We start from the raw sequence: 54,129 nt of genomic DNA, 5'->3' as shown, positions 1-54,129 counted from the left end.
CCGCGAGCTGCTCGATCAGCACAGGATTCCCCAGGTCCACGAGCTCCCCGCCGTGGGCAAGAACCTGCAGGATCACCTCTGCGTCAGCTACTACTACAAGGCCAACATCCGTACCCTGAACGACGACTTCGGTTCGCTGTTCGGCCAGGCCAGGCTGGGCCTTGAATACCTGCTGACCCGCAAGGGCCCGCTGTCGATGAGCGTGAACCAGAGCGGCGGTTTCTTCCGCAGCGACGATGCGCTGGAGCACCCGAACCTGCAGCTGTACTTCAACCCGCTGTCGTACCAGATTCCCAAGAGCAACAAGGCCAGCCTGAAACCCGAGCCGTATTCGGGCTTCCTGCTCTGCTTCAACCCGTGCCGGCCGACCAGCCGCGGCGAAATCCGCATCGCCTCGAAGAACCCGGCCGATGCCGCACTGATCGACCCGAACTACCTGAGCACGCAGAAGGACATCGACGAGGCCATTCAGGGCAGCCACCTGATCCGCAAGATCATGAACGCGCCGGCGCTGAAGAAAATCACCGTCGAGGAAGTACTGCCCGGCCCGGCCACCCAGTCCGACGAGCAGATGCTGCAGTACTTCCGCGAGAACTGCGGCTCGATCTACCACCTGTGTGGCAGCTGCGCCATGGGCAGCGACCCGCAGACCTCGGTGGTGGACAACCGCCTGCGCGTGCATGGCCTCAAGGGGCTGCGCGTGGTCGATGCGTCGATCTTCCCCAACGTCACCTCCGGCAACACCAACGCCGCAGTGATGATGGTGGCGGAGAAGGGCGCCGACCTGATCCTCGAAGATGCCCGTCTGGTTGCCGAGCAACGCTCGAGCGCCAAGCCTGTCCAGCGCATGGCGGTGTAGTAGCGGCGTATTACCCACTGCCTGCGCCACTGACTAAGCTCTCCCGCATGCCCGGCCACCATGGCCGGGCCCTGCCGGGAGGATGCCCCAGATGGCCGCGAAGAAGATCCTGATGCTGGTCGGCGACTACGCCGAAGACTACGAAACCATGGTGCCGTTCCAGGCCCTGCTGATGGTCGGGCACACCGTCCATGCCGTCTGCCCGGACAAGAAGGCCGGCCAGAGCATCCGTACCGCGATCCACGATTTCGAAGGCGACCAGACCTACAGCGAGAAGCCCGGTCACAACTTCGCCCTTAATGCCAACTTCGCCGATGTGCGCGCCGAAGACTACGACGCGCTGCTGATTCCCGGCGGCCGTGCCCCGGAATACCTGCGCCTGAACGCCAGGGTGATCGAGCTGGTGAAAGCCTTCGACGCCGCGAAAAAGCCGATCGCCGCTGTCTGCCACGGTGCCCAGTTGCTGGCCGCTGCCGGCGTACTCAAGGGCCGCGCCTGCAGCGCCTACCCGGCCTGCGGCCCGGAAGTGACGCTGGCTGGCGGCGAGTACGTGGACATCCCGGTGGACGCGGCCCATGTCGACGGCAACCTGGTCACCGCCCCGGCCTGGCCGGCGCACCCTGCCTGGCTGGCGAAGTTCCTCGACGTGCTGGGCACGAAGATCAGCCTGTAAACTGGCCCGTCATCGAAGCTGGAGCAGCCATCCATGTGCGAACTCTACGTAAAGGCCGACCCGATTCTCTACGAGTCGCGTTCGCGCTCGCTGCGCATCCGTGGCGTGGTCACCACGCTGCGCCTGGAGAACCAGTTCTGGGATATCCTGCGCGAGATTGCCGAAGTGGACGGCATGACCACCAACCAGCTGATCACCAAGCTCTACGACGAGGTGATGGACTACCGCGGGGAGGTGGTGAACTTCGCTTCCTTCCTGCGTGTGAGCTGCACGCGCTTCCTCGCCCAGCGCCGCGACAAGGTGACGGAACTGAGCCTGGTAGCGCGCAGCGCGACCTGATTCGGCCTTTGCTCACGGCGTTTGCCGAATAGTCCGATCCCGGAGCCCGGTGCGGTCTTTCTAGACTGCGCCGTTGCCAGATTCCGGGAGTGTCCCATGCCATCCAGTACCCGCTCGCTTTTCCTCTGCGCCTTGCTGGCGGGAGGCATGGTCGGCCTGTCGATCGCCGAGCCCAGCTCCGCGGAACGCAAAGCCATCACGGCCTATCAGCAGAATGCCTTCGTCGAGCAACTGCACGATATCCAGGAGTCCGCCGGCTTTGCCGTGCCCGTCGAAGTGGACTGGGAGAGCATCGCCCTGCCGGGGCAGGCTGCTCACTATGGGGCCGAGGATTATTGGACCAACGTGTACTTCGTGCCGCTGGCCGAGGCGCTGGAGATGCTGACCTCCTACGACCAGGGCAAGCAGGCGGTACAAGGCAAGCTGAAACGTGTCGTGGTGCGCTACGACGCCAGTCGCGCCTCAGCGGACGGCTACCGCGACAAGGTAGCCCTGGACGCGGGAGTGCTCAGCATCAATTTCAAGCCCGCTTCGGCGGCCGAGGAAATCGAGGAGCGTACCGAGGCCATCCAGTCCGCTCTGGAAACCGCCCTCTGACAGAGAACGGCCAGACATGAAAAAGCCCGGCACTTGGCCGGGCTTTTTCATGGAGCGGTCATGCAGTGATTACTGCACTTCCACCGCCAGGCTCTCGGCGATCTTCTTCTGCCAGATGGCCGGGCCGGTGATGTGCACCGACTCGCCATTGGTGTCGACCGCAACGGTCACCGGCATGTCTTTGACTTCGAACTCGTAGATCGCTTCCATGCCCAGTTCGGCGAAGGCGAGGACCTTGGACTTCTTGATCGCCTGGGCGACCAGGTAGGCGGCGCCGCCAACGGCCATCAGGTAGACGGCCTTGTTGTCCTTGATTGCCTCGATGGCGATCGGGCCGCGCTCGGACTTGCCGATCATGCCCAGCAGACCGGTGGTCTCGAGGATCTGGCGGGTGAACTTGTCCATCCGGGTCGCGGTGGTCGGGCCAGCCGGGCCAACCACTTCGTCACCGACCGGATCGACCGGGCCGACGTAGTAGATGAAGCGGCCCTTGAGGTCCACCGGCAGCTCTTCGCCCTTGTTCAGCATGTCGACCATGCGCTTGTGTGCGGCGTCGCGGCCGGTGAGCATCTTGCCGTTGAGCAGGATGGTCTCGCCCGGTTTCCAGCTTTGCACTTCTTCCGGGGTGATGCTGTCGAGGTTGACGCGGCGCGCGGACGGGCCGGCTTCCCAGACGATTTCCGGGTAAGCGTCCAGGGACGGCGCTTCCAGTTCGGCCGGGCCCGAGCCGTCGAGCACGAAGTGTGCGTGACGGGTGGCGGCGCAGTTGGGGATCATGCAGACCGGCAGCGAGGCGGCGTGGGTCGGGTAGTCCATGATCTTCACGTCGAGCACGGTGGTCAGGCCGCCCAGGCCCTGGGCACCGATGCCCAGCTGATTGACCTTCTCGAACAGCTCAAGGCGCATTTCCTCGATCTTGTTCTGCGGACCGCGGGCCTTCAGTTCGTGGATGTCGATCTCGTCCATCAGGACTTCCTTCGCCATCACCGCGGCCTTCTCGGCGGTACCGCCGATGCCGATGCCGAGCATGCCCGGCGGGCACCAGCCGGCGCCCATGGTCGGAACGGTCTTCAGGACCCAGTCGACGATCGAGTCGGACGGGTTGAGCATGGCCATCTTCGACTTGTTCTCGGAGCCGCCGCCCTTGGCTGCAACGTCCACTTCCACGGTGTTGCCGGGGACGATGGAGTAGTGGATCACTGCCGGGGTGTTGTCCTTGGTGTTCTTACGCGCGCCGGCCGGGTCGGCCAGGATAGAGGCGCGCAGGACGTTCTCCGGCAGGTTGTAGGCGCGACGCACGCCTTCGTTGATCATGTCGTCGACGCTCATGGTGGCGCCGGCCCAGCTCACTTCCATGCCGACGCGGACGAACACGGTGACGATACCGGTGTCCTGGCAGATCGGGCGGTGACCAGTGGCGCACATGCGCGAGTTGATCAGGATCTGCGCCATCGAGTCCCGGGCAGCCGGCGACTCTTCGCGCAGGTAGGCCTCATGCATGGCCTGGATGAAGTCAACCGGGTGGTAGTAGGAGATGAACTGCAGGGCATCGGCGACGCTCTGGATCAGGTCGTCTTGCTTGATCACGGCCATGGAGCACGGTCCTCTTCAGGCGGGTAAGACAGGCTTCTAGCCTGTTACATCAGGGTTTCGCCGACACGGCTGCGGCGAAAAAAGGCGCCATAGTATAGCGCTGCGGCCGCTTGCCGCGCACTCGCCAGTGATCCGACCTTGGTCCCAGGTGACCTCTGCTCTTCATGCGGTCCGCCCACATTCCGATCGGCTAGGCACTGGGGCGCTTTGATAGTAGAGTGAAGGCCAGGTGCCATTACGGGACGGAGCCCCATGAGCACGCTGAAACCACCTCTGAAGCAGCACGCCTTACAAAAACTACTCATCAGGCGATTCGGCATGGCCCTCGGGACCTATGCGCTGGCGCTTCTGTTGTTGTGGTTGGCCGTATTCGGCGAGTTCTACCGCGCCCCCGTCAGCTTCGCCCTGACCTGCACGCTACTGGTCGCCGGCAGCCAGCTGGTGTTCGCCTGGCTGTTCTTCAGCGGGCGCAACCAGCGTTTCACCGATCCGAGCATGACCGAGCCGCAGGTGCTGGTGGCGCTGGTCTGGAACACCCTGTTCCTGGCCAACGTCGATACCGCGCGCGGCACGCTGATGGTGCTCTACGTGCTGATCCTGCTGTTCGGCGTGTTCCAGTTGCAGCCAAGGGTATTCGCCCGCTGCGCCGCGCTGGCCTTCATTGCCTTTGCTGGCCTGAACCTCCACGAAGCCTTCCAGCAGCGCCTGCAACTGCCGGCCCAGGCGGTCCTGCAACTGCTGGTGCTGTTCATCGTGCTTACCTGGCTGAGCCTGTTCGCCGGTTACGTGCAGTCGTTGCGCCAGCGCATGCGCCAGCGCCGCTATGCACTGCAGGCGCACCAGGACACCCTGCGCGGCATGATGCGCCAGCTCGAAGACCTGGTTGCCACCGACGAGCTCACCGGGCTGTTCAACCGCCGGCACTTCATCCGCCTGGCCGGTCGTGCGCTGGAAGAAATGCACCCCGGCCAGCGCCACGGCCTGGCGCTGATCGACCTGGACCACTTCAAGCGCATCAACGATGTCCACGGCCATGCCGCCGGTGACCGCGTGCTGCAGACCTTCGCCGCCGTGGCGCGGGCCTGCCTGCGCGAAGGCGACGTGCTGGCGCGCTACGGCGGCGAAGAGTTCGTCCTGCTGCTGCCCAACGCCGACGCCGATCGCCTGACCACCTGCTGCGAACGCCTGCGGATGGCCTATTCGGCGGCGGAACCGGTGGGTGTGAATATCGAAACCCTGAGCCTGTCGGCGGGGATGACCCTGCTCGACGCCAACGACGATCTCGACGAGGCCTTGCAACGGGCCGACCAGGCGCTCTACCGTGCGAAACGCAGCGGACGCAACCGCTGCGATGCCGCATGGGAGTGGACGCGTGCCTGAGATACAGGCCGGATCGCAACGCTTTTCGGTCAGCCCCGGAGTCAACCTGCTCGATGCCCTGCGCGGCGTCGGCATCGCGGTGCCTTACAGCTGCCGGGCCGGCAGTTGCCACGCCTGCCTGGTGCGCTGCACCCGTGGCGAGGTGCTGGATGCCTTGCCCGAGGCGCTGGATTCCGTGCGCCGCGCGGAGGGCTGGCGACTGTCCTGCCAGTGCCGGGTGATCGAGGACCTCTCGGTGGAAACCTTCGACCCGCAGCGCGATGGCCTGCCCGCCACGGTGACTGAACTCGACTGGCCGGCGCCGGACGTGCTGCGCCTGCGCCTCACCCCGCAACGCCCGCTGCGCTACAGCGCCGGTCAGCACCTGATACTCTGGAGCGCCGAAGGCGTCGCGCGGCCCTACTCCCTGGCCAGCGTGCCGGGCCTGGACCCCTGGCTCGAATTCCACATCGACTGCCGCGAATGCGGCGCCTTCGCCGATTTCGCCCGAGGCCTGAAGGTCGGTGACAGCCTGCGCCTGGGCGAGCTGCGCGGCGGCGCACTGCACTACGACCCGGAATGGCATGAGCGACCGCTGCTGCTGATGGCTTCCGGCACCGGCCTGGCGCCGCTCTGGGGCGTCCTGCGCGAAGCGCTGCGGCAGCATCACAGTGGGCCGGTCCGCGTCATTCACCAGGCCCATGACCACGCCGGCCATTATCTGGCGGAGCCCCTGCAATCCCTGGCCGCCAGCCATCCTGAGCTGCAAGTGACGCTGATGACCACGGCCGAGTCGGCCGAGGTTTTGGCGCAACTCCGGCTTGTTTCGCGGCGAACCCTCGCCTTACTCTGCGGCCATCCTGCCAGCGTCGATGCCTTCGCTCGCCGCCTCTACCTCTGCGGCGTGCCCCGTGGCCAGACGCTGGCCGACCTGTACCTGCCCCACGCCTGAGAGCCAGTTCAACACCTGCTGCGCGCCGGCATGACTGCGTTGGAACCAGGCTGAAAAATGCTCATTTACGCGATGTAAACTCCGCTTTTTCAGCCTGACTCCGCCTTGTTCTGCTCTAGCTCGCGAGGTGTTGAAAAGGCTCTGAGGCGGTCCCACCCTTCAATAAGAACAAGGAATTGCCATGAGCGAACAGATTCTCGTCGAGCGCGAAGAGGGCCTGCTGACCCTGCGCCTGAACCGTCCGGACAAGATGAACGCGCTGACCCGCAGCATGTATGCCGGTCTCGCCGATGCGCTGGAAGCGGCGCAGGAGGATCGTTCGGTGCGCGTGGTGCTGATCACCGGCAACGCCGAGTGCTTCACCAGCGGCAACGACATCGTCGACTTCCTCCAGGAGCCGCCGAGCGGTCCGGACAGCGCGGTGTTCCGCTTCATGCGCGCGCTGATGGAATTCACCAAACCGGTGGTCGCCGCCGTCGCCGGCCCGGCCGTGGGCATCGGCACCACGCTGCTGCTGCACTGCGACCAGGTGTTTATCGCCAGGAGCGCCAAGCTGAAGATGCCCTTCGTCAACCTGGGCCTGTGCCCGGAGTTCGGTTCCAGCTTCCTGGTGCCGCGTCTGGTCGGCCCGGTGAAGGCTTCCAGCCTGCTGCTGCGCGGCGAAGGTTTCACCGGCGAGCAGGCCGTGGCCTACGGCATCGCCAACGAGGCGCTGGCAGACGGCGCGGCCGCGCTGGAGCGTGCCCGCGAGGTTTGCCAGGCCTTCCAGCAACTGCCGCCGGCCGCGGTGGCGCTGAGCAAGCGCCTGCTGAAAGCGCCCTTCATCGAGGAACTGCGCCGGGTGGTGGCGGAGGAAGGCCAGCACTTCGTGCAGCGTCTGCATTCGCCGGAAGCCCACGAAGCGCTGAGTGCCTTCACCCAGCGCCGCCAGCCGGATTTCTCCAAGTTCCTCTGAGCGGCTCGCTCACGGCGTACAACCGCGAGCGGTTGTACGCCCCGTTTATGTAGGATGGGTATCGCTGCGCTCCACGCCATCCTGCGTCGTGCACTCGGTCACTCTGGTAGGGCGAATAACGCGCCAGCGTTATCCGCCGTGGGATGGCCGGGTTGCCCACACAATCTGTGGAGCGCGCTGTGGATAAGCTCTGGGGCAACCCAGCGAAGCCACGCCAGCCGTGATCTGCAGGAGATTGAGCGGTATTTGAGCGATACCCGGCAGGTTGCCCACATAAGGTGTGGAAGGTGCTGTGGATAAGCTTGGGGCCAAGGTGCCGAAGCCGCATGGCGCCGGGCTTTCAGCCGATTGGTTGCCCTTTGAGCAACCGCAAAAGGAAAAGGCCGCCCGAGGGCGGCCTTTCTCGCTCAATTAAGAGCCTTTACAGCAGGATCAGACCAGCAGGTCGCCCACGTGCAGCACCTTCATGGTGTTGGTGCCGCCCTGGGCGGTGTAGCTGTCGCCCTTGGTCAGGATCACCCAGTCCCCCTTGGTCACCACGCCACGCTGCAGCAGCGCGTCGACGGCTTCCTGGCTGACACGCTCCGGCGGCAGGGCGGCCGGGTCGAACGGGATGGTCTCCACGCCACGGAACAGCGCCACGCGGGCCTGGGTTTCGCGGTGCGGGGAGTAGGCGAAGATCGGTACCGAGGAGCGGATGCGCGACATGATCAGCGGGGTGTAACCGCTTTCGGTCAGGCAGATGATCGCCTTGATGCCCGGGAAGTGGTTGGCGGTGTACATGGCCGCCAGGGCGATGCTCTCGTCGCAGCGCTCGAAGGTCTGGCCCAGGCGGTGGCTGGACTTCTTGGTGGTCGGGTGCTTCTCGGCGCCGGCGCAGATGCGCGCCATGGCCTTGACCGCTTCCACCGGGTATTCGCCAGCGGCAGATTCGGCCGAGAGCATCACGGCGTCGGTGTAGTCGAGCACGGCGTTGGCCACGTCGGAGACTTCCGCGCGGGTCGGCATCGGGTTCTGGATCATCGACTCCATCATCTGGGTCGCGGTGATCACTGCCTTGTTGTAGCGGCGCGCGTGCAGAATGATCTTCTTCTGGATGCCCACCAGCTCGGCGTCGCCGATTTCCACGCCGAGGTCACCACGGGCAACCATCACGGCGTCGCTGGCGCGGATCAGGCCGTCCAGGGCTTCGTCGTCGGCCACGGCTTCGGCGCGTTCGATCTTGGCCACCAGCCAGGCGGTGCCGCCGGCTTCGGTGAGCAGGCGGCGGGCGTATTCCATGTCCTTGGCGTCACGCGGGAAGGACACGGCGACGTAGTCCAGGTCCATGCTCGCGGCCAGCTTGATATCGGCCTTGTCCTTCTCGGTCAGAGCCGGCGCGGTGAGGCCGCCGCCACGGCGGTTGATGCCCTTGTGGTCGGACAGCGGGCCGCCGATCAGTACTTCGCAGACCAGTTCGTCGGCCTTCACTTCCTTGACCACCATGACCACGCGGCCGTCGTCCAGCAGCAGCTCGTCACCGATGCCGCAGTCCTTGACCAGGTCCGGGTAGTCGATGCCCACGACCTGCTGGTTGCCTTCGGTGCGCGGGTGGCTGGTGGAGAAGCGGAAGGTGTCGCCGACGGCCAGTTCGATGCGCTTGTTGGCGAACTTGGCGATACGGATCTTGGGACCCTGCAGGTCGCCCAGCAGCGCCACGAAGCGACCGTGCTTGGCGGCAATGTCGCGCACCAGTTGGGCGCGCGCGCGATGTTCGTCGGGAGTGCCGTGGGAGAAGTTCAGACGGGCGACGTCGATCCCGGCGAGGATCAGCTGTTCCAGGACTTCGGGGGAATTGCTGGCTGGGCCGAGGGTGGCGACGATCTTGGTGCGGCGAAGGGACATGCGGGACTCCTAGGGGAAAGCAGCGGTCAGGCCGCCGCCGGAGCAGGTCCGGAGCGGCCAGGGCGCCATCTTACTCTCTTCAGGTGACTCTTTCAGGTAGCTCTCTCAGGTGCGGGGCCGGATCACCAGCAGATCGCATTCGACTTCCTCGAAGACCCGCTCGGCGGTCTGGCCGATCAGCGCGTTGTCGAGCTGCCCGCGGGCGACGGCGCCCATCAGCAGCAGGTCGATGGCGTGGTCCTTCACGTAGGCCGGGATCACTTCCTCGGCGAAGCCCTGGCCCAGCAACGCGCGCTGGCGATCGATCTGCGGGTAGTGCGCGAGCAGGGCGTCGAAGGCTGCGCGGTGGTGGGCTTCGGTGCGCAGCACGTAGTTATCGTAGTCGGCCAGCAGCTCGGCGTTGAACGCCAGGGTGCGCGGTACGGCCATGTAAGCGTGCAGGTAGTGGGCGTCGAGCTGCAGGCGCTGCTCCAGTTCGCGGGCTACCGTGATCAGCCGATGATCCAGCGTGGCCGGGGTATCGCCGGCGTGCAGCGGGTCGACGGCGGCGCACAGGTTCTTCCCCGACCATTCGCCGTGCTGCACTAGCCACAGCGGCTGCGGGCAATGACGGATCAACTGCCAGTCGTTGTTGGTGAGGAACAGGCGCTTGAGCAGGTTGTGGTGATGCGCGGACTTGAGTACCAGATCGGGCGTGGTCTGCTCGCAGCGGAGAACCACCTGGTGGTGCAGGGACTTGCCCCAGCGCACCTGGCAGTGCACGTCGAGGCCGGTTTCGCGCAGCGGTTCGGCAAGCTGTTGCAGCCAGCCCAGACGCTCGTCCAGCAAGTTGCGCTGGGCGGCGTCGAGGTCGCCACGTTCCAGCAGCAGGGCGTTGTCCAGCGCCGCGTTGTACACGCAGGCCAGCAGCTCTAGGCGCGCGCCGCAGCGCTGGGCGATCCAGCGGGCACGGGTGAGGGCGGGCTGGTCTGCGCGGGTCGGGTCGATGATGACGAGCAGGTGCTGCAGCTTCATGGCGGAGTCCTCGCGCGCTCTGCGTTCATTGCAGAGCACAAGCGTAGACACTGCCGCCCGCCGCGCGTCTTGACGTGGCTCAGCGGTGCGCAGGCTTTGCTGTCAGCTGCGGGGCGAGGTCTGGTTCAGCGCGCGGTCAAGGTGCCGGGCGCCCTTGTCGGCCAGTTCGCCGCTGGGGAATTCGGCGAGCTGGCGGCGCAGGTAGGCGATGGCCTTTTCGCGGTCCGGGTGCGGGTTGTCCGGCGCCATGTACATCAGTCCCAACTGGTACAGCGCCTTCTCGCGGATGTCCGCCGGGATGGCGGGGTCGTTGGCTCCCAGCAGGTAGAGTTGTGCGGCTTCGTCGACACGTCCCTTGAGCACGGCACGGCGCGACAGCAGGGTCATGTCCGGGTCGAGGGTCGGCTTGTTCAGGTCGAGGTTGTACTGCGGCTGCCAGTCGGCCAGCAATTGCCTGGCGGTCTTCTGCACCGGGTCCTTGGCACGCTGGCGGATGATCAGCTCGCGGGCATCGGCGTGTTCGGCGGCCTTGGTGCCGGGGAATTCACGGTCGATGCGCTGGAAGTAATCCATGGCTTTCTGATCGTCGCGCTGGTCGTTGTAGCGGCTCATGTAGATCAGGCCGATCTGGTACAGCGCGATGGCGCGCACCTCGGGGCCGTAGCGGGTGTTGTCGTAGCCGGTGAGGTAGAGCTGCTCGGCTTCGCTGCTCTTGCCGTCGCGGATGGCCTGGGCGCTGTAGGTGAGGAGGTCGCCTTCCTCTTCCACGGCAGCGGTCATGCGCTTGTTCTTGAGCTGCTTGTATTCGGCCACTTCGCCGGTGGTGATCTGGGCAACGAACAACGGCGTGGTCGGGGCGCAGGCGGTGAGCCAGGGCAGCAGCACGGCGAACGGGAGGGCAATAGAAATCGGGTGTGCGAAACGCATGGCAGATCCTTTGCGCTGAGGCGAAGTCCACGTGAGTCTAGTGGCGGGCTACAGTACGGCCAAGACGGGCCGATACACTTCCCAACGGAGGATATGCCCATGCGAACCCTTTTCCTCGCGCTGCTGGCGCTGAGTGTTACCGGCTGCACCAGCTGGTCGATGAATTATCACCTGAACAATGCCTACCGCGCGTACAAGAGCGGTGACTGCCAGCGCGTGCAGCTGGAGCTCTCGGAGACCGAGCGCAAGGCGCGCGCGCGGCCGTGGATCCAGCCGGAAATCTCCATGCTGCGCGGCCAGTGCCTGGAGCGTGAGAAGTTCTACGTCGATGCGGCGCAGACCTACCAGTTCATCGTCGCCCGTTACCCCACCAGTGAGTATGCTTACCGGGCCAAGGCACGGCTGGAAACGCTGCGCTTGAATGGCCGTCTGCCCAACGATCTGCGCCTCGACACGCCCACGCCCTGACCGGCGGTCGCGGGCCGACTTGAGCGCCGCTCATAGCTGGCTAATCTCTTGAGTGCATCATGCATGGAGGTACGAATGCGTGCCCTGTGGCTCTGCGCCTTGTGTTTCCCCCTGCTGGCATCGGCGGATATCTACCGCTGGACCGACGCTCAGGGAAAGGTGCATTTCAGCGAAACCCCACCGCCGGGGGCGCAACGCGTCGAGGTCAAGCCGCAGGTCATCGAACGGGATGCGGCGACACGCGAGCGGGAGGAACGCACCCGCCGCTTCTACGACGCGCGTCGAGATGAAAGCGCCGCTGCCCAGAACCAGGCGGCGGAGCAGCAAGCCAAGCTGGACCAGCAGTGCGCGAATTGGCGCCGTGATCTGGAGTCGCTCAGTCATGGCGGGCGGTACTTCACGCAGACCAGCAGTGGTGAAAGGACTTACTACAGCGATGCACAGCTCGACGCCGCTCGTCAGGCGCTTAGCGCACGGCTGGCGGAAGGTTGTCGTTAGGACTGGCCCTGCCTGGGCGGCATCGTCATACTGGACGATATTTCATAGCGAAACGCCATTATGCGTCATCAACGACATATCGAGCGCCATCAGCTGCCCTACTACCTGAAGGTGTTCAACAGCATCACCGACAAACCGATGGGTTACCTGGGCAACGTGTCGCTGGATGGGCTGCTCCTGATCAGCCAGCTGCCGATGCTGGTGGGTGGACGCTTCGAGATGCGCCTGAAGATTCCCGGACATGACGGCAAGCTGCAGCTGATTGAATTCGCCGCCACCTGCCAGTGGTGCCGCGAGGACGTCAATCCGGGCAACTACGATTCGGGCTTCAGCCTGACGGCGCCGCCGATGGAGTACGTCGAGCTGGTCGACGCGCTGCGCCGTTATTTCAGTTTTCGCCGGCAGGTGGAGTCGGTCTGAAGCGCAGGACGCGCTGACCGATCTGCACGGTGTGGGACGCCACGGAGTCGGCGTCCGGTTGTGGCCCACGGATAGAACCTGTTCAGAATCTCGCCGAGCGCAGCCCGGGTTAGGCGGGATCAGGTAAAAAAGCGCAGTTTACGCCTGCTAAATGAGCATTTTCCCCTGATTCCAACGCCACTTGGGCCAGCGCAGGCAGATTATGGACAGGTTCTACAGCGCGCCAGCCTTCTTCCAGCCTAGATAACGGCTGATCAGTTCCGGCCCCAGCTGGCTCGGCCGCGTGTCGAGTACCGGCACGCCATGGGCCGCCAGTTTCTCGTGCAGCCCCGCGCGGGCGTTCAGGTAATCCACCGCGCCGCAGTAGCCCAGGGCTTGCTCGAAACTTTCCACCGGCGCCTGGCGCAGGCGGTCCAGTACTTCCTCGCGCAGGCTCGCGACCAGCACGCGGTGCTGGCGCCCGAGGCGTTTCACCGCGGCCACCAGTTCCTCGTCATCCTCGTCGCGCAGGTTGGTCACTATCACTACCAGCGCGCGGCGGCGTTGGCGCGTGAGCACCGCCTGCACGGCGGCGGGGAAGTCTGCCGGGCGCTGGCTGCTGCGCAGGTCGTAGACGCTGTTGAGCAGGGCGGTGAGCTGGGCGCTGCCCTTGGCCGGTGGCAGATGGCGCGGCTGGTCGCCGGCAAAGGTCATCAGGCCCACCGCGTCGCCCTGGCGTAGCGCGACGTAGGCCAGCAGCAGGCTGGCGTTGAGCGAATGGTCGAAGTGCGAAAGGTCGCCGTCGTGGCTGCGCATGCGCCGGCCACAGTCGAGTAGGAAGAGAATCTGCTGGTCGCGTTCGTCCTGGTACTCGCGGGCGATGGGCGTGCGTTTGCGCGCGGTGGCCTTCCAGTCGATCTGCCGCAGGGTGTCGCCGTCGCGAAATTCACGCAGCTGGTGGAAATCCAGGCCCAGCCCGCGGCGCTGCCCGGCGCGCACGCCGATGCGGTTGAGCCAGTGGTCCACGGCCATCAGCTCGGCGCCGTAGAGGCGGGCGAAGTCCGGGTAGACGCGGGTTTCGTCGCGCTGTTCCAGGTAGCGCCGGCCCTTCCAGAGGCGCAGCGGGCTGGACAGTTCGATCTCGCAGCGCTGGAAGACGAAATGCCCACGGGACAGCGGGCGCACGCGGTAACCCAGCTCGGTCTGCTCGCCGGGGTGCAACTCCACGGTCTGCGGCAGGTATTCGAAGTCCATGCCGGCGGGCAGGTGGTCGAACACCGTGATGCGTTGTGGCTGTGCGTAGCGATGATGGAATTGCAGGCGCACCTCGCTCCAGCGGCCCAGCGGCAGGTTGCCGTTCAGCTGGCGGCGCAGCTCGGGCGATGGCGTGCGGCGTAGCCAGAGGGCATCGGCCAGCGCCAGCAGGGCCAGCGCGCAGAGCGCACCCCACCAGAGACGACCGAGCAGCGCCGAGCCTGAGTCCAGAGCGTCGGCGGCGCCCAGGGCGATCGCGATCGCCAGCAGGACGCCGAGCAGCGCGAGGAGCGCGCGCGATGGCTTCATACGCGCGGCGCCGGTACCTGGTCGAGCAGCTGTTGCAGCACCTGGTCGACCGACAGGCCTTCGATCTCCAGTTCCGGCGACAGTCGCACGCGATGGCGCAGCACGGCCAGGGCGCTGCCCTTGACGTCGTCCGGAATCACGAAATCGCCGCTGCGCAGCAGCGCGCGGGCGCGGGCGCAACGCACCAGGGCGATGGATGCGCGCGGCCCGGCGCCCAGCGCCAGGCCCGGCCAGTTACGGGTGGTACGGGCGATGCGCACGGCGTAGTCGAGCACCTGGTCGTCGATGGGCAGGTCGGCGGCGATCTTCTGCAGGGCCAGCACGTCCTTGTCCTTGAGCAGGGCGCGCATCGGCGCCACGTCGAGCATGTCGCTGCGCGCGGAACGGGTGACCTGGCGCACCAGGGTCTGCTCCTCGGCTTCCAGCGGATAGTCGATGCGCAGCTTGAGCATGAAGCGGTCGAGCTCGGCTTCGGGCAGCGGGTAGGTGCCTTCCTGCTCGATGGGGTTCTGCGTCGCCAGCACCATGAACGGCTGCGGCACGGCCAAGGCGCGGCCCTCGAGGGTGACCTGGCGCTCCTGCATCACTTCCAGCAGCGCGGCCTGGGTCTTGGCCGGGGCGCGGTTGATCTCGTCCGCCAGCAGCAGGTGGGTGAACACCGGGCCCTTGCGCAGCTTGAACTGCTCGGTGGCCAGGTCGTACACGGCGTGGCCGGTGACGTCGCTGGGCATCAGGTCGGGAGTGAACTGGATGCGCGCGAAGCCGCCGTCGAAGCAGCGGGCGAGGGCGCGCACCAGCAGGGTCTTGCCCAGGCCGGGGACGCCTTCGATAAGCACGTGGCCACCGGCGAGCAGGGCGGTGAGTACATCGTCGATCACCTCCTGCTGGCCGATCAGGGCCTTCTGCAGTTCGTGGCGCAGCGCCTGGGCCAGCTGGCTGGCGCGCTGGCGCTGGGCGCCCGGGTTGGGGGCGGTGCCGGCGGTGGTGCCGGGCTGTTCGGGCGTCTGTTCGCTCATAGGGCATTCCTGAGGCTTTGCAGGTGCGCGACCTGGCGGGTGAATTCGGCGACGGCCATGCGCTTTGGCGGATAGGGGCGCATGGCCTGGCTGATGGCGCTGACCGACATGCGCGTCATGCGGCCCAGAGCTTGCCATTGTTCGGCGACCGGCAGGCGGTCGAAGCCGGGCTGGCGCTGCCGCGCCCGGCGCATCACGTCACGTTGCAGGCCCTGCAGCAGGGCGAGCTGGCCACGCTGGCGGAGAATGAAATCAGCGCCGGCGCGCAGGTGTTCTTCCAGTTGCCGGCGGCTGCGATCCGGGTTGGGCTGCAGCGGGCCCTGGCGCAGGCCGTTGCGCCAGAGCACCAGGACCAGCAGCAGGACGGCGGCCAGCAGTGCCTGGGGGAAGTAGCGCATCAGCAGGGTCATCAGGCTGGTGCCGTCGGCGCGGTAGACCAGCGTGACGGCGCTGTCCTGGGTCAGGTACCAGAGCAGCCAGGCGTTGTCGTAGGCGTCGAGTTCGCCGTTCTGCCAGATCCAGTTGTCGGTGAGTACGGTGATCAGCCCCTGGCCCTGCTGCAGTTGCAGCAGGTGGGTGGAGTCGGCGCTGTTGGCCCAGGCGTAGGCGAGGTTCTTCGAGTCGAACAGGTGGTAGTCGGTGTCGAAGTCGAAGTAGGCCGGGGCCTTCTCGTTCTCCAGGTAGAGCTTGGTCAGGTTCGGGTAAGGGTCTGTTTCCGTCGCCTCGTTGTCGTGGGCGCTGGAGGTCTGGTCCGGATGTTCTTCTTCCACTTCCGGCTTGGTGGCTTCGTCCTGCTTCTGGTCTTCGGACGCCTCTGCGGACTTCTCGTCGGTCGGAGTGGATTTCTCCTCCTCCTTGTCCTTCAGGTCGGAGGTGAGGAATTGCTGCACGCCCAGCTGATCCAGCAGCGCGTCGCCGCTCTTGCCTTCGTCTTCATCCCACAGGCTCTCGGCGGTGACGATGAGGTGGCCGCCGCGATTGGCCCAGTCGAGTAGCCGCGCGTTCTGTGCTGGCGTGACGTTCTCGCGGGTGCCCAGCAGGATCAAGGTCTGGCCCTTGCTCGGCAACTGGTCCAGCACTTCCATGCCGCGCGCGGTGGTGACGTGGATGCCGCGACCGCGCAAGTACATTTCGGCGGCGAGATAGGGGTTGGCGCGGGCCTCCGGAGAGGCGCCGTGCTCGATGGTCTCGGTGTAGGGCTCGAGGTTGCGGTACAGGTAGTAGCCGATGCCGCCGAGCACGAGCAGGACGAGCAGCACCAGCAGGACGAGGTTGCCGCGCTTCATGCCCGCACCTCGCTGCCGAACAGGTGGCGCCATTCGCCGCACAGTTGCTGCTTGAGTTCAGCCTGTGGTGCGCGGTGGCCGTAGGCGAGCGCCTGCCACTGCTGGGTCAGGCTGCGGGCAAAGTTGTCCAGCGGCGGATCATTGAGGTCAGCCACGCGGACCAGGACTTCGCCTTCGGTGGTCGACTCGCGTAGCGGCACGCGGAAGTCGTGCAGCAGGCGGCTGAGCAGGGCGCGGTAGAGCAAGCCGAGCGCGGCGCGGGGCTGTTCGTCCCACAGGCGTTCGGCTTCGCTGGCGACGTCGCTGGGCAGGGTTTCCGGCGCCAGGTCCAGCCCGAACAGCACACTGGGCGCTTCGCGGCGCGGCTTCTGCGGCAGGCCGATGCGCCCGACGAACAGCCGCAGCCATTCGCGGTAGCGCCAGATGACCAGGGCGACGACGGTGAACAGAATGCCCCAGAGCAGCACTTCGATGCCTTGCGCGGCGAACTTGAAGGCCTTCCAGTTTCCCAGCGCCTCGAAGAAGCTCTTCAGCCGCTTGGCCTCGTCCGGGTCGGCCGGCTTCGGGTCTTTCTTGTCTTCGTGCAGCCGCCAGCTGGTGACCTTCTCGCTGTTCTTGAAGGGCGGCGCGGTGAGGATCTTTCCCGCGGCGCCGCGGGAGTCCTCGCTGTTGAGTTTCTGCTGGGTCAGGCGCGCGCCCTGCGGGCCGTCGGGATTCTGGTCAGGCAGCGGGCAACTCTGGCTGGCCTTGCTGCCGGTTTCCGAACCGGCAGCCAGCGCGTCGTTGGCCGGCAGCAGGGCGAAGATGCCGGCCACGACCAGCAGCAGGGCGTAGGCGCTGCCGATCAGGCGCTGGCGCAGGCGGCGGAACACCAGTTCGATGTCCCAGGCTTCCAGCTCGGTGCGGCGATTGAGGTAGAGGGTAAAGCCGCAGGCGACGTACACCGGTTCCCAGACGATCAGCAGCAACGCGTAGATCAGGTTGCTGACATGTTCCAGCCACGCCCAGTCGCCTTGCGCCACGCTGATCAGCGACTGCCATTTCCAGTCGTCCACCCACTGCTGCGGCAGCATCAGGTACATCAGTGCGGAAAGGCCCAGCCACAGTGCCAGTTCGAAATGCATGCCGACGATGGTCAGCCAGGTGGCGCCGCCGGCATTGCGCTGGCCGAGCACGACCAGACGCTGGCTGCGCGCCTGGCCCTTGAGGCCTTCGAGTTGCAGCACCGGCAGGTCGAAGCTGCGCGTCGGGCTCAGCCGGCGCCAGAGCAGGCTGGGCAGCAGTTGCGACTTGAGCAGGCCGGGGAAGGCCCGCAGCGCTTCCTTGAGCGTCGGCGTATCGCCGAACAGCGAGCGCGACAGGATGTACAGCGGCAGGCGCTCGAAGGCGGGCTTGAGCCACCAGAAGATCAGCACCGCCCAGCTGGAGTAGTTCCACAGCAGCACGGAGAGCAGCACGAACACCGGCAGGGTGACGATCGCCCAGCTGGCCATCAGCAGGCCGGCGTGACGGCGCGCCAGCAGGATGCCGAGGTCCAGCGCCTCCCAGGCACTGCGCGGGCGGATGGCGACGCTGGCGTCAGTCAGGCGCATGGCGACCCCGTCCGGCCAGGAGGAAATAGCTGCCCACCAGCAGCCACAGGCAGGCGCCGACGATGTACTTCACGGTCGCCGAGAAGTGCGTGACGGAGGACCAGTAGCCCTCGACGAACGCGGCGATCAGCAACATCAGGATCACTCCGCCGATCAGTTGCACGGCGCGGGCGGCGGCCTGGCGCAAGGCTTCAAGGCGGCTCAGGCGGCCGGGGGAGAGCAGCGCCCAGCCGAGCTTGAGGCCGGCGGCACCGGCGAAGGTGATCGCAGTCAGTTCGAAGGCTCCGTGGCCGATGACGAAGGACCAGAAGGTCTCGATGTAGCCGATCTGGGTCAGGTGGCCGGCTACCGTGCCGATCACCACGCCGTTGAACAGCAGGAAGAACAGGGTGCCGACGCAGAAGAGCAGGCCACTGGCGAAGGTCTGAAAGGCGATGCCGATGTTGTTCATGATGTAGTGGCCGAACATCTTCCAGTCATCGCCGGCGTCGCGCGTGCTCATCGGCCCCAGGCGCGCGGTGTCCGGCGAGTACATCGACTCCATCTCGGACACCCGCTCCGGTGCCATGACGCTGTAGACCAGGTCGGGGAAGTGATAGACCAGCACACCCATCAGCAACAGGCTGCCGTAGAACAGCAGGCTGGCGATGGCGATGCTGCGCCATTCTTCACGCACCAGACGAGGGAAGCCGGCGACCAGGAAGCCGAGGATGCGTGCGCCCAGGTGGCTGCGGTGGCGGTAGAACTGCTGGTGCCCGCGCATGGCGAGCTGCTGCAACTGGTCGATCAAGTGGCTGCTGTAGCCGCGCTCCTGGGCGAGAGCGAGCTGCTGGCAGATGCGTCGGTAGTCGGCGGCGAATTCCTCGGGCTTCTCGCTCGATTCCTGGCGCTTGCCGGTCTCCAGTTGCTCAAGGCGCTTGGCGAAACGCTTCCAGCTGCCCTGGTGACGCTGTTCGAAGAAGGCCTGCTTCATGGGTGGCCCGTCCCGTTGCCCAGCAGGCCGCTGGCGATGCGGTTCAGGCGTGCTTCGGCCTGCTCGGGCGCAATGCCCAGCGGTTGCGCGAGGATGGCAGCCAGCTCTTCACGGCGCGCGGCCGAAAGCTGTGTGCCGCGCTCGGCGAAGCTCATCAGGGCGCGCTGCTCTTCCAGGTTCAGGGGCCAGGGTGCGAGTTCGGGCGTGGTCTGCGGCACCTGCGGGCGGCTCGGCGGCGGATCACGGTAGATCACCAGGGTGCCGGCGGCGAGGTCGCCCAGGCGCTTGAATGCGGAGTTGGACAGGCAACTGAGCAGCCCGAGCGTGTAGGCGAACGGCAGGATGTCGGCGAAGCGCAGCAGATTGCGCAACAGTGAGGCGGACCAGCCGATTGGTGTGCCGTCGTCATGCACCACGCGCAGGCCCATCATCTGCTTGCCGGGCGAGCGGCCCTGGTTGAGCACTTCGAAGAGCACCATGTACCACCAGGTCATGATGAAGGTGAGGATCAGCCCGAGCCCGGTGCCCAGCTCGCCGAGGAAGGCCAGCAGCATGAACAGCGCGACCATCAGCAGGACGCGGATGCCCAGGTCGATCAGGTAGGCGAGGGCGCGGGGGACGACACCGGCGGGACGCAGCAGCAGGTCGATGCCTTCCGGGGTCTCCACGTGGTAGCGGGTATCCAGGACGGGCGCGTGGGGCGACGCGTTGGAGGAAGGGGCTGCTGGGCTCAAGGGAAACCGCTGTCGATGACGTAGGTGCCAGATGCTAGCCAGCGCGGTGCGGCGAGGCAACCGCGCTGGCAGGCTCAGGCCGATTTGATCACTTGGCCGGCGGCAGCACGCCGAAGATGGTGCGGTAGAGCACGCCGATGGCGACGATCAGCCACGGCAACACCCAGATCAGCGCAATGCCCAGGGTCAGAGTGCTGAGCATGAACAGCAGACCGAACACCAGCAGCAGGCCGAAGACCTTGAACCAGTGCTGGGTAATGGCCTTGCGCGAGACTTCCATCGCCGCCCAGGGCGACAGGCCGCGCTCGACCACCAGCGGGATGGCGAGCATGTAGGCGATGCTCAGGTAGATACCCGGCAGCACGAAGAGGAAGTAGCCGATGAAGATCATGATGGTGCTCAGCAGCACGCAGACCACCACCTGGAAGGTGCGGCCGAAGTGGCTGAAGACTTCGTTGAAGCGCAGCGGCTGATCGGCCGCGCGACGGATGCCGAGCATGTTCACGCCGGCCAGCAGCGGGTAGCAGACGGCGGTGGCGACGAAGCTCAGGACGATGGAGCCGATGAAGAACGCGACCAGGGCGCCGACCGCCATGCCGCCGGCGGCTTCGCTGTCGCCGAGCAGGCCCATGCCGGCGATCCCGGCGACGCCGACCACGGTGAGGAACAGGCTGAGCACGTTGACCAGGGCGAAGATCGCCGCATAGAAGACCACGAAGCCGCCGATGATCAGGCCCTTGGCGCCTTTGGTGCGGCGCCAGGATTCGCCCAGCAGGTCGCCAATGCCGAAGTTGTAGCCGCGGGTCAGGGCCTCGACGATAGAGGGCACTGCGCCCTGGGCGGCGCCCGGTTCGAGGTTGCTCAGCGGAGCGCTGTAGGGATTTTGTGCAGCGATGTCTTGCATGAGGAAAGTCCTTTCCAGTGGGTGTCCTTGCGACGCCCATCATAAAGGCGGGGGCTGGCGAGGTGCCAGCGAGGCGTTTTGGAAGTGTGGTCGGCCGCACTGTTAGACTGCGACGCACTCGCTTGCAGGCAAGGAAAAACGATGAACGCCAGCATCTTCTGGTACGACTACGAAACCACCGGTATCGACCCGCGCCGCGACCGCCCGCTGCAGGTGGCCGGCATCCGCACGGACGAGGACCTCAACGAGATCGGCGAATCGCTGAACCTCTATTGCCGGCCCAGCGACGATATCCTTCCGCACCCGGCCGCCTGCCTGGTCACCGGCATCACCCCGGATCGCCTGGAGGAACGCGGTCTGGGCGAAGCCGAATTCATGACCCGCCTGCACGCCGAACTGGCGCAGCCGGGTACCTGCGTGGCGGGCTACAACAGCCTGCGCTTCGACGATGAGGTGACGCGCTACAGCCTGTACCGCAACTTCTTCGATCCCTACGCCCGTGAGTGGCAGGGCGGCAACAGCCGCTGGGACCTGATCGACATGGTGCGTACCGCCTACGCTCTGCGCCCCGAAGGCATCGTATGGCCCGAGCAGGACGGCGTCGTCAGCCTCAAGCTGGAACGCCTCACCGCGGCCAACGGCATCGAGCACGGGCAGGCGCACGACGCGCTGTCCGACGTGCGCGCCACCATCGCCCTGGCGCGGCTGGTGCGTGACCGCCAGCCCAAGCTCTACGACTACCTCTATCGCCTGCGCGGCAAGCAGGGCGTGCTGGACCAGGTGCGCATACTGCAGCCGATGGTGCATATCTCCGGCATGTTCTCCGGGGCGCGGCATTACCTGTCCGTGGTGCTGCCGCTGGGCTGGCATCCGCGCAACCGCAATGCATTGATCGTCTGCGACCTGGCTGCCGATGTTTCGCCCTTGCTGGAGCTGGATGCGGAAACCCTGCGCAAGCGCCTCTACACGCGTCGTGACGAGCTGGCCGAGGGCGAACTGCCGGTGCCGCTGAAGCTTCTGCACATCAACAAATGTCCGGTGGTGGCGCCGCTGTCCGTACTGCGCCCGCAGGATCGTGAGCGCATCGGCCTGGACCTCGAGGCTTGTCTGGCGGCGGGGCGGACACTGGCCGATGCGAAGGCAATCTGGCAGGACAAACTCGCGCCCTTGTATGCCGAGGAAAGTTTCGCCGGCAGTGAAGATCCCGAGCAGCAGTTGTATGACGGATTTATCGGCGACCGTGATCGCCGATTGTGCGAGCAGGTGCGCCAGGCCGACCCTGCGCGGTTGGCGAAAGAACAATGGCCGTTCGATGATGCGCGACTTCCCGAACTGCTCTTCCGTTATCGCGCGCGCAATTTCCCGGAAACTTTGAGTGCCACGGAACAGCAACAATGGCAGGACTTTTGCCGTGCACGCCTGAGTCAGGCCGAGTGGGGCGCGCCGAATACTCTGGATAACTTTGCCGCGGCAATGAGCGAACAACTGGTCAATGCCACGCCGGCCGGCCGTCTGGTGCTGCAAGAGTGGGACAAGTATGCGCAGGTGCTGCGCGCGCGCTATAGCCTGTAGCGCCGCGCACTTTTCTACGGGCAATAAAAAACGCCAGCGCAAGGCTGGCGTTTTTCATGGCGGAAAGGCTCAGCCCAGCAGTGTGGCCCAGCCTTCTACGGCCTCGGCGCCCCACTTGGCTTTCCATTCCTTGAGGGTCTTGTGATTGCCGCCCTTGGTTTCGATCACTTCACCGTTGTGCGGGTTCTTGTACTGCTTGACCTTGCGAGCACGCTTGCTCACGTTGGCTTTTGCGGCACGCGGCGATTTGCTCAGCTTCGCGTCCGGATCGAGCAGGGCAATGACATCACGCAGGGACTTGCCGTAGCTGGCCATGAGTGCGCGAAGTTTCTCTTCGAACTCAAGCTCTTTCTTCAGCTTGTCGTCCTGCTCCAGGGATTTCAGGCGCTCCTGAAGTTCCTTGATGGCTTCTTCGGTAGCGCGGTACTCGTTGATCAGCGACATGTTGGGTACCTTGTTCTGGGTCCAGCGGTGGCGGAAAGTTTGTAGCAGACATAATAGTCAGCGAAGTTGTTCAAGTAAATGCTTGGGAAAAGTTTTGTCGGTAATTGTCGACTTGTTTAACTAGTTCATTCGTCGGTAATTAATCGCAGCACTCGCAATGCATCGAACTGGCTCTCGTCGGCGCACCGCGGCAATGGCTGATCTTTTCCCCTCGAGCCGCTAGAATGGCGGCCTTCGCGATGTATCTGGAGTACACCCATGCGCACTTTCCGACTGGTGATCGCCTGCCCCGACGGGGTCGGCATCGTCGCCAAGGTGAGTAATTTCCTGGCCACTTACAACGGCTGGATCACCGAGGCCAGTCACCATTCCGACAACGACAACGGCTGGTTCTTCATGCGGCATGAGATTCGTGCCGACTCCCTGCCGTTCGATATCGACGGTTTCCGCCAGGCCTTCGCACCGATTGCCCGCGAGTTCTCCATGGAGTGGCGTATCACCGACTCCTCGGTGAAGAAGCGCGTCGTGCTGATGGCCAGCCGCGAATCGCACTGCCTGGCGGACCTGCTGCACCGCTGGCACAGCGGCGAGCTGGACTGCGAGATTCCCTGCGTGATCGCCAACCACGATGACCTGCGCAGCATGGTGGAGTGGCACGGCATTCCGTACTTCCACGTCCCGGTGGACCCGAAGAACAAACAGCCGGCCTTCGAGCAGGTGTCGCGCCTGATCGACGAGCACCAGGCCGACAACGTGGTGCTGGCGCGCTACATGCAGATCCTGCCGCCGGACCTGTGCCAGAAGTACCGCCACCAGGTGATCAACATCCACCACAGCTTCCTACCGTCCTTCGTTGGTGCCAAGCCGTACCACCAGGCGTCGCTGCGTGGCGTGAAGCTGATCGGTGCGACCTGCCACTACGTGACCGAGGAGCTGGACGCCGGCCCGATCATCGAGCAGGACGTAGTGCGCATCAGCCACCGCGACAACATCGAAGACCTGGTACGCCTGGGCAAGGACGTGGAGAAACTGGTGCTGGCCCGCGGCCTGCGCTACCACCTGGAAGACCGCGTGCTGGTGCACGACAACAAGACCGTGGTATTCGACTGATCCACCCGGTTTCGTTCTAGACTGGGTACTCCGCATGCTCCCGCCGTCGCCTGACGGCAGGCGCTGCGCTCAACGGAGATGGTCAGCATGAGTGACCCGAAGAGCCCCGGCACCGCCACCCCGCCGCCCACCCTGGGCGAAGGCTGTACCAGCCGCTACGATCCCGAAGCCCTGAGCGACGAGGACGGCACCGAGTTTCCCGGCGCCGCTGAACTCTGGGATTCACTCAGACCAAAGGCGCCGTCCGAAGACGACAAGCCTTCCGGCGACTGATCCTCAGGCGCTTTCCCGCAGCCCCATCAGCTTGCGCAACAACGGCCGGCCCGCCATCAGGGCAAACACTGGCGCGCCCATCACCAGGTAGAAGTAGTAGGTCACCACGCGCCAGATCAGGATCGCTGCGGCTGCCGTGGACTTGCCCACCAGCGGGGCGAGCAGCGCGGCGCTGGTCAGCTCCGTGCCGCCGGCGCCTCCCGGCAGTAGCGTGGCGAGACCCGCGGCCAGCGACAGCAACTGGATCAGGAAGGCCCAGGCCCAGTGCAGGTCCACGCCCAGCGCCTTGAGGGTGATGTAGAGCACCGAGAAGCGCAGCACCCAGTGGCAGCAGGTGAAGAAGAAGATCAGCAGCAGCCGGCGCTTGGGCTGGCGCAGGCAGCTCACCAGGGTGTCGCGGAAGTGCAGGCATTTGCGCGCCCAGTGCAGGCGTGTGCGCGGTTTCATCCCCAGGCGCTCGAACAGCCGGCCGTTGGCCTTGATCACCCGGCGCTGGAAGCGCGCGAGCAGTACCACGCCGAAGAAGATCCCACCCAGCAGCACGCCGCTGGTGATCAGCGACGTCTCCAGGTTCGGACTGACGCTGTGTGACAGCGCCCACACCAGCACCGCCGCGAGTGCGCAGAGGAAGAACAGCAGGTCGCTCAACTGGTCCACGGCGAAGATCGCGCTGCTGTGCGCCGGGCGCATGCCGTGGCGGGCGAGCAGGGCCATCAGGGTGAGCGGGCCGCCGGTGCCGCCGGGGGTGGCGTAGAAGGCGAACTCCGAGGCCATGATGATGCCCACCGAGCGCACCTTGCCGATCTCGCCGGCGCGGCCGTTGAGCAGCACCCGCAGCTTCTGCGCGTTGATCAGCCAGCACAGGCAGATCATGCCGAACATGATCAGCAACTGGTCGAGGGGGAAGGCGAGGACATGCTCGAGCATCTCCCGGCCGCCGATGGCGAGGGGGATCAGCGAAGCGCCGATCAGGCCGAGCAACAGCCATGCGGCACGGCTCACGGGCGCACCTGCGACGGGGAAAACGGGACGAGCGAGGCGAAGCGGATAGGGAGTGCCTCCTGTCGGGATCGAACTGTCATGCTGAGTGGACCGTGATCGGCATGCTGCGTTCGCCTGACTTTGTGTGGGCAGGGCGCCGCCGCGAGGCGGCGCCCGGGGCTCACTCGGCGGGTTTGTCGGCCGCGGAGTCGTCGGCGCCCTGTTCCAGCGCCTTGTTTTCCCAGCCTTCTTCGCCGGGCAGGATCAGGTTCAGCAGGATGGCGACGATGGCGCACAGGGCGATGCCCTTCAGGCCGAAGTCGTCCGGGCCGGTGCCGGTGCCGATCAGCACGCCGCCGATGCCGAACACCAGGGTGACCGAGACGATGCACAGGTTGCGCGCCTGGGACAGGTCCACCTTGTGGCGGATCAGGGTGTTCATGCCCACCGAGGCGATGGTGCCGAACAGCAGGCAGAGGATGCCGCCCATCACCGGTACCGGGATGCTTTGCAGGATGGCGCCGAACTTGCCGACGAAGGCCAGGCTGATGGCGAACACCGCCGCCCAGGTCATGATCTTCGGGTTGTAGTTCTTGGTCAGCATCACCGCGCCGGTGACTTCGGCATAGGTGGTGTTCGGCGGGCCGCCGAACAGGCCGGCAGCGGAGGTGGCAATGCCGTCGCCCAGCAGCGTGCGGTGCAGGCCCGGGGTCTTCAGGTAGTTCTTGCCGGTCACGCCGCCCACGGCGATAACGCCGCCGATGTGCTCGATGGCCGGGGCCAGCGCCACCGGAACGATGAACAGGATGGCCTGCCAGTTGAATTCCGGGGCGGTGAACTTCGGCAGCTCCAGCCAGGGCGCAGCGACGATCTTCGCCACGTCGACCACGCCGAAGGCGAAGGAAAGGCCGTAGCCCACCAGCACGCCAGCGATGATCGGCACCAGGCGCAGCATGCCCTTGCCGAACACGGCGACGATCAGGGTGGTCAGCAGCGCCGGCATGGAGATGAACATGGCGGTCTTGTAGGGGATCAGCTCGGTGCCGTCTCCGGCCTTGCCCATCGCCATGTTGGCGGCGATGGGAGCCATGGCCAGGCCGATGGAGATGATCACCGGGCCGATGACCACCGGCGGCAGCAGGCGGTCGATGAAGCCAGTGCCCTTGACCTTCACCGCCAGGCCCAGGAAGGTGTAGACGAAGCCCGCCGCCACCACGCCGCCCATGGTCGCCGCCAGGCCGAACTGGCCCTTGGCGAGGATGATCGGGGTGATGAAGGCAAAGCTCGAGGCCAGGAACACCGGCACCTGGCGGCCGGTGACAATCTGGAACATCAGGGTGCCGAAGCCGGCAGTGAACAGCGCGACGTTCGGGTCCAGGCCGGTGATCAGCGGCATCAGCACCAGCGCGCCGAAGGCCACGAAGAGCATCTGTGCGCCAGAGATGATCTGGCGCCACAGCGGTTCGTTGAATTCATCGGCCATCTATCAGGTTTCCTTCTGCTTGGTGCCGAAGATCTTGTCACCGGCATCGCCCAGGCCCGGCATGATGTAGCCATTCTCGTTCAGGCACTGGTCGATGGAAGCGGTCAGGATGAGCACGTCCGGATGCGCATCGTTGACTGCCTTGATCCCTTCGGGAGCGGCCACCAGCACCATGGCGCGGATGTCCTTGCTGCCGGCTTTCTTGAGCAGGTCGATGGTGGCGACCATGGAGCCGCCGGTTGCCAGCATCGGGTCGATGATCAGCGAGCGGCGCTCGGCGATGTCCGGCGCGAGCTTTTCCAGGTAGGTGTGCGCTTCGAGGGTTTCCTCGTTGCGCGCCACGCCCACGGCGCTGACCTTGGCTCCCGGAATCAGGCTGAGCACGCCGTCGAGCATGCCGATGCCGGCGCGCAGGATCGGCACCACGGTGATCTTCTTGCCGGCGATCTTCTCGACCTGTACCGGGCCGGCCCAGCCTTCGATCTCGTAGTTTTCCAGGGGCAGATCCTTGGTCGCCTCGTAGGTCAGCAGGGCGCCCACTTCCTGGGCCAGCTCGCGGAAATTCTTGGTACTGATATCGTGACGGCGCATCAGTCCGATCTTGTGGCGGATCAGGGGATGGCGGATCTCGAGGACGGGCATGGATGGGTTCTCCGGACGGGCTGGCAAAAAAATTGCGGTAGCGTAATGCATCCTAGCTACCTTGGGCCACGATTGTCGGCGACATTCGTCCGCTGACCCTTGCTCCGTGGCACGCCGATAGGTACCTTTGCGCACTTTTTCACGGGAGAACCCCCATGTCCGTCGATCTCGCGCACATCCGCCAAGTCATGGCCGAAGCCGACTGCCTGTACACCAACGCCGAGGTAGAGGCCGCCATCGCCCGTGTGGCCGAGGCCATCAACGGCTCGCTGGCCGACACCAACCCGGTGGTGTTCTGCGTGATGAACGGTGGCCTGATCTTCTCCGGCAAGCTGCTTCCGCTGCTGAATTTCCCGCTGGAAGCCTCCTACCTGCATGCGACCCGTTACCGCAACGAGACCACCGGCGGCGAGCTGTTCTGGAAGGCCAAGCCGGAAATCTCCTTCATCGACCGCGAAGTGCTGATCATCGACGACATCCTCGACGAAGGGCACACCCTCTCGGCGATCATGGACTTCTGCAAGCATGCCGGCGCCAAGCGTGTGCACACCGCCGTGCTGATCGACAAGGACCACGACCGCAAGGCCCGTCCGGACCTGAAGGCCGACTACGTGGGCCTGTCCTGCATCGACCGCTACATCTTCGGCTACGGCATGGACTACAAGGGTTACTGGCGTAACGCCGCCGGTATCTTCGCCGTAAAAGGTCTCTGACGATGGGCGGGCCGCGTTTTCTCGACAGTGCGCTGTTCGACGAGGTCGCGGCCCGTGCTGCCGCCAGCCCCCGGCGCCGGCAGAACCACAACTTCCATGAGCAGACCGAGCCCTGCCATCGCCTGCTCAATGCGCTGCAACCCGACAGCTACATCCCGCCGCATTGCCACCGTCACCCGGACAAGGCCGAAAGCCTGCTGGTCGTGAAAGGCGCGCTGGGCCTGCTGATCTTTTCCGATAACGGCGAGTTGCTGACTACCCGCGTGCTGCGTGCCGGTGGCGACTGCGTCGGTGCGGACCTGCCGCCGGGTACCTTCCACGCCATCGTGGCGCTGGAGCCGGACAGCATCATGTTCGAAGCCAAGGCCGGCCCCTTCGTGCCGCTGAGCGAGGACGAGCGCGGGCAATGGGCGCCGCGCGAGGGTGAGACGGGCGCCGCCGAGTACCTGGACTGGATGCGTTCGCAGTTCCCAGCCTGATTCGAGAGGACGCCCGACGGGCGCGATTCGCGGGCATGGCCCGCACCTACACATCGAGTTATATCGATGCATGCATGGGCTGACTCGCATTTTTGCCGATGCATGCCCCGCCTATCCTGCGACCCTCACCAGACAACCGTCCGAGGTTCGCATGTCCCGTCTCCTTTATATCGATGGCCAATGGCAGCCCGCCGACAGCGGTGCCGTCCTGCGCCCGATCGCTCCCGCTACCCGTGAAGCGCTGCCGGAAGTCGCCTGCGCCGGTGTGTCCGACGTGGAGCGCGCCGTCGCTGCCGCCAAGCGCGCCTTCACTGACTGGAAGCTGACCAGCGCCGCCCAGCGCGCGGGCTACCTGCGCGCCTTCGCCGAACAGCTCGAAGCCCGCAGCGAAGCGCTGATCGCCCTGCAGATGCAGGCCAGCGGCAAGCCGCGCCTGGAAGCGGAAATCGATATCGGCGATGCCATTGCCACCTTCGCCTACTACGCCGAACTGGCCGACCAACTGGACGCCCGGCAGAACGCCGAGGTGGCCCTGCCGGACGCCGGCTACCGTTCGCAGACCCGCTTCGAGCCGATTGGCGTGGTCGGCCTGATCGTGCCCTGGAACTTCCCATTGGTGACCAGCGCCTGGAAAGTCGCGCCGGCCCTGGCGGCGGGCTGTACCGTGGTGCTCAAACCCTCGGAGATCACTCCGCTGATCGAACTGGTGCTGGGCGAGATCGCCGACGCCATCGGCCTGCCCGCCGGCGTGCTGAACCTGGTGCCGGGCCTGGCCGATGCCGGCGCAGCGCTGTGCAGCCATCCGGGCATCGCCAAGCTGTCCTTCACCGGCAGCAACGTCGTCGGCCGCAAGGTCATGGAAGCTGCTGCCGCGCGCACCCTGCCGGTGGGCCTGGAACTGGGCGGCAAGTCGCCGATCCTGGTGTTCGAGGACTGCGACCTGGACGAGGCCGTGCAGTGGATCATCGCCGGCGTCTACTGGAACGCCGGGCAGATGTGCTCCGCCACCTCGCGCCTGCTGGTGCAGGAATCCATCGCCGAGCCGCTGCTGGCGAAGCTGAAGGTCGCGGTGGAAGGCCTGCGCGTCGGTGACTCGCTGCTCGGCGAGACCGACATGGGCCCGATGACCAGCCAAGCGCAGTACCGCAAGGTGCTCGACTACTTCGCGGTGGCTCGCGACGAAGGCCTGGCCTGCCTGACCGGCGGCGAAGCAGCCGAGGGCTGGTTCATCCAGCCGACCGTGTACACCGACGTACCGGCTGACAGCCGCCTGTGGCGTGAGGAAATCTTCGGCCCGGTGCTGTGCGTGCGCACCTTCAGTGATGAAGCGGATGCACTGCGTCAGGCCAACGACAGCGATTTCGCCCTGGCCGCCACCGTGTGCAGCGCCGATCTCGAGCGCGCCCAGCGTGTCGCCGAGTGCCTGGAGGCTGGCAACGTCTGGCTGAACTCGCCGCAAGTGGTATTCCCGCAGACCTCCTGGGGCGGCGGCAAGCGCAGTGGCATCGGCCGCGAGCTGGGGCCGTGGGGCCTGTCGGCGTTCTTCGACATCAAGCACATCACCGCGCCGCGCTGACCGGCGCCACCCCGTGCTCCAGGCGCAGGTCCTCGACCAGCGCCTGGAGCGCTTCGTTGTGCCCCGGCTCGTCGCGCACCACCAGGCTGTGGGTGATGCCGTAACCGAGGCTGTCCGGCAGCAGCGCGCGCATCTCACCCTGTTCCACCCAGCGTTCGGCGTAGTGCGTGGGCAGGTAGCCCAGATGAGTGCCGCCGCGCACGGCGTGGAGCACCGCCTCCATGTGCTGGGCGAAGGCCGTGCTGCGTTGCGGGTCGGCGGGCAACTGTACGTCGGCCACCGCATAGCCGTGCTGGATCCAGTCGCAGCTTTCCAGCTCTGCGGCGTCTTTCACTGACCGGTCGAACAACGGATGCTCGCGCCCGCAGAACACCGCCACCCGCTCGTGGTACAGCGGCTCATAGCGCAGGTTCGGCAGGCGCCGGCTGAAGCAGGCGATGGCCAGGTGAAGGCGGCCGCTGAGCACCAGACGCTCCAGCTCGCTGGATGATTCGATGAGGAAGTGCAGGCGCACGTCCTGGTCGCGGTGGTTGAAGCGCGCCAGGGTCTGGTGGATGCGGGCGTCGGGAAGGGTGGCAATGTTGTCGGCCAGCCCCAGGTGCAGCTCACCGACCAGGCGCCCGGCGAGGGACTGCACCTGATCGCGGAAGTCGCCCAGCGCGGCGAACAGGCTCTGCGCATAGTCCAGTACCCGCTCGCCTTTCTCGGTCAGGCGGAAGCCGCTCTTGCCGCGTTCGCACAGGCGATAGCCCAGGCGCGTCTCCAGGCTGGCGATGTGCGTGCTGATGGTCGACTGGCCCATGCCCAGTTCGCCCTGCGCGGCGGAGAACCCGCCGCAGCGCACCACGCAGGCGAAGATGCGCAGCAGGCGCAGGTCGAGGTCGGAGACGTTGTGCAGCATGGCGGGTTTCGATTCGTGAAGGACGATGTGTCGAGGGTGTTGCTTCGAAGGCTATCAATGTATCGCTGCGCTTGCCACGTGTGCCTGTCGTGCCGCTTGGGGCGCATGCTAGAGTGCCTGGCCCTGTCCCGCGGAGGTGATGATGTCCATTCGCATGCCGGGCGCCGCGTTGGCGCTGCTGTTCTGCCTTCCTCTTGGCTTTGCCCCCTGCGTTTCTGGAGAGGCCGTTGCCGCGCCGATGCACAGCCAGTTCCTGCCGCCGGACGACGCCGGTCTGCGCCAGGGCGAGCCGGAGCAGCAGCAACTGCTGCAGGTCACTGAATACAGCGTGGTGCTGGGCAACCAGCGGCAGTCCAACCAGCAGCCGATCCCGATCACCACGCCGTCGCTGCTGCGCCTGAAGGGCAAGCCGCTGAACAAGGGAGCGCAGATCAGCCAGGTCGTCATCAGCTTCGACGCCGAGGGCAAGAGCCTGAAGAAGCCGGCCTACGACGAGAAGACCCGCGTGCTCAGCCTGTATTACCCGCAGGCGGCTTATCCACAGTTGCTCGACCTGGTGCGCAACGGCACCGTCTACGTGCAGTTCCTCACCTACGGCAACGGCCATATCTGGGCCGACCTGCATACCGGCGCGGTGCGTGCGCGTTGAGCCGCGCACGGCGCAGGGTTAAACTGCCCGACCCGTGGTGCCCGGCCTGAGCCGTTGCCGGCCGCGATCCCCGAGACAGCCGTAGAGAGAAGCGAGCGATGCGTAAAGACAAGAAGCAGGTGATTGGCGAAGAGATCAACGACGACGCCATCAAGCTGTTCCTCGACGTGGAACCGGCCGATGACACCCCGGCGTCCCTGCACAAGCTGGTCAAGGCCTACCGCGGCCTGCGCATCGACGACTTCGAGCGCTTCGTCGGCTTCTTCGTCGAAGCCGGTTACGACCTGTCCGCCAAGGATGCCCAGGGCCAGGACTTCATCGCCCTGATCCAGGACCAGCGCCAGGCCGAGCCTTACATCGAGGTGATCAAGGCCGCTCGCGGCTGATCGCTGCGAACCGCTGAAAAGCCCGCCTTGTGCGGGCTTTTTTGTTCGCGAGTTCAGCAGGGAAACTCGAAGTAGGATGGCGTGGAGCGCAGCGATACCCATCACTTCCGAGCTGCGGACCGCATGGGTATCGCTGCGCTCCACCCATCCTACGAACAGACTCGCCGGACACCTCCGCGAATCCCCGCCTAGACTTTCCCTCAGAACGATAACGACAAGGCGAGGACGAAGCCGTGCAAGTACAGCCCTATCTGTTTTTCCATGGTCGCGCCGAAGAGGCCATTGCCTTCTACCAACACGCAGTGGGTGCTCAGCTGGGGGCGCTGATGCGCTACGAGGAGGCACCCGGCCCCTCGCCGGTGCCCGATGGCTGGCTGGACAAGGTGATGCACGCCAGCCTGCAGATCGGCGAGACGGAAGTCTTCCTGTCCGATGGCCGCGGCGAGCACAACGCCGCTTTCAATGGTTTCTCCCTGCACCTGACGCTGCGCAGCGTGGTGGCGGCGGAGCAGGCATTTGCCGCCCTGGCGGAGGAGGGGCGGGTGGAGATGCCGTTGGAGAAGACCTTCTGGGCGCAGCGCTTCGGCATGCTTACCGACCGTTTCGGCGTCGGCTGGATGGTCAGCTGCCATTGACCGCTTCCGAACACAGAAACGAAAAAGCCCGCCGGACGGCGGGCTTTTTCATGGGTGCAGCACTCAGGACGCGGCGACGATCTGCAGACGGTCGGCGGTCATCTGGTTGACTTCGCGGTACACCGCGGCGTCGGTTTCCAGCTGCTTTTCGCGGGCCGGGAAGATCTCCTTGAGCTTCGCGGTCCACTCGGCCGACTTGTAGCGCTCGGGGAAGCAGCGCTCCAGCAGACCCAGCATGATCGACACGGTGACCGATGCACCCGGCGAGGCACCGAGAAGGGCGGCGATGCTGCCGTCCTGGGCCGCCACCAGTTCGGTACCGAATTGCAGGATGCCGCCTTTCTTCGGGTCCTTCTTGATGATCTGCACGCGCTGGCCAGCGGTTTCGAGGCGCCAGTCGGCCGGGTTCAGTTCCGGGTAGAACTTGCGCAGGGCTTCGATGCGCTGGTCCATGGACTGCATGACTTCCTTCACCAGGTAGCGGGTGAGGTCCATGTTGTCGCGGGCCACGGCGAGCATCGGCAGCAGGTTGCTGGTGCGCACCGAGAGCGGCAGGTCGAGGAACGAACCGTGGCGCAGGAACTTGGTGGAGAAGCCGGCGTACGGGCCGAACAGCAGGGAGGTCTTGCCCTCGACCACGCGGGTGTCCAGGTGCGGTACGGACATCGGCGGGGCGCCCACTTCGGCCTGGCTGTAGACCTTGGCCTGGTGGTGCTTGACCACTTCCGGGTTGTCGCAACGCAGCCACTGGCCGCTCACCGGGAAGCCGCCGAAGCCTTTGCTTTCCGGGATGCCGGACATCTGCAGCAGCGGCAGCGCGCCGCCGCCAGCGCCGAGGAAGACGAACTTCGCCTTGACCTTGCGGGCATCGCCGGTCTGGGTGTTCTTGATGTCCACCAGCCAGCCGTCGCCGGAGCGCTCGAGACCCACGACCTTCTGGAAGTAGCGGACTTCGCTGCCTTCGCGGCTGGAGAGGTAGCTCAGCAGTTGGTTGGTCAGGGCGCCGAAGTTGACGTCGGTACCGCTTTCTACGCGGGTCATCGCGACCTGCTCGTCGGCCGGACGGCCGGGAATGGTCAGCGGGGCCCAGTCGGCGATCTTCGCGCGGTCCTCGGTGTATTCCATCGAGGAGAAGGCATGGTGCTGGGCGAGCATCTCATGGCGCTTCTTCAGGAACGGAATGTCCTTGCCACGCACGAAGCTCATGTGCGGAACGGGATTGATGAAGTTGCGCGGTGCGCCGAAGGCGTCCTTCCCGGTCAGGTAGGCCCAGAACTGCTTGGACACCTCGAACTGGGCGTTGATGTTCACCGCCTTCTTGATGTCGATCGAGCCGTCAGCCGCCTGCGGGGTGTAGTTCAGCTCGCAGAGGCCGGCGTGACCGGTACCGGCGTTGTTCCACGGGTTGGAACTCTCGATGGCTCCGGATTCCTGAAGTTCGACGATCTCGAGCTTGACGCCGGGATCGACTTCCTTGAGCAGGACAGCCAGGGTTGCGCTCATGATGCCGGCGCCGACCAGCAGCACGTCCATCGATTCGATTTCGTTCTGCGCCATTAACGCGTCTCCAAAACTATCAGCAGCCAGTTGTGACTAGGGCCTTGCGCTCGTTGCGCGAAAGCCGCATGTCCGAATTCTTCTCAGGTCGCAAAGGACCTTTCGCGGAATGTCTCGGGCCGGGATCGGAGGAGGGGAAGTGCGCACCTTCTCGGCAGTCCTCGGCGGACGAATTCATCCGCAAGTGCATCCAAAAGTGGCGCTTATGCGCGGCTTCCGGTGCCGAAAAAGCGATTCAGTGCTGCGGGGTCAGACGTCAATGGTGCTACCAACGCAAAACTCTTCATTGCTCGCCACACTCTCGTGAAGTAGTGAAAAACCTTCGATCACGCTCTTTTGGAGGCGTGAAGCTCAAAGGGGATCGTCGTCGCGGGCCGGTCCGGTCTCCGTGCGGAGGGGGCGGCTGCATCCATGCCAAGTTCTGCGCAACGAACGTACAAAGCGCGACGGCCAGTGACCGAGGCGAGTGGCGACTCTCTTTGAGGGGTGGCAGAGGCGAGACACGGTGTGTCGGCATCGTGCGGGGCCCGACCAGGAGGCGTCCTTATAATCGGGGGGCGATTATAACGGCGAAACACAAAAAAAAGCTCTGCACCTTAGACTTTTTTCCTAGTGTCTACCCCTTGATTGACCATTTGTGCCCCTCCCGGTGCGTCTTGCCTGCAGGTGGGTCAAGGCGGCCTATCGACGCGCGGCGAGGGAACCCTGAGAACGGGTTCCGCGTCCAATGGCCAAGCGCTATCTGACCGCGCTGCCCGCCGGTATACTGCCGGCCATCGCTTACCCCATGGAGAGATGAGCATGCTGCCTCGCCTGTTGCTCGGCTTTATCGCTGCCGCCAGCCTGACCTTGACCGGCTGCGCCCTCAGCCCGCAACAACTCAACCCGACGCCCGAGTTCAAGGGCCCGGTCGCCGCCGTTGGCCAGGGCCAGCCGGTGGTGGTGAAAGTCGTCGACGGTCGCCCGAGCACCGCGCTGGGTACCCGTGGTGGCCTGTACTCGGAAACCAGCCAGCTGACCGTGCGCAGCGAAGACGTAATCCCCAAGCTGCAGCTGCAGGCTGAAACCGCCGTGCGCCTGCTGGGTTTCACCCCGTCGGCCAACGCCTACAACGCGCCACAACTGACCCTGACCCTGGCCGAGCTGAAGTACCAGTCGCCCAAGGAGGGCATGTACGTCACCGAGGCCGACATCGGCGCCACTTTCCGCGCCGATGTGCAGAGCGGCACCCGTCGCTACAGCGGCCGCTACGGCGCCTCGACCAACCAGCGTTTCGGCATGGCGCCCAACCAGGCGACCAACACCAAGCTGGTGAGCGACGTGCTCAGCGACGCGCTGACCCGCGTGTTCAAGGACCCGACCATCGGCCAGACACTGAACCAGCGCTGATCGATCGGACATGAAAAAGCCCGCCGAATGGCGGGCTTTTTCATGGACGCTGGTCGGCGGCGATCAGGCGGCCTGGCGGTACGGGTCGACCTCGAACGAGCGCATGCGCTCGTCGGTTTCCGGCAGGTCCAGGTGCTCGTGGCCGCAGGCCTGGGTGTAGACCAGCCAGTGGTCGTCCTGGACGTTGAACGAGAGTTCGACGACCACGGCTTCGATTTCCTCGAGGTGTTCGATCAGGTAGGCGTTTTCGTGGGGGACGATGTCGAGCATGGCGAATCTCCTTGGCGAAAGACCGGGTTTGCAGAATTCGTTGAAGCCAGCAACGTGCCAGAACGCGGGAGAGGTCTTAGACCCTTTCTCGATAACTCTTACGCTCGTCGTAAATAAGCGTTGCGTGCTGGCTGCGATGGCGGCCCAGCGGATAAAATGCGCGTCGATTGTTTCTCATCCATGACGGGCCAAGCCCGTTCGTCCAGACTGACCCCGCTTTGCTTCGAAGTCGTTGGCGTGCAGTTCTGAAGCGGAGGTTGTGATGTCGCTGCAGGCGCTCTGGAGTCTTTTCCAGGCCCATCCCGGTCGTATCGTGAATGACCTGGCCCTGTTCTTCGCCCTGGCCGGAGGCTGGCTGTTGCTGGCGACCCGCCGCCGCGAGCGCCTCGCCCTGGCGCGCCTGGCCGCCGAGAGCGAAATCGCGCCGGTGCCGCTGGACAGCGTCGAGCCCACCGCGCGGATGAACCGCTTCTTCTACCGTTTCGGTTTCGCCTGCATGGCCCTGGCCGTGACGGTGAGCTGGTACAGCACCCGGCTCTGAGTCATCAGGGAATTGAAAAAGGCGCCCGAGGGCGCCTTTTTTCATGCCTGCTGCTTGAGCCGGTACTGGTTCAGCACCGGGTTGGCGTACTGCAGGATCAGGTGGCCGCGCTGCTCCGCGGGGCATTCGCCCAGGCGGCGCTCCCATTCGGTGCGCGCACGCTGCAGTTCCTCGGCCTTGAACAGGGTCTCGGCGCGCGGCACGTTCAGCGCGGCGTCGCGCAGATCGGAGGCCTCGTAGGCGAGGTAGTGCACCGGGAACAACCGGTAGTTGCCGAGAATCTGCCGGTCCAGCTCGGCGGCGAGCTGCTTGGCGTCGGCGAAGTCGCCGGTGATCTCCTCGCCGAAGTTGATGTGCACCCGGCCCTTGTAGCCGGTGATGCCCTGCACGATGCTGCGGTCGTCCTCGCCCGGCGCCTTCGTGTACTCGCCGGTGGTCGCGCGGGTGAACAGCTCGCGGGCCTTGGCGGCATCGCAGGGGTCGTATTCGTAGCTGATGGACACCGGGATCAGGTGCAGCTGGCGAACGACCTCGGCAAACGGCTCGTCCTTGCGGCTCATGTGGAACATCTTGAGGATCGCCGAATCGGTGCGGTCGTCACCGTCCTTGGCGCGGCCCTCGGCCTGGGCGATCCAGATCGACTGGCCGTCCTGGCAGATCGAGTGATTGATGTAGGCCGAGAGGTTCTGGTACGCCGCCAGTTTCTCGCGCCGACCGCTGATCGAGCGGTGCACGATGAAGCTCTTGTTCAGGCGCATCAGGTCGCTGACGAAGGACTTCTGCAGCAGGTTGTCGCCGATGGCGATGCGCGGCGTCGGCAGCTTGGCGTGGTAGATCGCGTAGTTGCAGAAGGCCGGGTCGACCACGATATCGCGGTGGTTGGCGATGAACAGGTAAGCACGGCCGGATTGCAGGCGCTCGACGCCGGAATAGGTGACGCCGTCGGTGGCGTGCTCGATGGTCCGGTCGACGTAGGGCTCGACTTTGTGCTGCAGCTCGCTGACGCTACGGATGCCAGTGACTTCGCGGGCCAGCCGATGGGCTATAAGAGGTCTGAGCAGCCATCCGAACGGACCGGACAGACGCGGGAAACGGTAACGCGCCAGCGCGCCGAGGAAGGCGTCATCGCTCAGCAGGCGCTGCAGGACAGCCGGGACTTCGGCGTCGTTGTACGGTCGGATGGCTTCGAACTCGCCCATCATGCTCTCTATGAATTCTCGGGGTATCACGGGACAGGCCGCGAAATAGACGGCCCGGATGGGTATGCCGCCGACTCACCGGCCAGGCGGGCACCCAAAAAGACCGCGCGATTATAAACGGAAGTCACGGGGGAACCAGCGATGCTCGAAAGTCAGGCCTATTCCTGTCCCTATTGCGGCGAGCCGGCCGAGGCTGTGCTTGATCTCTCCGGGGGCGACCAGAGCTACTATGAAGATTGCCCGGTGTGTTGCCGGCCGATCCTGTTCCAGCTCCACACCGACGGCGTGGACTGGACCCTGGAAGTCCAGCGCGAGGACGATTGATGCAGCGAATCTACGAACCCGCCGACCTGATCGAAGCCGAGCTGCTGGGTGGCATGCTGGCCAACGAGGGCATTTCGTCGCACCTTGGCGGGCGCCATCTGGTCGGCGGCATCGGCGAGCTGCCGGGCCTTGGCCTGCTGCACCTGTGGGTGGAGGACGACGTGGCCGAGCAGGCGCGCGAACTGATCGCCGCGTACAATGCCGCGCAACCCTTGCCGGGCTGCGCCGACGATCACGAGGGCGGTCCCGGCGTCCTGCTTTGCTGACCTTCTCCCCCGACGAGTCCCAATGACCAGCCGCTACGCCCTGTTCCGCTGGAACCGCGAGCTTGCCGAGAATGCCGGCTTCCCTGCCGACCTGCAGCCGCAGTGGAACGTCGCGCCCGGCGCCCGCGTGCTCATGCTGCGCGAGGAGAACGGCGCGCGCCATGCCGACCTCGCGCGCTGGGGCCTTACGCCGGCCTGGCTGAAGGACCTGTCGCGAACCCCCGCCCATGCCCGTGCGGAAACCATCGTTGAACAGCCGATGTTCCGCGATGCCTTCGCCCAGCGCCGCTGCCTGCTGCCGGCCAATGGCTTCTATGAGTGGCTCGGCGTGCGCAAGCGGCCGCACTGGGTTTCCGGAGGTGGGTTGATCTGTTTTGCGGGGGTGTGGGAGGCGTATCCGGTGGAAGGCCACACCTATTACAGCGTGGCGATGCTCACCCAGGCGGCGGGCGATATGCGCCGGCCGCTGATTCTCGATGTGCAGGAGCAGGCGCAATGGCTGTCGAACGCGACGCCCGCCGCGCGCTTGCTGGAACTGCTGCAGTTGCCCCAGGCGCGGCTGCGCGTGCAGGCGCTGGCGAACTTCATCAATGACCCGACCTGCAATGGGCCGGAGTGCCTGACGCCGGCCTGAGAACTCCGGGGCAGTAAGATGGTGGGAGCGCAGCGATACCCATCGCCCCCTGCACCGGCAGCATGGGTATCGCCTAGGCTCCACCCATCCTACCAATGCGTGCGCTGTCGACGGCAGCGCACGCCCTGCAGCCTGTCTTACACCTTGAACTGATTCACCAGCCGGCGCTGCTGCTCCGCCAGCTTGGTCAGCTCGGCGCTGGCCTGGGAGGCCTCGTCGGCGCCGCCGGCCACCTGGTTGGCGACCATGCCGATGTTGCTGACGTTGCGGTTGATGTCCTCGGCCACCGCGCTCTGCTCCTCGGCGGCGCTGGCGATCTGGGTGTTCATGTCGTTGATCACCGACACCGCCTGGGTGATCGACTCCAATGCCTGGGCCGCCTCTCCGGCGTGGCGCACGCTGTCCTCGGTCTTGTCCTGGCTCTGCTGCATCACGTGCACCACTTCGCGGGTGCCGTTCTGCAGCTGCTGGATCATCGACTGGATTTCCTCGGTGGCCTGCTGGGTCTTCTGCGCCAGGTTGCGCACCTCGTCGGCGACCACCGCGAAGCCGCGGCCCTGTTCACCGGCGCGGGCAGCCTCGATGGCGGCGTTGAGCGCCAGCAGGTTGGTCTGCTCGGCGATACCGCGGATGGCCACCAGGATCGCGTTGATGTTCTCACTGTCGCGGGCCAGCGACTGCACCACGCCCACGGCGCGGCCGATCTCGCTGGCCAGCGCCTGGATCGCCGTGGAGCTGCTCTCGACGATGCGCTTGCCGTGGTGCGCGGCCTGGTCGGCATGGTTGGCCGCTTCGGCCGCATGGGTGGCGTTGCGCGCCACGTCCTGGGCGGTGGCGGTCATTTCGTGGACGGCGGTGGCCACCAGCTCGATCTCCGCCAACTGCTTCTGCACGCCCTGGTTGGTGCGGATGGCGATGTCAGCGGTGTGCTCGGAGGAATCGCTGACGTGCTGCACCGAGGTCACCACCTGGCCGATCATGCCCTGCAGCTTGCCCAGGAAGGTGTTGAAGCCCTTGGCGATGGAGCCCAGTTCGTCGGCGCGGTCGCTGCTCAGGCGGCGGGTCAGGTCGCCTTCACCCTGGGCGATGTCGTCGAGCATGCCGACCAGCTGGCGCAGCGGGCGGGCGATGCCATGGCCGACCAGCCAGATCACGGCCAGGCCGATGGCGGCGATCAGCAGGCCGACCAGGGTCATGCCCAGAGTGTCGCTGTCGCGCTGGGATTTCAGGTCGCTCTGCAGCTGGTTCAGGTCACCCAGCACAGCTTCCTGCGGCAGTTGCAGCATCAGGGTCCAGCGCGCACCGGAGTCGGCGATGGTGAAGGGCAGGAACAGCTCGATGTGGCCGTGTTCCTTGTCCACCGAGGTCAGCGGCTGGTCGAGGGTGAGCTTGGCCAGGTTGGCCACTTCGCTCGCGTCCAGCACGCTGCTGGCGGGTTCGCCGAGCTTGGCCGGGTCCTTGGTGTAGGCGACCAGGCGGCCGTTGGTGGAGATCAGCGCCATCTCGCCGGCGCCGTCGTAGAGCTGGCTGTCGGCAGCCTTGAGCAGGTCCTGGATGAAGTCCAGCGACAAGTCCACGCCGACGGTGCCCTTGAACTGGCCCTTGACCATGATCGGCGCGTTGAACGAGGACATCAGCACCATCCTGCCGGCCATCTCGTAGGGCGCCGGGTCGATGATGCAGGGCTGGTGCTTCTCTTTCGGGCACAGGTAGTACTCGCCTTCGCGCACACCGGTAGGCTGCATTTTCTGGCTTTCCAGGGTGTCGCCCATGGCTTCCACGGTCAGGCCGCCGTCCTTGCGGTACCACCAGGGCATGAAGCGGCCGCTGACGTCGTAGCCGGGCAGGCCGGAGTACTGGCTGTCGTTGCCGGCGAAGGCGTTGGGTTCCCAGCCGGCGAAGGCGTCGAGCAGCTTGGGGTTCTGCGCCACGGTCTGGCGCAGCAGGTTGGACATGCCGGCGCGGCCTATGCCCAGCAGCGGCTGGCCATTGCTGTCTGTCTCGTCGAGCAGGGCGTTGGTGTTGGCGAGGTCGCGGGCGACGGTGAGCGGGTATTCCAGTTCGCGCTGGATCTGTGCGACCTGGCCGCGCGCGATCGCTACCAGGCGATCGTTGATCACCTGCTCGAGCAGCGCCTGGGTGCGCTCCTGCACCAGCGCCTGGGTCCGCGAGCCGGCGAACAACGCGTAAAGCACCAGCGCCGCGACCACTGCCAGAACGCTGGCACCTGCCAACGCCACCACGGAAAACTGGATCGACTTGAATTTCATACGGGTACCCGGAATGCGCCAGAGGTCTGCGTGTCTATCTGTATCGGCAGGTCCGGGGATTTTCCTTAGGCGGCCGTTGTAATGGGTTGTAACGCGGCTGTTCGCCGCCTGTCGCAGGATTGTCGGCGCTGACCGGGAGGTCTAGCATGTGATGTCAAAATGAAATTATCTGGCCGTGGCGAGCGCCTCGACATCCTGGTTTTCAGGGTGAAATCAGACGCTGGCCGCGGCTAGCTCGCGGGTGTGGATCGCAGGTGCGATGCCATGCCCCGCGTACGCCACGACAGTCGCCCCAAGGCACCTTCAGATGCATCGGTGCGGTTTCCTAAGTCACTGCTGCGCCGGCTGTTTCCTGCCAGTTGCCGGGCATCGGGGGTGGGCCTACCATGCGCGCTGTCCGTGGGAGATTGCATTGTTTCGGGAGAGCAACATGCCCAGAGTTTTTCGTGTCGCAGGCCTGGCCGCAGCCCTGCTGCTCACCGCTTGCCAGCAGGTGAACACCACCAGCGGCGGCGTCGTCGGCGTCGATCGCAAGCAGAACATGTTCAGCATGCTGTCCAGCGCCCAGGTCGACCAGATGTATGCGCAGTCCTACCAGCAGACCCTCGGTGAGGCCTCCAAGGCCGGCAAGCTGGATGCCAGCAGCAATGACGCCAAGCGCGTGAAGGCCATCGCCGCGCGGTTGATCCCGCAGACCGGCGCCTTCCGTTCCGACGCGCCGTCCTGGCAATGGGAAGTCAACGTGATCAAGAGCGACGAGCTCAATGCCAACTGCGGTCCGGGCGGCAAGATCATCGTCTACACCGGGCTGATTGATCAGCTCAAACTCAGCGACGACGAACTGGCCGCGGTGATGGGCCACGAGATCGCCCACGCCCTGCGTGAGCACGGCCGTGAGGCCATGTCCCGCGCCTACGCGGAGCAGATGGGGTTGGGTATCGGCGGCGCGCTGCTGGGGCTGGGGCAGAGCAGCGTGGACATGGCCCACCAGGTGGTCGAATACAGCCTGACGTTGCCCAATAGCCGGCAGAATGAGAACGAAGCTGACCTGATCGGCCTGGAATTGGCGGCGCGAGCCGGTTATAACCCCAACGCCGCGATGACCCTGTGGCAGAAGATGGGGCAGGCATCGAACGGTGAAGCTCCGCCGGAAATTCTCAGCACGCACCCGGCGGACAGTACGCGGATGGCCAACCTGCAGGCCGCCATCCCGAAGGTCATGCCGCTCTACGAGCAGGCCAAGACCCGCTGAACAGTGTTTTTGCAGCAGGGGTTCGTGATTCTCTCGAACGGCCAGGAGCGGCGTAAGGTTGCGCCGCTTTATCCAGTGAACAGGGAGCACCCGTGAAAATCGCTGTACTCGGAGCCACCGGGCTCCTGGGCCACCACGCCGCTCGCGCGATCAAGGCGGCCGGCCACCAGCTGGTGCTGATCCACCGACCCTCGTCGCAGATCCAGCGCCTGGCCTACCTCGAGCCTGAGTGCCGGGTAGCCGAACTCTTCGATCACCAGGGGATGGCTCGTGCGCTCAGCGGGCTGGACGCCGTGATCTTCAGCGCCGGTTACTACCCGGTGCGCCCGCGTCGCTGGCAGGAGGAAGTGGCCAGCGCACTGGACCTGACCAATCATTTCTACGCCGCCTGCCTGCAGGCGAAAGTACCGCGCATCCTCTACGTCGGTTCGGCCTTCGCCATGCCTTCGCACCCTCAGGGGCTGCCGGGCCATGAGGGGCTGTTCTACGAAGGCCTGCCCACCGGCAAGAGCGCCTACGTGATGTGCAAGTGGGCGCTGGACGAACAGGCCCGCGAACAGGCCCGTGGCGGCCTGCCGGTGGTGATCGGGATTCCCGGCATGGTGCTGGGCGAGCTGGACATCGGCCCGACCACCGGGCGCCTGATCACCGCCATCGGCCGCGACGAGATGCTGCACTACGTGCCGGGCCGGCGGAACGTCATCGATGCCTCCGAAGCCGGGCGCGGCCTGCTCACGGCGCTCGAGCGAGGCCGGGTGGGCGAGCGTTACCTGCTCACCGGGCACAACATCGAGATGGGCGAGCTGACCAGCACCATCGCCAAGCTGCTGGGCAAGCCGGCGCCGACCCCGATGCCGCTGCACCGCGCCCGCGCGCTGGCGACACTGGGTCGCTGGCGCTACCGCCTGACTGGCAGGATGCCGCTGCTGGACGACACCGCCATCGAGGTGATGGCCGGCGGGCAGTTCCTCGACGGCCGCAAAGCCCGCGAGGAGCTGGGTTTCGAGTCCCATGTGCCGCTGGAGGATACGCTGGAGCGGGCCATTTCCTGGTTCCACGCCAACGATTACCTCTGAGGTCCTTTAGGAGCGAGCAAGCTCGCTCCTACGAAAATCCCCTGCAGGTCGTGGACATGGGTGACAAGCGGACAGAAAAAAGCCTGGCGAATGCCGGGCTTTTTCATTGTCAGGGCAGCGCCTTCTCGGCGAACGGCCGGTTGGGCAGGCCCATCTGCGCGCGGAAGCTTTCCATGTCGAACAGCGTGCACAGCTCCTGCACCTGGTTCTGGCTGTTGAAGGTCCAGAAGCCCATGGCCGAGATGCTGACGATGCGGTCGCTGGCCGGGTAGCCCAGCACCGGGCGGGCGATGCTGCCCATCAGGGTGCTCCAGGTGAAGACCTTGTTGCCCTCGCGGATGCATTCCTCCACGGCCACTTCCAGGTCCTCCATGCCACTGCGGATCTCCTCCACTAGCGCCCGGTAGCCTGCGTTGTCCAGCGGCTGGGCGGTGAAGGCGCTCTTGTAGATGAAGTCCGGGCTGTGCAGCTGCTCGACCAGCGCCAGGTGTCCCTTGTTCCAGGCGAGGTCGATGTGGTGGCGGGCGACTTTCTTCAGGTCTTTTTCCGGCATGGCGACATCCTTTGTCGTGGGAGGCTTCAGGCGCCACTGTGTATCGCGGGCGATACACAGGCATTGGCCGGCGCGCCAGCCTCCCGACGAAAAGCTGCCGGTCAGAACACCCCGGAGAGCTTCAGCGCGTGGTACACGGCAGCCAGGCCGAGGATGGCGAAGGCGGCGGCGGCCAGGCGGCGGATCAGGTTCAGCGGCAGGCGCTCGGCGGCGAAGTTGCCCGCCAGGACCACCGGCACGTTGGCGATCAGCATGCCCAGCGTGGTGCCGATGACCACCAGCCAGAAGTGCGGGTACTGCGCGGCCAGCATCACGGTGGCGACCTGGGTCTTGTCGCCCATCTCGGCGAGGAAGAAGGCGATCAGGGTGGTGAGGAACGGGCCGAATTTCTTCAGCGAGCCTTCTTCGTCGTCATCCAGCTTGTCGGGAATCAGGGTCCAGCCAGCGACCGCCAGGAAGCACACGGCCAGCACCCAGCTCAGCGTGCTTTCCGAGAAGAACGAGGCGACCCAGCTACCGACGGCACCGGCGGCGAAGTGGTTGGCCAGGGTGGCGGCGATGATCCCGGCGATGATCGGCCAGGGCTTGCGGAAGCGCGCGGCGAGGACGAGCGCGAGCAATTGCGTCTTGTCGCCGATTTCCGCGAGGGCAACGATCAGGGTGGGGACGAAGAGGGATTCCATCAGACTTCCTAAGGGGGCGGGTCGACTAATCACCATGACACGCGCCACCTGCCCGCCCCGGGTCAGGTTGCTCGTATCATAGGTCTTGTCAAACCCCGGCCTGAACGCTGCAGGCCTGGATCGTACGCGCCATGGTCTGTGGACCAAGTGTGTTGACGCGTACCGGGCGAGCAGGGCGCTCGCGGGAGACTACTCCCCTAGGACGGGGCGCATTCTGCCCAAGTCCTGGGACTTGGGCAAGCCTGCGCGTCGGATCAGTCGCGGGTGGGGCGGATGTCCATGTCTTCGTAGCGGATGAAGCGGGTGCCGTTCTTGAAGCGGTAGCCCAGCCAGATCGCCAGGAACAGCGGGATGGTGATGTAGGTGGCGACCAGGCCGGCCCAGTCGACGTGCTCGCCGACGAAGGCCTGGTAGTTCTGCCCCAGGGTGATGATCAGGCACAGGGTGAAGGCGAACAGCGGGCCGAGGGGGAACCACTTGGCGCGGTAGGGCAGGTCGTTGAGGTTGCCGCCTTGCAGGATGAAGCCCTTGCGGAAGCGGTAGTGCGACACGGCGATGCCCAGCCAGACGATGAAGCCGCACATGCCCGAGGCGTTGAGCAGCCAGGTGTAGACGGTCTTGTCGCCGATGAAGCTGGTGAGGAAGCACAGCGCGCCGATCAGCGTGGTGGCGTAGAGCGCATAGCGCGGCACGCCGCTCTCCGACACCTGGGTGAACAGGCGCGGCGCCTTGCCCTGGGTGGCCATGGTGTAAAGCATCCGGGTCGAGGCGTACATGCCCGAGTTGCCTGCCGAGAGGATCGCCGAGAGGATCACCGCGTTCATCACGCCTGCCGCGGCGGCGAGGCCCGCGCGTTCGAACAGCAGGGTGAAGGGCGAGGTGCTGATGTCGCTGCTGTCGGTCTTGAGCAGGTTCGGATCGGTGTAGGGGATCAGCATGCCGATGACGAAGATCGACAGGATGTAGAACATCAGGATTCGCCAGAATACCTGGCGGATGGCGATGGGAATGGACTTCTGCGGGTTCTCCGACTCGCCCGCGGCGACGCCGATCAGCTCGGTGCCCTGGAAGGAGAAGCCGGCGATCATCGCCACCCCGATCATCGCCTGCAGGCCGCCGACGAAGGGCGCATCGCCGGTGGTGAAGTTGCTGAAGCCGGGGCTGTCGATGCCATGCATGATGCCGATGATGCTGGCCAGGCCGATGCCGATGAAGATCACCACGGCCACCACCTTGATCAGCGCGAACCAGAATTCGCTCTCGCCGAAGCCCTTCACCGAGAAGAAGTTGAGCATGAACATGATGGCCAGGAAGCCGGCGCTCCAGTACATGCCTGAGACTTCCGGGAACCAGAACTTCATCACCAGCTGCGCCGCCACCAGCTCGGCGGCGATGGTCACCGCCCAGTTGTACCAGTAGTTCCAGCCCATGGCGAAACCGAAGCCATCGTCGATGAAACGACTGCCATAAGTGCAGAACGAGCCGGAATCAGGAATGTACGCCGCCAGCTCGCCGAGGCTGGTCATGAGGAAGAACACCATCAGGCCGATCAGCGCATAGGCCAGCAGCGCACCGCCAGGGCCGGCGGTGGCGATGGTGCTGCCGGAGGCGACGAACAGGCCGGTGCCGATGGAGCCGCCGATGGCGATCATGTTCAGGTGACGCGGCTTGAGGGAGCGCTTCAGATGGTGCGGCTTCTCCTTCGGCCCCATGGCGAAAGTCAGTTCGACGTCATCTCTAATTCTTCGGTTCACGGGTGTCCTCGATAGTTCAGGGCGAGCGGCGATGCGCCGATCCAGCGGGCTCGGTGGAGTGTAGTGCGAGCCTTGGATCAGCGCCGGGCGCTGTAGATACGGAAGCCGTCGGCCTCGGCCAGGATGCGGCAGGGGCCCAGGTGCTGTTCGATCAGCGGCGGGTATTTCAGGAAGCTGTTGGCCACCAGGCGCAGCTCGCCGCCCGACGCCAGGTGGTGTGCCGACTGGCGCAGCAGGTGTTCGGTGGCGGCGTAGCTGGTGTGCACGCCCTGGTGGAAGGGTGGGTTGCTGACGATGGCAGCGAGGCCTTCCGGCGCGGCGTCGATGCCGTCGCCGGCGATCACTTCACCCTCCAGGTCATTGGCGGCCAGCGTCAGGCGGCTGCTCTCGACGGCGAAGGCGTCGACGTCCAGCAGGGTCAGGCGGCTCTGCGGATAACGTCGCTTGAGCGTGGCGCCGAGCACCCCGGCGCCGCAGCCGAAGTCCAGCACATGGCCGGCTGGCAGCTTGTCCAGGTGTTCCAGCAGCAGCGCGCTGCCACGGTCCAGGCGACCATGGCTGAACACGCCGGGCAGGGTGATGACTTGCAGCGGGCCATCGGCCAGCGGCAGTTCGTAGCGTTGCGCGAGGGCATGCAGGTCCGGCGCGGTCGGCGCGCCGTCGATGTGCGTGTGCCACAGCTGGCAGTGGCGGGCGCTGTCCAGCTTGCTGGCGCGGCCGAACTCACCGAGCTGCTTGCTGGCGCGTTCGACGCCGGCGCGTTTCTCGCCGACCAGGTACAGCTCGCCGTCCGGCACGGAGCTGGCCAGCGCGGCGAGCAGGTAGTCGGTCAGTTCGCGGGACTTGGGCAGGAACAGCACGGCGGCAGCGAACTGGCCCGTCGGCGGCGTGGCGCTGAAGTGGCAGCGACCGGCGTAGCGGCTTTCCAACTGCCGGGCAACGCCTGCATGCCAGCTCCAGCCCTGGGCCTGCGGGAGGTCGCCGAGCAGGGCGTCGGCGGGCAGGCCGGCGAGCAGGACGCGGCCCTGGAAGCGCTCGATCTGGCGCAGCAGCACTTCACTGGTAGGGGCGTTGGACATGCGGCCTCCTGGCGAAAAAGGGCGCGAGTTTAGCAGGGCTGCCGCGGCCGAGCCTAGGCGAGCCGTACCTCGGCGTTCTTCCAGAAGTCGTCGCCGCGCAGTTCCAGCGCTCCGGCCGCGACTTGTTCGCGCAGGCGCCAGGCGGCCAGCAGATCGCTGACGAACAGACCGTCGACGTAGGCCATGGTCGGGCCGATGAGCGACTGCACCGGGCGCCAGGATTCGCTGGCGCTGTCCAGCAGGATGCGGTCGATGTGGGCGTAGCCGGTGCCGCTCAGCTGGCCATCCAGCCACAGGCGCAGCTCGGCGTTTTCCGCCAGGGCGCCCTGCCAGTCCGCCGCCAGGCCTTGGCGCTCGGCGGCATCCAGTTCGTGGCTGGCGGCCAGGGCGTTGGCCAGTTCGACGGGTTTCAGCATGGCAATGGCGTGACGGTTCTCGCTGCGGCACTGGCCGCTGCCGGCACCGACACTGCGCAGGATGATGTTCGCCGGCAGCAAAGCGCAGACGCGGCGCAGCAGCAGTTGCTCGCTGGCGCTGTCGCCGTGCCAGAGGGTGACGGAGGCGACGTCCGGGCTGTGCAGCCAGTTCACCTCGGTGGCCATCTCGATGGCGATTTCCCGCTCGCGCAGGACTTCGCCCCCCAACGCATGCCAGAACGCAGCGCGCTGCTGGCAGGGCGGGTTATCCACATCACTCAGTGGGCCGACCGCCAGGTCGTCCGGCATCACGCGGATTTTCTTTTCGGTCAGCACACCTGCTTCGACGGCCCGATGCAGGGCTTCGGCGGCGCCGTCGCCGCAGACCAGATGCAAGCTCATGGCGCCACCACCCGGCGCGGCTCGCCGGCGAAGAAGCCGGCGGCGTTCTCGCTCAACTGGCCGACGATGCGCTGCCGGGCCTCGCGGCTGCCCCAGGCGCTGTGCGGAGTGAGGATGAAGCGCGGGATGTCGCCGGCCAGCAGCGGGTTGCCGTCCCGCGGTGGCTCGACGCTGAGCACGTCGAAGGCCGCGCCGCCGAGATGGCCGCGACGCAGGGTATCGGCCAGCGCCTGCTCATCGACCAGCCCGCCGCGGGCGGTGTTGATCAGGTAGGCGCCGGGCTTCATCAGGTCCAGCTCGCGCTGGCCGATCAGGTTGCGCGTGGCATCGGTCAGCGGGCAGTGCAGCGTGAGGGCGTCGACCTGCGGCAGCAGTTCGTCCAGCGCCAGGCGATCAGCGCGCGCCGGGCGGCCGGGCAGGGCGCCGAGCAGTACGCGCATGCCGAAGGCCTCGGCCAGCTTCGCCACCGCGCCGCCCAGCTCGCCATGGCCGAGCAGGCCGAGGGTCTTGCCTTCCAGTTCGACGATGGGGAAGTCCAGCAGGCAGAACTGCGGGGCCTTCTGCCAGCGGCCCTCGCGGATCGCCGCCTGATAGTCCGGCAGGCGCGTAGCCAGGGAGAGCAGCAGCATCAGGGTGTGCTGCGCCACCGACGGGGTGCCGTAGCCCTGGCAGTTGCTCACGGTCACACCATGCTGGCGCGCGGCTTCGAGGTCGACGTTGTTGGTGCCGGTGGCGGCCACCAGGATCAGCTTGAGGTCCGGGCATTGTTCGAAAACATCGGCGCCGATACGCACCTTATTGCTGATCGCTACCTGCGCGCCCTGCAGTCGCTCGGCCACCTGCTGCGTGTCGCTGCGCCCGTGCAGGACCAGTTCGCCGAACGGCGCGCGCAGCGGCGTGAGGTCGAGATCACCGAGGTCGAGGGAGGCATGGTCGAGGAAGACGGCGCGAGCAGGATTCATGAGCGATGACACCTTGATCGGAAGGGCGGGATGAAGGGGATTCTCGGCAGAACCGCCGCCGTGGACAACCCGGTCTGCCCGCGGACGTGGACGGAGGGTACTGCGTACTGATGGTAGATGTTTGAGTGAAAAGTCTGACAGACGTTTCGGTTTTCCCTCATCCGCCGTCTCGTGCTCGCTTCTTAGAGTGATCCCATCGAAATCCCGAGGTGACTGGCGATGATGGGTTGGCTGCTCTCCGGCCTCACGGCCATTCGTGCGCTCGGCGTGCGTGTCGGACTGCGCAGTGGCGCGACGACTGGGTATCCCCGCTCCCGGCGGAGAAAGTCGCCCCGCGCCGCCGGCCCCGAACCCTTGCTGTGCTTCGGTGCGCTGCTGTCACACTGCGATGTGAGCGCGGGCGTGGTACAGGCCGAAGATCGGGTCGAGTTGTGGGGCATCACCGATGCGGCAACGGCGCGCCGGTCACTGCAGGAGCTGATGCTCGAAGCCCAGAGTCAGACGCTGGACGAGGAGTTTCGCCGGCTGCAGCGCAACGAACCTTGCGTCTTCGAGGGGGAGCAGCGGCTGCGCTTCAAGCAGGCGAAGCGAGCCTGGAGCAAGGCGGGCCTGACGTTGCCTGTGGATATCTCCATGGCCGCCCACGATCTCGAAAGCCTCGCCTGGCTGGCGCGGCAATGCCATGCCTGTGGCTATCTCGGCGAGTCGGAAACCTGGCTGTGCCTGGCCTGGGTGGCCGAGAGCGCCATCCGCCACTTTTCCGACTGGCAGGCGTATGCCGCGTCGTTCGTGCTGGGGCGGGCGATCCTGTTGCGCGACGGGACGTCCGGCTCGATGGCGATCAGGGCGTTCAAGGAACTGATCGGCGGCCGCGCCGATAACGGCTCGTTGGCCGGCCTGTGGCGAGCCCATCCGCTGGCAGGCATCCGCGTGAGCGAGGTGGTGTTGCAGGAAGAGCACGTCCATGAGCCGGCGGCGCATCCACCCCGCAGTGCCCTGCTCGCGTTGGGTTGTGTGATTGCCCACAGCGCGGGCGTGCGCGCCGACGATCTGGCAATTGCCCCGCAGGAGAAGGAGTTTCACCGGCTCTGGCTGGCCGAACATTGGCGGGCTGCCGATGCCGGGCAGGTGCGTGCGCGGCTGGACTGGTTGCTGGGCAGCGGCAGTCGCGAAAAGCTCGATCCGCTGCTGGACTGGGTGGCCGATGCTCCGGTGTCCGTCGGTGGAACGCCGATGGCGCGTTTTGCGCAGGCGCGTCGAGCGCTGCTGAAGGAAGGTCACGATCCGGCAATGGTCGATGAGTGCCGCACCGTGCTGGCCTACGACCTGGAGCGCGCTGCCTTCGGCGCGCGTCTGGCCTTCAGCGTCGGTCTGCTCGATGAGGAAAGCCTGTGGAATGCCCTGCGCCACATGGCCCGGCAGGCGCGAGGAGCATTCGATTGCTGGGAGCAGTACCTGATCTCGCTGATGCTCGGTCACGCCCTGGCCAATCAGGACTGGCAGGCGGGCAAGCGGTTGCTGCACAGCGGCATGGCGTTGCTCGACGGCATCACTCCGTTTGCCCAGTACCCTTCGCCGTGGCAGGTCTGCCCGCTGGAAATGCTGCCTGTGCTGCACCGAGTGGCGCCTGTCGCTTGTCGGGGGCCCGGCGCTTCGTATAGAACCTAGGGTTTTCCTGGCGGTGGTTCGGAGGCGCGATGTACTGGGCGGAATTTCTCACGGTGGCGTTCATTCACCTGCTGGCGGTGGCCAGTCCCGGCCCGGACTTCGCCGTGGTGGTGCGCGAGAGCGTGACCCACGGCCGCCGCGCCGGCACCTGGACGGCGCTGGGCGTGGGCAGCGCGATCTTCCTGCACGTGACCTACTCGCTGCTGGGCATCGGCCTGATCGTGTCGCAGTCCATCGTGCTGTTCAACGCACTGAAATGGCTGGCGGCGGCGTACCTGCTGTACATCGGCTTCAAGGCACTGCGAGCACGCCCGGCTGACCCGGCGGCGGCCGAATCCGTTGCCGCACCTGTCGCCCGCAGCGCACGCGGTGCCTATGTCGCCGGCTTCGTCACCAATGGCCTGAATCCCAAGGCCACGCTGTTCTTCCTCTCGCTGTTCACCGTGGTGATCAACCCACACACGCCGCTGCTGGTCCAGGCGGGCTACGGCGTGTACCTGGCCTGCGCGACCGCCGCCTGGTTCTGCCTGGTGGCGCTGCTGTTCAGCCAGCAACGGGTGCGCGCCGGTTTTGCGCGAATGGGGCATTGGTTCGATCGGATGATGGGCGTGGTGCTGGTGGGGCTGGGGATCAAGCTGGCGTTCACCGAACTGCGCTGAGCCGCGACTGGAGCGAAATGAAAAAGGGGCGCCGAGGCGCCCCTTTTTCATGCCGGTTCGAGGGTCAGACCAGCTCGATCGCCACCGCAGTGGCTTCGCCGCCGCCGATGCACAGCGAGGCCACGCCACGCTTGCCGCCCTTCTTCTGCAGGGCGTTGATCAGGGTGACGATGATGCGCGAGCCGGTGGAACCGACCGGGTGACCCTGGGCGCAGGCGCCGCCGTAGACGTTGACCTTGGCGTGGTCCAGGCCGTGTTCGCGCATGGCGAGCATGGTGACCATGGCGAAGGCTTCGTTGATCTCGAACAGGTCGACGTCGTCCTTGCTCCAGCCGGCCTTCTTGAACAGGTTGGTCATGGCGCCGATCGGGGCCAGGGTGAACTCGGCCGGGTCCTGGCTCTGGGTGGCGTGGGCGACGATCTTCGCCAGTGGCTTCAGGCCACGGCGCGCGGCTTCTTCAGCGGTCATCAGGACCAGCGCAGAGGCGCCGTCGGAGATGGAGCTGGCGTTGGCCGCGGTGATGGTGCCGTCCTTGCGGAAGGCCGGGCGCAGGCCGGGGATCTTGTCCAGGTTGGCGGTGAGCGGCTGCTCGTCGTCCTTCACCACGGTCTCACCCTTTCGGGTAGTGACGGTGACCGGGACGATTTCCGAATCCAGCGAACCGTCCTTGATGGCGGCCTGGGCGCGCTGCAGCGATTCGATGGCGTAGGCGTCCATCTCCTCGCGGGTGACGTTGTACTTGTCGGCGGTTTCCTGGGCGAAGGAGCCCATCAGGCGGCCGGTGCGGGCGTCCTCCAGGCCGTCGAGGAACATGTGGTCCTTGATCTCGCCGTGGCCCATGCGCAGGCCGGTGCGGGCCTTCTCGATGACGTAGGGGGCGTTGGACATGCTTTCCATGCCGCCGGCGACCATCACGCTGTTGCTGCCGGCCTTGAGCAGGTCGTGGGCCAGCATCACGGCCTTCATGCCCGAGCCGCAGAGCTTGTTGATGGTAGTGCAGCCGGTGGCGGCGGGCAGGCCGGCGTTCAGCGACGCCTGGCGGGCCGGGCCCTGTTTCAGACCGGCGGGCAGCACGTTGCCCATGATCACTTCCTGCACGTCCTCGGGCTGGATGCCGGCACGGGAAATGGCTTCGCGGATGGCGATGGCGCCCAGGTCGACGGCGGAAACGCCGGACAGGCTGCCCTGGAAGCCGCCCATGGGAGTACGGGCGCCGCTGACGATGACGATCTCGGACATGACTCTTAACCTCTTCGCTCTTGTTGTGATGCGCTATCTGGGTACCGGGCGTGAACGACCGGGCGTCAGGATTCTACCGCGTGACCGGATGTGGCCATAGAGTCATCGGCAAATCACTCTTTTGACTGATGAATGGACACACGGGGCGCTCTAGAGTCGGTCTCATCCTGATGAGATCCAGCCTTGAGAGTGCGTACGCCATGCTGAAAACCCGCGTCATCCCCGCTGCACAGAACGCCTACCAGTACCCGCTGTTGATCAAGAGTCTGCTGCTGTCGGGCAGCCGTTACGAGAAAGGCCGGGAAATCGTCTACCGCGACACCGTGCGATACAGCTATGCGACCTTCAACGAGCGTGTCGCGCGCCTGGCCAACGTGCTGACCGAGGCAGGTGTGAAGGCCGGTGACACCGTGGCGGTGATGGACTGGGACAGCCACCGTTACCTGGAATGCATGTTCGCCATCCCGATGATCGGCGCGGTACTGCACACCATCAACATCCGCCTCTCGCCGGAGCAGATCCTCTACACCATGAACCACGCCGATGACCGCTTCGTGCTGGTCAACAGCGAGTTCGCCGCGCTCTACCAAGGCATTGCCGGGCAACTGACCACGGTGGAAAAGACCCTGCTGATCACCGACGGCGCCGACAAGACCAGCACGCTGCCCCACTGCGTCGGCGAGTACGAGACCTTGCTGGCTGCCGCCAGCCCGCGCTACGCCTTCCCCGACTTCGACGAGAACTCGGTGGCGACCACCTTCTACACCACCGGCACCACCGGTAACCCCAAGGGTGTGTACTTCACCCACCGCCAGCTGGTGCTGCACACCCTGGCGATGGCCGCGACCATCGGCAGCCTGGACAGCATCCGCCTGATGGGCACCGACGACGTGTACATGCCGATCACCCCGATGTTCCACGTCCACGCCTGGGGTGTGCCCTACGTGGCGACCATGCTGGGGGTGAAACAGGTGTATCCGGGCCGTTACGAGCCGGAGCTGCTGTGCAAGCTGATCCGCGAGGAGAAGGTGACCTTCTCCCACTGCGTGCCGACCATCCTGCAGATGATGCTCAACGCCGCCGGTGCGAAGGACCACGACTTCGGCGGGCTGAAGATCATCATCGGCGGCAGTGCCCTCAACCACGCGCTGTACGACGCCGCCAAGGCCCGCGGCATCCAGCTCACGGCGGCCTACGGCATGTCCGAGACCTGCCCGCTGATTTCCTGTGGCTACCTCAACCAGGAACTTTGCGCCGGCAGCGAGGATGAGCGCACCACCTACCGCATCAAGGCTGGCGTGCCAGTGCCGCTGGTGGAGGCGGCGATCATGGACGAGCACGGCCAGTTCCACCCGGCCGACGGCGAGTCCCAGGGCGAGCTGGTGCTGCGCGCGCCCTGGCTGACGCAGGGGTATTTCCGCGAGCCGGAAAAGGGCGAGGAGCTCTGGGCCGGCGGCTGGATGCACACCGGCGACGTGGCGACCCTCGATGGCATGGGCTTCATCG

The 54,129-nt window shown here is 65.7% G+C and carries 56 protein-coding genes and 1 riboswitch (2 of these 57 running past the window's edge); of the genes, 29 read left to right on the top strand and 27 right to left on the bottom strand.

The window, feature by feature from the left end; translation table 11 throughout:
* From IB275_RS25325 to IB275_RS25310, 4 genes are all read left to right on the top strand, one after another.
* On the top strand, positions 1-859 hold the 3' portion of the coding sequence (locus tag IB275_RS25325; RefSeq protein WP_192292204.1) for a GMC family oxidoreductase. The gene continues 806 nt to the left of window position 1, outside the view; the window shows 859 of its 1,665 coding nt (coding positions 807-1,665); the start codon falls outside the window, past its left edge; its stop codon occupies positions 857-859.
* A gap of 91 nt (positions 860-950) precedes the next feature.
* Positions 951-1,532, top strand: coding sequence for a DJ-1/PfpI family protein (locus IB275_RS25320; RefSeq protein WP_192292202.1), 582 nt, complete (start codon positions 951-953; stop codon positions 1,530-1,532).
* Between the two features lie 33 nt (positions 1,533-1,565).
* Entirely contained in the window at positions 1,566-1,871 is a 306-nt protein-coding gene (locus tag IB275_RS25315; protein WP_192292200.1) for a ribbon-helix-helix domain-containing protein, read from the top strand.
* A gap of 96 nt (positions 1,872-1,967) precedes the next feature.
* The gene (locus IB275_RS25310; RefSeq protein ID WP_192292197.1) at positions 1,968-2,468 is read left to right on the top strand and encodes a hypothetical protein; all 501 of its coding nucleotides are present in this window, start codon (positions 1,968-1,970) and stop codon (positions 2,466-2,468) included.
* A 69-nt stretch (positions 2,469-2,537) separates the two neighbouring features.
* On the opposite strand, the gene IB275_RS25305 is transcribed toward IB275_RS25310, so the two are convergent.
* Positions 2,538-4,061, bottom strand: a complete 1,524-nt coding sequence (locus IB275_RS25305) for a fumarate hydratase (protein ID WP_081516327.1) — start codon at positions 4,059-4,061, stop codon at positions 2,538-2,540.
* Positions 4,062-4,313: 252 nt separating this feature from the next.
* On the opposite strand from IB275_RS25305, the gene IB275_RS25300 reads away from it, so the two are divergent.
* From IB275_RS25300 to IB275_RS25290, 3 genes are all read left to right on the top strand, one after another.
* A complete protein-coding gene (locus IB275_RS25300) occupies positions 4,314-5,441 on the top strand; it encodes a GGDEF domain-containing protein (RefSeq protein WP_192223895.1) in 1,128 nt (375 codons plus the stop codon).
* Positions 5,434-6,372, top strand: coding sequence for an iron-sulfur-binding ferredoxin reductase (locus IB275_RS25295; protein ID WP_192292194.1), 939 nt, complete (start codon positions 5,434-5,436; stop codon positions 6,370-6,372). Before IB275_RS25300 ends, IB275_RS25295 begins: the two co-directional genes overlap by 8 nt.
* 181 nt (positions 6,373-6,553) lie before the next feature.
* Positions 6,554-7,327 carry an enoyl-CoA hydratase-related protein gene (locus tag IB275_RS25290; protein WP_192292191.1) on the top strand — a complete coding sequence of 258 codons (774 nt, stop codon included), beginning with the start codon at positions 6,554-6,556 and terminating at the stop codon, positions 7,325-7,327.
* Between the two features lie 432 nt (positions 7,328-7,759).
* Here IB275_RS25290 and pyk read toward each other — a convergent pair whose 3' ends face one another.
* From pyk to IB275_RS25275, 3 genes are all read right to left on the bottom strand, one after another.
* Entirely contained in the window at positions 7,760-9,211 is a 1,452-nt protein-coding gene (gene pyk, locus IB275_RS25285) for a pyruvate kinase (RefSeq protein ID WP_192292187.1), read from the bottom strand.
* 105 nt (positions 9,212-9,316) lie between these two features.
* Positions 9,317-10,225: a universal stress protein gene (locus tag IB275_RS25280; RefSeq protein WP_192292184.1), complete on the bottom strand. Its 909-nt coding sequence runs from the start codon at positions 10,223-10,225 to the stop codon at positions 9,317-9,319.
* Between the two features lie 102 nt (positions 10,226-10,327).
* Positions 10,328-11,152, bottom strand: a complete 825-nt coding sequence (locus IB275_RS25275; RefSeq protein WP_192292181.1) for an outer membrane protein assembly factor BamD — start codon at positions 11,150-11,152, stop codon at positions 10,328-10,330.
* Between the two features lie 99 nt (positions 11,153-11,251).
* Between IB275_RS25275 and IB275_RS25270 the strand changes: the two genes are divergently transcribed.
* The 3 genes from IB275_RS25270 (at position 11,252) to IB275_RS25260 (ending at position 12,538) form a co-directional block, all read left to right on the top strand.
* On the top strand, positions 11,252-11,620 hold the full coding sequence (locus IB275_RS25270; protein WP_045211033.1) for a lipoprotein: 369 nt from the start codon (positions 11,252-11,254) through the stop codon (positions 11,618-11,620).
* Positions 11,621-11,695: 75 nt separating this feature from the next.
* Complete coding sequence (locus IB275_RS25265) at positions 11,696-12,118, top strand: DUF4124 domain-containing protein (protein WP_045211031.1); 423 nt, start codon at positions 11,696-11,698, stop codon at positions 12,116-12,118.
* A gap of 60 nt (positions 12,119-12,178) precedes the next feature.
* Complete coding sequence (locus tag IB275_RS25260; protein ID WP_081516319.1) at positions 12,179-12,538, top strand: PilZ domain-containing protein; 360 nt, start codon at positions 12,179-12,181, stop codon at positions 12,536-12,538.
* 213 nt (positions 12,539-12,751) lie between these two features.
* Here the strand turns inward: IB275_RS25260 and IB275_RS25255 are convergent, their stop codons facing one another.
* The 7 genes from IB275_RS25255 to IB275_RS25225 all read right to left on the bottom strand — a co-directional run bounded on the left by IB275_RS25255 (position 12,752) and on the right by IB275_RS25225 (position 20,585).
* On the bottom strand, positions 12,752-14,080 hold the full coding sequence (locus tag IB275_RS25255) for a DUF58 domain-containing protein (RefSeq protein ID WP_192292178.1): 1,329 nt from the start codon (positions 14,078-14,080) through the stop codon (positions 12,752-12,754).
* A complete protein-coding gene (locus IB275_RS25250) occupies positions 14,077-15,096 on the bottom strand; it encodes an AAA family ATPase (RefSeq protein ID WP_081516317.1) in 1,020 nt (339 codons plus the stop codon). Before IB275_RS25250 ends, IB275_RS25255 begins: the two co-directional genes overlap by 4 nt.
* Positions 15,093-16,382 carry a DUF4350 domain-containing protein gene (locus tag IB275_RS25245; RefSeq protein WP_192292175.1) on the bottom strand — a complete coding sequence of 430 codons (1,290 nt, stop codon included), beginning with the start codon at positions 16,380-16,382 and terminating at the stop codon, positions 15,093-15,095. The genes IB275_RS25250 and IB275_RS25245 overlap by 4 nt, the downstream gene beginning before the upstream one ends.
* Positions 16,379-17,974, bottom strand: a complete 1,596-nt coding sequence (locus IB275_RS25240; RefSeq protein WP_192292172.1) for a DUF4129 domain-containing protein — start codon at positions 17,972-17,974, stop codon at positions 16,379-16,381. Before IB275_RS25240 ends, IB275_RS25245 begins: the two co-directional genes overlap by 4 nt.
* On the bottom strand, positions 17,961-18,947 hold the full coding sequence (locus IB275_RS25235; protein ID WP_192292170.1) for a stage II sporulation protein M: 987 nt from the start codon (positions 18,945-18,947) through the stop codon (positions 17,961-17,963). Before IB275_RS25235 ends, IB275_RS25240 begins: the two co-directional genes overlap by 14 nt.
* Positions 18,944-19,681, bottom strand: coding sequence for an RDD family protein (locus IB275_RS25230; protein WP_081516313.1), 738 nt, complete (start codon positions 19,679-19,681; stop codon positions 18,944-18,946). The genes IB275_RS25235 and IB275_RS25230 overlap by 4 nt, the downstream gene beginning before the upstream one ends.
* 88 nt (positions 19,682-19,769) lie before the next feature.
* Complete coding sequence (locus IB275_RS25225) at positions 19,770-20,585, bottom strand: DUF975 family protein (RefSeq protein WP_192292167.1); 816 nt, start codon at positions 20,583-20,585, stop codon at positions 19,770-19,772.
* 141 nt (positions 20,586-20,726) lie between these two features.
* Here IB275_RS25225 and sbcB point away from each other — a divergent pair, with 141 nt between their 5' ends.
* Positions 20,727-22,157, top strand: coding sequence for an exodeoxyribonuclease I (sbcB, locus tag IB275_RS25220; RefSeq protein WP_192292164.1), 1,431 nt, complete (start codon positions 20,727-20,729; stop codon positions 22,155-22,157).
* 69 nt (positions 22,158-22,226) lie between these two features.
* Here the strand turns inward: sbcB and mvaT are convergent, their stop codons facing one another.
* A complete protein-coding gene (gene mvaT / locus IB275_RS25215; RefSeq protein ID WP_192292161.1) occupies positions 22,227-22,601 on the bottom strand; it encodes a histone-like nucleoid-structuring protein MvaT in 375 nt (124 codons plus the stop codon).
* 258 nt (positions 22,602-22,859) lie between these two features.
* On the opposite strand from mvaT, the gene purU reads away from it, so the two are divergent.
* Positions 22,860-23,711, top strand: a complete 852-nt coding sequence (purU, locus tag IB275_RS25210; protein WP_017519713.1) for a formyltetrahydrofolate deformylase — start codon at positions 22,860-22,862, stop codon at positions 23,709-23,711.
* A gap of 87 nt (positions 23,712-23,798) precedes the next feature.
* Complete coding sequence (locus IB275_RS25205; RefSeq protein ID WP_192292157.1) at positions 23,799-23,984, top strand: hypothetical protein; 186 nt, start codon at positions 23,799-23,801, stop codon at positions 23,982-23,984.
* Between the two features lie 3 nt (positions 23,985-23,987).
* Here the strand turns inward: IB275_RS25205 and gpgF are convergent, their stop codons facing one another.
* The 3 genes from gpgF to upp all read right to left on the bottom strand — a co-directional run bounded on the left by gpgF (position 23,988) and on the right by upp (position 27,090).
* Positions 23,988-24,986 carry a glucosaminyl phosphatidylglycerol flippase gene (gene gpgF, locus IB275_RS25200; protein ID WP_138216024.1) on the bottom strand — a complete coding sequence of 333 codons (999 nt, stop codon included), beginning with the start codon at positions 24,984-24,986 and terminating at the stop codon, positions 23,988-23,990.
* Between the two features lie 160 nt (positions 24,987-25,146).
* Entirely contained in the window at positions 25,147-26,448 is a 1,302-nt protein-coding gene (locus IB275_RS25195) for a uracil-xanthine permease family protein (protein WP_192292154.1), read from the bottom strand.
* A 3-nt stretch (positions 26,449-26,451) separates the two neighbouring features.
* Entirely contained in the window at positions 26,452-27,090 is a 639-nt protein-coding gene (gene upp, locus IB275_RS25190; protein ID WP_081516307.1) for a uracil phosphoribosyltransferase, read from the bottom strand.
* 155 nt (positions 27,091-27,245) lie between these two features.
* Between upp and IB275_RS25185 the strand changes: the two genes are divergently transcribed.
* From IB275_RS25185 to IB275_RS25175, 3 genes are all read left to right on the top strand, one after another.
* Positions 27,246-27,803 carry a hypoxanthine-guanine phosphoribosyltransferase gene (locus IB275_RS25185; protein ID WP_017519718.1) on the top strand — a complete coding sequence of 186 codons (558 nt, stop codon included), beginning with the start codon at positions 27,246-27,248 and terminating at the stop codon, positions 27,801-27,803.
* Between the two features lie 2 nt (positions 27,804-27,805).
* Positions 27,806-28,282, top strand: coding sequence for a WbuC family cupin fold metalloprotein (locus tag IB275_RS25180; RefSeq protein ID WP_192292151.1), 477 nt, complete (start codon positions 27,806-27,808; stop codon positions 28,280-28,282).
* A gap of 151 nt (positions 28,283-28,433) precedes the next feature.
* Positions 28,434-29,858: an aldehyde dehydrogenase family protein gene (locus tag IB275_RS25175; RefSeq protein ID WP_192292148.1), complete on the top strand. Its 1,425-nt coding sequence runs from the start codon at positions 28,434-28,436 to the stop codon at positions 29,856-29,858.
* Here the strand turns inward: IB275_RS25175 and IB275_RS25170 are convergent.
* Complete coding sequence (locus IB275_RS25170) at positions 29,842-30,759, bottom strand: LysR family transcriptional regulator (protein WP_192292145.1); 918 nt, start codon at positions 30,757-30,759, stop codon at positions 29,842-29,844. The two genes, IB275_RS25175 and IB275_RS25170, sit on opposite strands and share 17 nt — an antisense overlap.
* 238 nt (positions 30,760-30,997) lie before the next feature.
* Here IB275_RS25170 and IB275_RS25165 point away from each other — a divergent pair, with 238 nt between their 5' ends.
* The 3 genes from IB275_RS25165 to IB275_RS25155 all read left to right on the top strand — a co-directional run bounded on the left by IB275_RS25165 (position 30,998) and on the right by IB275_RS25155 (position 32,429).
* Positions 30,998-31,408 carry a hypothetical protein gene (locus tag IB275_RS25165; protein ID WP_225607681.1) on the top strand — a complete coding sequence of 137 codons (411 nt, stop codon included), beginning with the start codon at positions 30,998-31,000 and terminating at the stop codon, positions 31,406-31,408.
* A gap of 98 nt (positions 31,409-31,506) precedes the next feature.
* Positions 31,507-31,794 carry a PA4642 family protein gene (locus IB275_RS25160; RefSeq protein WP_017519723.1) on the top strand — a complete coding sequence of 96 codons (288 nt, stop codon included), beginning with the start codon at positions 31,507-31,509 and terminating at the stop codon, positions 31,792-31,794.
* 233 nt (positions 31,795-32,027) lie between these two features.
* Positions 32,028-32,429: a VOC family protein gene (locus IB275_RS25155; protein ID WP_192292139.1), complete on the top strand. Its 402-nt coding sequence runs from the start codon at positions 32,028-32,030 to the stop codon at positions 32,427-32,429.
* A gap of 63 nt (positions 32,430-32,492) precedes the next feature.
* Here the strand turns inward: IB275_RS25155 and mqo are convergent, their stop codons facing one another.
* Positions 32,493-33,986: a malate dehydrogenase (quinone) gene (gene mqo / locus IB275_RS25150; protein ID WP_151188254.1), complete on the bottom strand. Its 1,494-nt coding sequence runs from the start codon at positions 33,984-33,986 to the stop codon at positions 32,493-32,495.
* An 801-nt stretch (positions 33,987-34,787) separates the two neighbouring features.
* On the opposite strand from mqo, the gene IB275_RS25145 reads away from it, so the two are divergent.
* A complete protein-coding gene (locus IB275_RS25145) occupies positions 34,788-35,375 on the top strand; it encodes a YajG family lipoprotein (RefSeq protein WP_081516300.1) in 588 nt (195 codons plus the stop codon).
* Positions 35,376-35,438: 63 nt separating this feature from the next.
* Here the strand turns inward: IB275_RS25145 and IB275_RS25140 are convergent, their stop codons facing one another.
* Positions 35,439-35,645 (bottom strand): hypothetical protein, encoded by a 207-nt coding sequence (locus tag IB275_RS25140; RefSeq protein WP_081516299.1) that lies wholly within the window; start codon positions 35,643-35,645, stop codon positions 35,439-35,441.
* 262 nt (positions 35,646-35,907) lie between these two features.
* Between IB275_RS25140 and IB275_RS25135 the strand changes: the two genes are divergently transcribed.
* Positions 35,908-36,186 carry a hypothetical protein gene (locus tag IB275_RS25135; protein ID WP_081516298.1) on the top strand — a complete coding sequence of 93 codons (279 nt, stop codon included), beginning with the start codon at positions 35,908-35,910 and terminating at the stop codon, positions 36,184-36,186.
* A gap of 41 nt (positions 36,187-36,227) precedes the next feature.
* Here IB275_RS25135 and IB275_RS25130 read toward each other — a convergent pair whose 3' ends face one another.
* Positions 36,228-37,388 (bottom strand): 1-acyl-sn-glycerol-3-phosphate acyltransferase, encoded by a 1,161-nt coding sequence (locus IB275_RS25130; RefSeq protein WP_151188253.1) that lies wholly within the window; start codon positions 37,386-37,388, stop codon positions 36,228-36,230.
* A 138-nt stretch (positions 37,389-37,526) separates the two neighbouring features.
* Between IB275_RS25130 and IB275_RS25125 the strand changes: the two genes are divergently transcribed.
* Genes IB275_RS25125 through IB275_RS25115 form a run of 3 tightly spaced genes read left to right on the top strand, consistent with a single transcriptional unit; the run spans position 37,527 to position 38,609 of the window.
* Complete coding sequence (locus tag IB275_RS25125) at positions 37,527-37,709, top strand: CPXCG motif-containing cysteine-rich protein (protein WP_192292137.1); 183 nt, start codon at positions 37,527-37,529, stop codon at positions 37,707-37,709.
* Entirely contained in the window at positions 37,709-37,975 is a 267-nt protein-coding gene (locus IB275_RS25120; RefSeq protein WP_081516295.1) for a putative signal transducing protein, read from the top strand. The genes IB275_RS25125 and IB275_RS25120 overlap by 1 nt, the downstream gene beginning before the upstream one ends.
* Positions 37,976-37,997: 22 nt before the next feature.
* Positions 37,998-38,609: an SOS response-associated peptidase gene (locus tag IB275_RS25115; RefSeq protein ID WP_192292134.1), complete on the top strand. Its 612-nt coding sequence runs from the start codon at positions 37,998-38,000 to the stop codon at positions 38,607-38,609.
* A 137-nt stretch (positions 38,610-38,746) separates the two neighbouring features.
* Here the strand turns inward: IB275_RS25115 and IB275_RS25110 are convergent, their stop codons facing one another.
* Positions 38,747-40,879 carry a methyl-accepting chemotaxis protein gene (locus IB275_RS25110; protein WP_192292131.1) on the bottom strand — a complete coding sequence of 711 codons (2,133 nt, stop codon included), beginning with the start codon at positions 40,877-40,879 and terminating at the stop codon, positions 38,747-38,749.
* Between the two features lie 430 nt (positions 40,880-41,309).
* On the opposite strand from IB275_RS25110, the gene IB275_RS25105 reads away from it, so the two are divergent.
* Together IB275_RS25105 and IB275_RS25100 are read left to right on the top strand one after the other, a co-directional pair.
* Positions 41,310-42,131, top strand: coding sequence for a M48 family metallopeptidase (locus IB275_RS25105; RefSeq protein ID WP_081516292.1), 822 nt, complete (start codon positions 41,310-41,312; stop codon positions 42,129-42,131).
* A gap of 92 nt (positions 42,132-42,223) precedes the next feature.
* Entirely contained in the window at positions 42,224-43,207 is a 984-nt protein-coding gene (locus IB275_RS25100; RefSeq protein ID WP_192292128.1) for an NAD-dependent epimerase/dehydratase family protein, read from the top strand.
* A 109-nt stretch (positions 43,208-43,316) separates the two neighbouring features.
* Here IB275_RS25100 and IB275_RS25095 read toward each other — a convergent pair whose 3' ends face one another.
* From IB275_RS25095 to IB275_RS25070, 6 genes are all read right to left on the bottom strand, one after another.
* On the bottom strand, positions 43,317-43,760 hold the full coding sequence (locus IB275_RS25095; RefSeq protein ID WP_045210962.1) for a ketosteroid isomerase-related protein: 444 nt from the start codon (positions 43,758-43,760) through the stop codon (positions 43,317-43,319).
* A gap of 101 nt (positions 43,761-43,861) precedes the next feature.
* Complete coding sequence (locus tag IB275_RS25090; protein WP_081516290.1) at positions 43,862-44,443, bottom strand: TMEM165/GDT1 family protein; 582 nt, start codon at positions 44,441-44,443, stop codon at positions 43,862-43,864.
* A gap of 90 nt (positions 44,444-44,533) precedes the next feature.
* A riboswitch (yybP-ykoY riboswitch) is annotated at positions 44,534-44,653 on the bottom strand.
* A 44-nt stretch (positions 44,654-44,697) separates the two neighbouring features.
* On the bottom strand, positions 44,698-46,155 hold the full coding sequence (locus tag IB275_RS25085) for an amino acid permease (RefSeq protein WP_192292554.1): 1,458 nt from the start codon (positions 46,153-46,155) through the stop codon (positions 44,698-44,700).
* A 119-nt stretch (positions 46,156-46,274) separates the two neighbouring features.
* Positions 46,275-47,276, bottom strand: a complete 1,002-nt coding sequence (locus IB275_RS25080; protein WP_192292125.1) for a methyltransferase — start codon at positions 47,274-47,276, stop codon at positions 46,275-46,277.
* A gap of 53 nt (positions 47,277-47,329) precedes the next feature.
* Entirely contained in the window at positions 47,330-48,094 is a 765-nt protein-coding gene (locus IB275_RS25075) for a DUF1835 domain-containing protein (RefSeq protein WP_192292122.1), read from the bottom strand.
* Complete coding sequence (locus tag IB275_RS25070; protein ID WP_192292118.1) at positions 48,091-49,056, bottom strand: 2-hydroxyacid dehydrogenase; 966 nt, start codon at positions 49,054-49,056, stop codon at positions 48,091-48,093. The genes IB275_RS25075 and IB275_RS25070 overlap by 4 nt, the downstream gene beginning before the upstream one ends.
* 219 nt (positions 49,057-49,275) lie before the next feature.
* Between IB275_RS25070 and IB275_RS25065 the strand changes: the two genes are divergently transcribed.
* Positions 49,276-50,724 (top strand): DUF1266 domain-containing protein, encoded by a 1,449-nt coding sequence (locus IB275_RS25065; protein ID WP_192292115.1) that lies wholly within the window; start codon positions 49,276-49,278, stop codon positions 50,722-50,724.
* 29 nt (positions 50,725-50,753) lie between these two features.
* On the top strand, positions 50,754-51,383 hold the full coding sequence (locus IB275_RS25060) for a LysE family translocator (RefSeq protein WP_192292110.1): 630 nt from the start codon (positions 50,754-50,756) through the stop codon (positions 51,381-51,383).
* 64 nt (positions 51,384-51,447) lie between these two features.
* On the opposite strand, the gene IB275_RS25055 is transcribed toward IB275_RS25060, so the two are convergent.
* Entirely contained in the window at positions 51,448-52,623 is a 1,176-nt protein-coding gene (locus tag IB275_RS25055) for a thiolase family protein (protein WP_192292107.1), read from the bottom strand.
* Between the two features lie 200 nt (positions 52,624-52,823).
* On the opposite strand from IB275_RS25055, the gene IB275_RS25050 reads away from it, so the two are divergent.
* Positions 52,824-54,129 carry the 5' portion of a fatty acid--CoA ligase gene (locus tag IB275_RS25050; RefSeq protein WP_192292104.1) on the top strand. Its footprint extends 377 nt past the window's final position, so only the first 1,306 of its 1,683 coding nucleotides appear in the window; its start codon is at positions 52,824-52,826; its stop codon lies off the right edge, out of view.

The sequence above is a fragment of the Pseudomonas sp. PDM21 genome, from assembly GCF_014852505.2.
In the GTDB taxonomy this organism is placed as follows: domain Bacteria; phylum Pseudomonadota; class Gammaproteobacteria; order Pseudomonadales; family Pseudomonadaceae; genus Pseudomonas.
Note: the sequence above shows the minus strand (reverse complement) of the source record. Positions and strands in the feature narration are given on the sequence as shown.

What these genes read in the sequence shown, in the direction of transcription:
- IB275_RS25320 (WP_192292202.1), top strand. Translation starts at nt 951, where the DNA reads ATGGCCGCGAAGAAGATCCTGATGCTGGTCGGCGACTACGCCGAAGAC.
- IB275_RS25315 (WP_192292200.1), top strand. Translation starts at nt 1,566, where the DNA reads ATGTGCGAACTCTACGTAAAGGCCGACCCGATTCTCTACGAGTCGCGT.
- IB275_RS25310 (WP_192292197.1), top strand. Translation starts at nt 1,968, where the DNA reads ATGCCATCCAGTACCCGCTCGCTTTTCCTCTGCGCCTTGCTGGCGGGA.
- IB275_RS25305 (WP_081516327.1), bottom strand. Translation starts at nt 4,061, where the DNA reads ATGGCCGTGATCAAGCAAGACGACCTGATCCAGAGCGTCGCCGATGCC.
- IB275_RS25300 (WP_192223895.1), top strand. Translation starts at nt 4,314, where the DNA reads ATGAGCACGCTGAAACCACCTCTGAAGCAGCACGCCTTACAAAAACTA.
- IB275_RS25290 (WP_192292191.1), top strand. Translation starts at nt 6,554, where the DNA reads ATGAGCGAACAGATTCTCGTCGAGCGCGAAGAGGGCCTGCTGACCCTG.
- pyk (WP_192292187.1), bottom strand. Translation starts at nt 9,211, where the DNA reads ATGTCCCTTCGCCGCACCAAGATCGTCGCCACCCTCGGCCCAGCCAGC.
- IB275_RS25280 (WP_192292184.1), bottom strand. Translation starts at nt 10,225, where the DNA reads ATGAAGCTGCAGCACCTGCTCGTCATCATCGACCCGACCCGCGCAGAC.
- IB275_RS25275 (WP_192292181.1), bottom strand. Translation starts at nt 11,152, where the DNA reads ATGCGTTTCGCACACCCGATTTCTATTGCCCTCCCGTTCGCCGTGCTG.
- IB275_RS25270 (WP_045211033.1), top strand. Translation starts at nt 11,252, where the DNA reads ATGCGAACCCTTTTCCTCGCGCTGCTGGCGCTGAGTGTTACCGGCTGC.
- IB275_RS25265 (WP_045211031.1), top strand. Translation starts at nt 11,696, where the DNA reads ATGCGTGCCCTGTGGCTCTGCGCCTTGTGTTTCCCCCTGCTGGCATCG.
- IB275_RS25260 (WP_081516319.1), top strand. Translation starts at nt 12,179, where the DNA reads ATGCGTCATCAACGACATATCGAGCGCCATCAGCTGCCCTACTACCTG.
- IB275_RS25255 (WP_192292178.1), bottom strand. Translation starts at nt 14,080, where the DNA reads ATGAAGCCATCGCGCGCGCTCCTCGCGCTGCTCGGCGTCCTGCTGGCG.
- IB275_RS25250 (WP_081516317.1), bottom strand. Translation starts at nt 15,096, where the DNA reads ATGAGCGAACAGACGCCCGAACAGCCCGGCACCACCGCCGGCACCGCC.
- IB275_RS25245 (WP_192292175.1), bottom strand. Translation starts at nt 16,382, where the DNA reads ATGAAGCGCGGCAACCTCGTCCTGCTGGTGCTGCTCGTCCTGCTCGTG.
- IB275_RS25240 (WP_192292172.1), bottom strand. Translation starts at nt 17,974, where the DNA reads ATGCGCCTGACTGACGCCAGCGTCGCCATCCGCCCGCGCAGTGCCTGG.
- IB275_RS25235 (WP_192292170.1), bottom strand. Translation starts at nt 18,947, where the DNA reads ATGAAGCAGGCCTTCTTCGAACAGCGTCACCAGGGCAGCTGGAAGCGT.
- IB275_RS25225 (WP_192292167.1), bottom strand. Translation starts at nt 20,585, where the DNA reads ATGCAAGACATCGCTGCACAAAATCCCTACAGCGCTCCGCTGAGCAAC.
- sbcB (WP_192292164.1), top strand. Translation starts at nt 20,727, where the DNA reads ATGAACGCCAGCATCTTCTGGTACGACTACGAAACCACCGGTATCGAC.
- mvaT (WP_192292161.1), bottom strand. Translation starts at nt 22,601, where the DNA reads ATGTCGCTGATCAACGAGTACCGCGCTACCGAAGAAGCCATCAAGGAA.
- purU (WP_017519713.1), top strand. Translation starts at nt 22,860, where the DNA reads ATGCGCACTTTCCGACTGGTGATCGCCTGCCCCGACGGGGTCGGCATC.
- IB275_RS25205 (WP_192292157.1), top strand. Translation starts at nt 23,799, where the DNA reads ATGAGTGACCCGAAGAGCCCCGGCACCGCCACCCCGCCGCCCACCCTG.
- IB275_RS25195 (WP_192292154.1), bottom strand. Translation starts at nt 26,448, where the DNA reads ATGGCCGATGAATTCAACGAACCGCTGTGGCGCCAGATCATCTCTGGC.
- upp (WP_081516307.1), bottom strand. Translation starts at nt 27,090, where the DNA reads ATGCCCGTCCTCGAGATCCGCCATCCCCTGATCCGCCACAAGATCGGA.
- IB275_RS25185 (WP_017519718.1), top strand. Translation starts at nt 27,246, where the DNA reads ATGTCCGTCGATCTCGCGCACATCCGCCAAGTCATGGCCGAAGCCGAC.
- IB275_RS25180 (WP_192292151.1), top strand. Translation starts at nt 27,806, where the DNA reads ATGGGCGGGCCGCGTTTTCTCGACAGTGCGCTGTTCGACGAGGTCGCG.
- IB275_RS25175 (WP_192292148.1), top strand. Translation starts at nt 28,434, where the DNA reads ATGTCCCGTCTCCTTTATATCGATGGCCAATGGCAGCCCGCCGACAGC.
- IB275_RS25170 (WP_192292145.1), bottom strand. Translation starts at nt 30,759, where the DNA reads ATGCTGCACAACGTCTCCGACCTCGACCTGCGCCTGCTGCGCATCTTC.
- IB275_RS25165 (WP_225607681.1), top strand. Translation starts at nt 30,998, where the DNA reads ATGCACAGCCAGTTCCTGCCGCCGGACGACGCCGGTCTGCGCCAGGGC.
- IB275_RS25160 (WP_017519723.1), top strand. Translation starts at nt 31,507, where the DNA reads ATGCGTAAAGACAAGAAGCAGGTGATTGGCGAAGAGATCAACGACGAC.
- mqo (WP_151188254.1), bottom strand. Translation starts at nt 33,986, where the DNA reads ATGGCGCAGAACGAAATCGAATCGATGGACGTGCTGCTGGTCGGCGCC.
- IB275_RS25145 (WP_081516300.1), top strand. Translation starts at nt 34,788, where the DNA reads ATGCTGCCTCGCCTGTTGCTCGGCTTTATCGCTGCCGCCAGCCTGACC.
- IB275_RS25140 (WP_081516299.1), bottom strand. Translation starts at nt 35,645, where the DNA reads ATGCTCGACATCGTCCCCCACGAAAACGCCTACCTGATCGAACACCTC.
- IB275_RS25135 (WP_081516298.1), top strand. Translation starts at nt 35,908, where the DNA reads ATGTCGCTGCAGGCGCTCTGGAGTCTTTTCCAGGCCCATCCCGGTCGT.
- IB275_RS25130 (WP_151188253.1), bottom strand. Translation starts at nt 37,388, where the DNA reads ATGATGGGCGAGTTCGAAGCCATCCGACCGTACAACGACGCCGAAGTC.
- IB275_RS25125 (WP_192292137.1), top strand. Translation starts at nt 37,527, where the DNA reads ATGCTCGAAAGTCAGGCCTATTCCTGTCCCTATTGCGGCGAGCCGGCC.
- IB275_RS25120 (WP_081516295.1), top strand. Translation starts at nt 37,709, where the DNA reads ATGCAGCGAATCTACGAACCCGCCGACCTGATCGAAGCCGAGCTGCTG.
- IB275_RS25115 (WP_192292134.1), top strand. Translation starts at nt 37,998, where the DNA reads ATGACCAGCCGCTACGCCCTGTTCCGCTGGAACCGCGAGCTTGCCGAG.
- IB275_RS25110 (WP_192292131.1), bottom strand. Translation starts at nt 40,879, where the DNA reads ATGAAATTCAAGTCGATCCAGTTTTCCGTGGTGGCGTTGGCAGGTGCC.
- IB275_RS25105 (WP_081516292.1), top strand. Translation starts at nt 41,310, where the DNA reads ATGCCCAGAGTTTTTCGTGTCGCAGGCCTGGCCGCAGCCCTGCTGCTC.
- IB275_RS25095 (WP_045210962.1), bottom strand. Translation starts at nt 43,760, where the DNA reads ATGCCGGAAAAAGACCTGAAGAAAGTCGCCCGCCACCACATCGACCTC.
- IB275_RS25090 (WP_081516290.1), bottom strand. Translation starts at nt 44,443, where the DNA reads ATGGAATCCCTCTTCGTCCCCACCCTGATCGTTGCCCTCGCGGAAATC.
- IB275_RS25085 (WP_192292554.1), bottom strand. Translation starts at nt 46,155, where the DNA reads ATGGGGCCGAAGGAGAAGCCGCACCATCTGAAGCGCTCCCTCAAGCCG.
- IB275_RS25080 (WP_192292125.1), bottom strand. Translation starts at nt 47,276, where the DNA reads ATGTCCAACGCCCCTACCAGTGAAGTGCTGCTGCGCCAGATCGAGCGC.
- IB275_RS25075 (WP_192292122.1), bottom strand. Translation starts at nt 48,094, where the DNA reads ATGAGCTTGCATCTGGTCTGCGGCGACGGCGCCGCCGAAGCCCTGCAT.
- IB275_RS25070 (WP_192292118.1), bottom strand. Translation starts at nt 49,056, where the DNA reads ATGAATCCTGCTCGCGCCGTCTTCCTCGACCATGCCTCCCTCGACCTC.
- IB275_RS25065 (WP_192292115.1), top strand. Translation starts at nt 49,276, where the DNA reads ATGATGGGTTGGCTGCTCTCCGGCCTCACGGCCATTCGTGCGCTCGGC.
- IB275_RS25060 (WP_192292110.1), top strand. Translation starts at nt 50,754, where the DNA reads ATGTACTGGGCGGAATTTCTCACGGTGGCGTTCATTCACCTGCTGGCG.
- IB275_RS25055 (WP_192292107.1), bottom strand. Translation starts at nt 52,623, where the DNA reads ATGTCCGAGATCGTCATCGTCAGCGGCGCCCGTACTCCCATGGGCGGC.